The sequence below is a fragment of the Bacillus sp. A01H genome, from assembly GCF_045277205.1.
Taxonomy (GTDB): domain Bacteria; phylum Bacillota; class Bacilli; order Bacillales; family Bacillaceae_G; genus Bacillus_A; species Bacillus_A paranthracis.
On sequence record NZ_CP117702.1, the window covers coordinates 617,501 to 675,171 of the forward strand.

The 57,671-nt window shown below is 35.5% G+C and carries 42 protein-coding genes, 16 tRNA genes, 2 rRNA genes and 3 pseudogenes (2 of these 63 running past the window's edge); 54 read left to right on the plus strand and 9 right to left on the minus strand.

Going from position 1 to position 57,671, the window contains the following annotated elements; translation table 11 throughout:
• The 30 genes and pseudogenes from PSR14_RS03365 to PSR14_RS03510 form a co-directional block, all read left to right on the plus strand.
• Window positions 1-2,366, plus strand: a 23S ribosomal RNA gene (locus PSR14_RS03365); it begins 557 nt to the left of the window's first position.
• A gap of 100 nt (window positions 2,367-2,466) precedes the next feature.
• Window positions 2,467-2,582, plus strand: a 5S ribosomal RNA gene (rrf, locus tag PSR14_RS03370).
• Between the two features lie 8 nt (window positions 2,583-2,590).
• Window positions 2,591-2,665 (plus strand) — tRNA-Asn (locus PSR14_RS03375).
• A 2-nt stretch (window positions 2,666-2,667) separates the two neighbouring features.
• Window positions 2,668-2,759: transfer RNA gene (locus tag PSR14_RS03380), tRNA-Ser, on the plus strand.
• Window positions 2,760-2,776: 17 nt separating this feature from the next.
• Window positions 2,777-2,851, plus strand: a tRNA-Glu gene (locus tag PSR14_RS03385).
• Between the two features lie 5 nt (window positions 2,852-2,856).
• A tRNA-Val gene (locus PSR14_RS03390) sits at window positions 2,857-2,932 on the plus strand.
• Between the two features lie 24 nt (window positions 2,933-2,956).
• Window positions 2,957-3,033, plus strand: a tRNA-Met gene (locus tag PSR14_RS03395).
• Between the two features lie 3 nt (window positions 3,034-3,036).
• Window positions 3,037-3,112 (plus strand) — tRNA-Asp (locus PSR14_RS03400).
• Window positions 3,113-3,121: 9 nt separating this feature from the next.
• Window positions 3,122-3,197 (plus strand) — tRNA-Phe (locus PSR14_RS03405).
• An 18-nt stretch (window positions 3,198-3,215) separates the two neighbouring features.
• Window positions 3,216-3,291: transfer RNA gene (locus PSR14_RS03410), tRNA-Thr, on the plus strand.
• A gap of 10 nt (window positions 3,292-3,301) precedes the next feature.
• A tRNA-Tyr gene (locus PSR14_RS03415) sits at window positions 3,302-3,385 on the plus strand.
• A 7-nt stretch (window positions 3,386-3,392) separates the two neighbouring features.
• Window positions 3,393-3,466: transfer RNA gene (locus PSR14_RS03420), tRNA-Trp, on the plus strand.
• Window positions 3,467-3,485: 19 nt separating this feature from the next.
• Window positions 3,486-3,561, plus strand: a tRNA-His gene (locus tag PSR14_RS03425).
• A gap of 63 nt (window positions 3,562-3,624) precedes the next feature.
• A tRNA-Gln gene (locus tag PSR14_RS03430) sits at window positions 3,625-3,699 on the plus strand.
• Between the two features lie 5 nt (window positions 3,700-3,704).
• A tRNA-Gly gene (locus tag PSR14_RS03435) sits at window positions 3,705-3,779 on the plus strand.
• Window positions 3,780-3,793: 14 nt separating this feature from the next.
• Window positions 3,794-3,864, plus strand: a tRNA-Cys gene (locus tag PSR14_RS03440).
• A gap of 10 nt (window positions 3,865-3,874) precedes the next feature.
• A tRNA-Leu gene (locus PSR14_RS03445) sits at window positions 3,875-3,956 on the plus strand.
• 332 nt (window positions 3,957-4,288) lie between these two features.
• Window positions 4,289-5,008 carry a YebC/PmpR family DNA-binding transcriptional regulator gene (locus tag PSR14_RS03450; RefSeq protein ID WP_000532946.1) on the plus strand — a complete coding sequence of 240 codons (720 nt, stop codon included), beginning with the start codon at window positions 4,289-4,291 and terminating at the stop codon, window positions 5,006-5,008.
• Between the two features lie 121 nt (window positions 5,009-5,129).
• On the plus strand, window positions 5,130-5,591 hold the full coding sequence (locus PSR14_RS03455; RefSeq protein WP_000436092.1) for an NUDIX hydrolase: 462 nt from the start codon (window positions 5,130-5,132) through the stop codon (window positions 5,589-5,591).
• Between the two features lie 487 nt (window positions 5,592-6,078).
• Window positions 6,079-6,855, plus strand: a complete 777-nt coding sequence (locus PSR14_RS03460; protein ID WP_000664704.1) for a transglycosylase domain-containing protein — start codon at window positions 6,079-6,081, stop codon at window positions 6,853-6,855.
• A gap of 187 nt (window positions 6,856-7,042) precedes the next feature.
• The gene (locus tag PSR14_RS03465) at window positions 7,043-7,696 is read left to right on the plus strand and encodes a thioredoxin (RefSeq protein WP_000842720.1); all 654 of its coding nucleotides are present in this window, start codon (window positions 7,043-7,045) and stop codon (window positions 7,694-7,696) included.
• A 114-nt stretch (window positions 7,697-7,810) separates the two neighbouring features.
• Window positions 7,811-7,884 (plus strand) — tRNA-Gly (locus tag PSR14_RS03470).
• Between the two features lie 198 nt (window positions 7,885-8,082).
• Entirely contained in the window at window positions 8,083-9,225 is a 1,143-nt protein-coding gene (gene queG / locus PSR14_RS03475; protein ID WP_073541021.1) for a tRNA epoxyqueuosine(34) reductase QueG, read from the plus strand.
• 44 nt (window positions 9,226-9,269) lie between these two features.
• Window positions 9,270-10,157: pseudogene (locus tag PSR14_RS03480) on the plus strand (amidase domain-containing protein).
• Window positions 10,158-10,215: 58 nt separating this feature from the next.
• Window positions 10,216-10,704, plus strand: a complete 489-nt coding sequence (gene trmL, locus PSR14_RS03485) for a tRNA (uridine(34)/cytosine(34)/5-carboxymethylaminomethyluridine(34)-2'-O)-methyltransferase TrmL (RefSeq protein WP_098487497.1) — start codon at window positions 10,216-10,218, stop codon at window positions 10,702-10,704.
• 127 nt (window positions 10,705-10,831) lie between these two features.
• Window positions 10,832-12,901 (plus strand): GGDEF domain-containing phosphodiesterase, encoded by a 2,070-nt coding sequence (locus PSR14_RS03490; protein ID WP_000664307.1) that lies wholly within the window; start codon window positions 10,832-10,834, stop codon window positions 12,899-12,901.
• 393 nt (window positions 12,902-13,294) lie between these two features.
• Window positions 13,295-15,190, plus strand: coding sequence for a PrkA family serine protein kinase (locus PSR14_RS03495; protein WP_000353279.1), 1,896 nt, complete (start codon window positions 13,295-13,297; stop codon window positions 15,188-15,190).
• A 447-nt stretch (window positions 15,191-15,637) separates the two neighbouring features.
• The gene (yhbH, locus tag PSR14_RS03500) at window positions 15,638-16,813 is read left to right on the plus strand and encodes a sporulation protein YhbH (RefSeq protein ID WP_000503513.1); all 1,176 of its coding nucleotides are present in this window, start codon (window positions 15,638-15,640) and stop codon (window positions 16,811-16,813) included.
• A 109-nt stretch (window positions 16,814-16,922) separates the two neighbouring features.
• Window positions 16,923-20,009 carry an NEAT domain-containing protein gene (locus PSR14_RS03505; protein WP_406644149.1) on the plus strand — a complete coding sequence of 1,029 codons (3,087 nt, stop codon included), beginning with the start codon at window positions 16,923-16,925 and terminating at the stop codon, window positions 20,007-20,009.
• 121 nt (window positions 20,010-20,130) lie between these two features.
• Window positions 20,131-20,301, plus strand: a pseudogene (locus PSR14_RS03510) (GNAT family N-acetyltransferase); the annotation flags it as partial.
• 104 nt (window positions 20,302-20,405) lie between these two features.
• Here PSR14_RS03510 and opuD read toward each other — a convergent pair.
• The gene (gene opuD / locus PSR14_RS03515) at window positions 20,406-21,956 is read right to left on the minus strand and encodes a glycine betaine transporter OpuD (protein WP_000591587.1); all 1,551 of its coding nucleotides are present in this window, start codon (window positions 21,954-21,956) and stop codon (window positions 20,406-20,408) included.
• Window positions 21,957-22,224: 268 nt separating this feature from the next.
• On the opposite strand from opuD, the gene colA reads away from it, so the two are divergent.
• The 7 genes and pseudogenes from colA to PSR14_RS03550 all read left to right on the plus strand — a co-directional run bounded on the left by colA (window position 22,225) and on the right by PSR14_RS03550 (window position 32,170).
• On the plus strand, window positions 22,225-25,122 hold the full coding sequence (gene colA / locus PSR14_RS03520; protein WP_001036372.1) for a collagenase ColA: 2,898 nt from the start codon (window positions 22,225-22,227) through the stop codon (window positions 25,120-25,122).
• Window positions 25,123-25,368: 246 nt separating this feature from the next.
• Complete coding sequence (locus PSR14_RS03525) at window positions 25,369-25,917, plus strand: NfeD family protein (protein WP_000242441.1); 549 nt, start codon at window positions 25,369-25,371, stop codon at window positions 25,915-25,917.
• Window positions 25,918-25,929: 12 nt separating this feature from the next.
• The gene (locus tag PSR14_RS03530; RefSeq protein WP_000155027.1) at window positions 25,930-27,504 is read left to right on the plus strand and encodes a flotillin family protein; all 1,575 of its coding nucleotides are present in this window, start codon (window positions 25,930-25,932) and stop codon (window positions 27,502-27,504) included.
• A gap of 236 nt (window positions 27,505-27,740) precedes the next feature.
• Window positions 27,741-28,730: pseudogene (locus PSR14_RS03535) on the plus strand (cache and HAMP domain-containing protein); the annotation flags it as partial.
• 126 nt (window positions 28,731-28,856) lie between these two features.
• Complete coding sequence (locus tag PSR14_RS03540; RefSeq protein ID WP_370647195.1) at window positions 28,857-29,717, plus strand: methyl-accepting chemotaxis protein; 861 nt, start codon at window positions 28,857-28,859, stop codon at window positions 29,715-29,717.
• A gap of 150 nt (window positions 29,718-29,867) precedes the next feature.
• A complete protein-coding gene (locus tag PSR14_RS03545; RefSeq protein ID WP_073536204.1) occupies window positions 29,868-31,478 on the plus strand; it encodes a sensor histidine kinase in 1,611 nt (536 codons plus the stop codon).
• Window positions 31,478-32,170 (plus strand): response regulator, encoded by a 693-nt coding sequence (locus PSR14_RS03550; protein ID WP_000503450.1) that lies wholly within the window; start codon window positions 31,478-31,480, stop codon window positions 32,168-32,170. The genes PSR14_RS03545 and PSR14_RS03550 overlap by 1 nt, the downstream gene beginning before the upstream one ends.
• A 43-nt stretch (window positions 32,171-32,213) precedes the next feature.
• Here PSR14_RS03550 and PSR14_RS03555 read toward each other — a convergent pair whose 3' ends face one another.
• Window positions 32,214-33,518 carry a CitMHS family transporter gene (locus PSR14_RS03555; RefSeq protein ID WP_000880454.1) on the minus strand — a complete coding sequence of 435 codons (1,305 nt, stop codon included), beginning with the start codon at window positions 33,516-33,518 and terminating at the stop codon, window positions 32,214-32,216.
• Between the two features lie 252 nt (window positions 33,519-33,770).
• Between PSR14_RS03555 and PSR14_RS03560 the strand changes: the two genes are divergently transcribed.
• From PSR14_RS03560 to PSR14_RS03625, 14 genes are all read left to right on the plus strand, one after another.
• On the plus strand, window positions 33,771-34,025 hold the full coding sequence (locus PSR14_RS03560; protein WP_000857644.1) for a hypothetical protein: 255 nt from the start codon (window positions 33,771-33,773) through the stop codon (window positions 34,023-34,025).
• A gap of 131 nt (window positions 34,026-34,156) precedes the next feature.
• Window positions 34,157-34,660, plus strand: coding sequence for a nitrous oxide reductase accessory protein NosL (locus PSR14_RS03565; protein ID WP_001259405.1), 504 nt, complete (start codon window positions 34,157-34,159; stop codon window positions 34,658-34,660).
• 289 nt (window positions 34,661-34,949) lie between these two features.
• Window positions 34,950-35,822, plus strand: a complete 873-nt coding sequence (locus PSR14_RS03570; RefSeq protein WP_002163759.1) for an ankyrin repeat domain-containing protein — start codon at window positions 34,950-34,952, stop codon at window positions 35,820-35,822.
• A gap of 147 nt (window positions 35,823-35,969) precedes the next feature.
• On the plus strand, window positions 35,970-36,641 hold the full coding sequence (locus tag PSR14_RS03575; protein ID WP_098487499.1) for a GNAT family N-acetyltransferase: 672 nt from the start codon (window positions 35,970-35,972) through the stop codon (window positions 36,639-36,641).
• 307 nt (window positions 36,642-36,948) lie between these two features.
• The gene (locus PSR14_RS03580) at window positions 36,949-37,515 is read left to right on the plus strand and encodes a glycerol-3-phosphate responsive antiterminator (RefSeq protein ID WP_000472009.1); all 567 of its coding nucleotides are present in this window, start codon (window positions 36,949-36,951) and stop codon (window positions 37,513-37,515) included.
• Complete coding sequence (locus tag PSR14_RS03585) at window positions 37,512-38,609, plus strand: ABC transporter ATP-binding protein (RefSeq protein ID WP_000571386.1); 1,098 nt, start codon at window positions 37,512-37,514, stop codon at window positions 38,607-38,609. Before PSR14_RS03580 ends, PSR14_RS03585 begins: the two co-directional genes overlap by 4 nt.
• The gene (locus PSR14_RS03590; RefSeq protein ID WP_098487500.1) at window positions 38,609-39,541 is read left to right on the plus strand and encodes a carbohydrate ABC transporter permease; all 933 of its coding nucleotides are present in this window, start codon (window positions 38,609-38,611) and stop codon (window positions 39,539-39,541) included. Before PSR14_RS03585 ends, PSR14_RS03590 begins: the two co-directional genes overlap by 1 nt.
• On the plus strand, window positions 39,538-40,359 hold the full coding sequence (locus PSR14_RS03595) for a carbohydrate ABC transporter permease (protein ID WP_000635931.1): 822 nt from the start codon (window positions 39,538-39,540) through the stop codon (window positions 40,357-40,359). The genes PSR14_RS03590 and PSR14_RS03595 overlap by 4 nt, the downstream gene beginning before the upstream one ends.
• 21 nt (window positions 40,360-40,380) lie before the next feature.
• Entirely contained in the window at window positions 40,381-41,757 is a 1,377-nt protein-coding gene (locus tag PSR14_RS03600; RefSeq protein WP_098487501.1) for an ABC transporter substrate-binding protein, read from the plus strand.
• 400 nt (window positions 41,758-42,157) lie between these two features.
• Window positions 42,158-42,862: a metallophosphoesterase family protein gene (locus PSR14_RS03605; protein WP_048558075.1), complete on the plus strand. Its 705-nt coding sequence runs from the start codon at window positions 42,158-42,160 to the stop codon at window positions 42,860-42,862.
• 212 nt (window positions 42,863-43,074) lie between these two features.
• A complete protein-coding gene (locus tag PSR14_RS03610) occupies window positions 43,075-43,746 on the plus strand; it encodes a response regulator transcription factor (protein ID WP_048558074.1) in 672 nt (223 codons plus the stop codon).
• On the plus strand, window positions 43,743-44,993 hold the full coding sequence (locus tag PSR14_RS03615; protein WP_098487502.1) for a cell wall metabolism sensor histidine kinase WalK: 1,251 nt from the start codon (window positions 43,743-43,745) through the stop codon (window positions 44,991-44,993). Before PSR14_RS03610 ends, PSR14_RS03615 begins: the two co-directional genes overlap by 4 nt.
• 209 nt (window positions 44,994-45,202) lie before the next feature.
• Window positions 45,203-46,024 carry a hypothetical protein gene (locus tag PSR14_RS03620; protein ID WP_000728570.1) on the plus strand — a complete coding sequence of 274 codons (822 nt, stop codon included), beginning with the start codon at window positions 45,203-45,205 and terminating at the stop codon, window positions 46,022-46,024.
• A gap of 13 nt (window positions 46,025-46,037) precedes the next feature.
• Window positions 46,038-46,772: a C39 family peptidase gene (locus tag PSR14_RS03625; RefSeq protein ID WP_002163756.1), complete on the plus strand. Its 735-nt coding sequence runs from the start codon at window positions 46,038-46,040 to the stop codon at window positions 46,770-46,772.
• A gap of 44 nt (window positions 46,773-46,816) precedes the next feature.
• Here the strand turns inward: PSR14_RS03625 and PSR14_RS03630 are convergent, their stop codons facing one another.
• Window positions 46,817-47,350: a DUF4871 domain-containing protein gene (locus tag PSR14_RS03630; RefSeq protein ID WP_000719664.1), complete on the minus strand. Its 534-nt coding sequence runs from the start codon at window positions 47,348-47,350 to the stop codon at window positions 46,817-46,819.
• Window positions 47,351-47,465: 115 nt separating this feature from the next.
• Complete coding sequence (locus PSR14_RS03635; protein ID WP_098487503.1) at window positions 47,466-48,392, minus strand: DMT family transporter; 927 nt, start codon at window positions 48,390-48,392, stop codon at window positions 47,466-47,468.
• A 120-nt stretch (window positions 48,393-48,512) separates the two neighbouring features.
• On the opposite strand from PSR14_RS03635, the gene PSR14_RS03640 reads away from it, so the two are divergent.
• Window positions 48,513-49,913, plus strand: a complete 1,401-nt coding sequence (locus tag PSR14_RS03640; RefSeq protein WP_000891902.1) for a PLP-dependent aminotransferase family protein — start codon at window positions 48,513-48,515, stop codon at window positions 49,911-49,913.
• Window positions 49,914-49,947: 34 nt separating this feature from the next.
• On the opposite strand, the gene PSR14_RS03645 is transcribed toward PSR14_RS03640, so the two are convergent.
• The 3 genes from PSR14_RS03645 to PSR14_RS03655 form a co-directional block, all read right to left on the minus strand.
• Complete coding sequence (locus PSR14_RS03645) at window positions 49,948-50,460, minus strand: GNAT family N-acetyltransferase (protein ID WP_000351212.1); 513 nt, start codon at window positions 50,458-50,460, stop codon at window positions 49,948-49,950.
• Between the two features lie 146 nt (window positions 50,461-50,606).
• Window positions 50,607-52,061 carry a HAMP domain-containing sensor histidine kinase gene (locus PSR14_RS03650; protein WP_061131294.1) on the minus strand — a complete coding sequence of 485 codons (1,455 nt, stop codon included), beginning with the start codon at window positions 52,059-52,061 and terminating at the stop codon, window positions 50,607-50,609.
• A gap of 65 nt (window positions 52,062-52,126) precedes the next feature.
• The gene (locus PSR14_RS03655; RefSeq protein ID WP_000238954.1) at window positions 52,127-52,798 is read right to left on the minus strand and encodes a response regulator transcription factor; all 672 of its coding nucleotides are present in this window, start codon (window positions 52,796-52,798) and stop codon (window positions 52,127-52,129) included.
• A gap of 329 nt (window positions 52,799-53,127) precedes the next feature.
• Here PSR14_RS03655 and PSR14_RS03660 point away from each other — a divergent pair, with 329 nt between their 5' ends.
• On the plus strand, window positions 53,128-53,250 hold the full coding sequence (locus tag PSR14_RS03660; protein ID WP_001068392.1) for a hypothetical protein: 123 nt from the start codon (window positions 53,128-53,130) through the stop codon (window positions 53,248-53,250).
• 357 nt (window positions 53,251-53,607) lie between these two features.
• Here PSR14_RS03660 and PSR14_RS03665 read toward each other — a convergent pair whose 3' ends face one another.
• Together PSR14_RS03665 and fdhD are read right to left on the minus strand one after the other, a co-directional pair.
• On the minus strand, window positions 53,608-54,114 hold the full coding sequence (locus PSR14_RS03665; protein ID WP_000405875.1) for a GNAT family N-acetyltransferase: 507 nt from the start codon (window positions 54,112-54,114) through the stop codon (window positions 53,608-53,610).
• Window positions 54,115-54,339: 225 nt separating this feature from the next.
• Window positions 54,340-55,146 (minus strand): formate dehydrogenase accessory sulfurtransferase FdhD, encoded by an 807-nt coding sequence (gene fdhD, locus PSR14_RS03670; RefSeq protein ID WP_000529216.1) that lies wholly within the window; start codon window positions 55,144-55,146, stop codon window positions 54,340-54,342.
• Between the two features lie 300 nt (window positions 55,147-55,446).
• On the opposite strand from fdhD, the gene fdhF reads away from it, so the two are divergent.
• Window positions 55,447-57,671 carry the 5' portion of a formate dehydrogenase subunit alpha gene (gene fdhF, locus PSR14_RS03675; protein ID WP_000840655.1) on the plus strand. The gene runs 712 nt beyond the window's last position, so the window shows 2,225 of its 2,937 coding nt (coding positions 1-2,225); the start codon lies at window positions 55,447-55,449; its stop codon lies off the right edge, out of view.

The window sequence follows — 57,671 nt, forward strand, 5'->3', positions numbered from 1 at the left end:
GAAACCGTGTGCCTACAAATAGTCAGAGCCCGTTAACGGGTGATGGCGTGCCTTTTGTAGAATGAACCGGCGAGTTACGATCCCGTGCGAGGTTAAGCTGAAGAGGCGGAGCCGCAGCGAAAGCGAGTCTGAATAGGGCGTTTAGTACGTGGTCGTAGACCCGAAACCAGGTGATCTACCCATGTCCAGGGTGAAGTTCAGGTAACACTGAATGGAGGCCCGAACCCACGCACGTTGAAAAGTGCGGGGATGAGGTGTGGGTAGCGGAGAAATTCCAATCGAACCTGGAGATAGCTGGTTCTCCCCGAAATAGCTTTAGGGCTAGCCTTAAGTGTAAGAGTCTTGGAGGTAGAGCACTGATTGGACTAGGGGTCCTCATCGGATTACCGAATTCAGTCAAACTCCGAATGCCAATGACTTATCCTTAGGAGTCAGACTGCGAGTGATAAGATCCGTAGTCAAAAGGGAAACAGCCCAGACCGCCAGCTAAGGTCCCAAAGTGTGTATTAAGTGGAAAAGGATGTGGAGTTGCTTAGACAACTAGGATGTTGGCTTAGAAGCAGCCACCATTTAAAGAGTGCGTAATAGCTCACTAGTCGAGTGACTCTGCGCCGAAAATGTACCGGGGCTAAATACACCACCGAAGCTGCGGATTGATACCGAATGGTATCAGTGGTAGGGGAGCGTTCTAAGGACAGTGAAGTCAGACCGGAAGGACTGGTGGAGTGCTTAGAAGTGAGAATGCCGGTATGAGTAGCGAAAGACGGGTGAGAATCCCGTCCACCGAATGCCTAAGGTTTCCTGAGGAAGGCTCGTCCGCTCAGGGTTAGTCAGGACCTAAGCCGAGGCCGACAGGCGTAGGCGATGGACAACAGGTTGATATTCCTGTACCACCTCTTTATCGTTTGAGCAATGGAGGGACGCAGAAGGATAGAAGAAGCGTGCGATTGGTTGTGCACGTCCAAGCAGTTAGGCTGATAAGTAGGCAAATCCGCTTATCGTAAAGGCTGAGCTGTGATGGGGAAGCTCCTTATGGAGCGAAGTCTTTGATTCCCCGCTGCCAAGAAAAGCTTCTAGCGAGATAAAAGGTGCCTGTACCGCAAACCGACACAGGTAGGCGAGGAGAGAATCCTAAGGTGTGCGAGAGAACTCTGGTTAAGGAACTCGGCAAAATGACCCCGTAACTTCGGGAGAAGGGGTGCTTTCTTAACGGAAAGCCGCAGTGAATAGGCCCAAGCGACTGTTTAGCAAAAACACAGCTCTCTGCGAAGCCGTAAGGCGAAGTATAGGGGGTGACACCTGCCCGGTGCTGGAAGGTTAAGGAGAGGGGTTAGCGTAAGCGAAGCTCTGAACTGAAGCCCCAGTAAACGGCGGCCGTAACTATAACGGTCCTAAGGTAGCGAAATTCCTTGTCGGGTAAGTTCCGACCCGCACGAAAGGTGTAACGATTTGGGCACTGTCTCAACCAGAGACTCGGTGAAATTATAGTACCTGTGAAGATGCAGGTTACCCGCGACAGGACGGAAAGACCCCGTGGAGCTTTACTGTAGCCTGATATTGAATTTTGGTACAGTTTGTACAGGATAGGCGGGAGCCTTTGAAACCGGAGCGCTAGCTTCGGTGGAGGCGCTGGTGGGATACCGCCCTGACTGTATTGAAATTCTAACCTACGGGTCTTATCGACCCGGGAGACAGTGTCAGGTGGGCAGTTTGACTGGGGCGGTCGCCTCCTAAAGTGTAACGGAGGCGCCCAAAGGTTCCCTCAGAATGGTTGGAAATCATTCGTAGAGTGCAAAGGCATAAGGGAGCTTGACTGCGAGACCTACAAGTCGAGCAGGGACGAAAGTCGGGCTTAGTGATCCGGTGGTTCCGCATGGAAGGGCCATCGCTCAACGGATAAAAGCTACCCCGGGGATAACAGGCTTATCTCCCCCAAGAGTCCACATCGACGGGGAGGTTTGGCACCTCGATGTCGGCTCATCGCATCCTGGGGCTGTAGTCGGTCCCAAGGGTTGGGCTGTTCGCCCATTAAAGCGGTACGCGAGCTGGGTTCAGAACGTCGTGAGACAGTTCGGTCCCTATCCGTCGTGGGCGTAGGAAATTTGAGAGGAGCTGTCCTTAGTACGAGAGGACCGGGATGGACGCACCGCTGGTGTACCAGTTGTTCTGCCAAGGGCATAGCTGGGTAGCTATGTGCGGAAGGGATAAGTGCTGAAAGCATCTAAGCATGAAGCCCCCCTCAAGATGAGATTTCCCATAGCGTAAGCTAGTAAGATCCCTGAAAGATGATCAGGTTGATAGGTTCGAGGTGGAAGCATGGTGACATGTGGAGCTGACGAATACTAATAGATCGAGGACTTAACCATATAATATGTAGCAATGTTATCTAGTTTTGAGAGAACATAAAAAACTTGTTGACTTTTAAAGAAAATAAGTTATAATAATGATTGTCTCAAAAGAATAATGTCTGGTAATGATGGCAGAGAGGTCACACCCGTTCCCATACCGAACACGGAAGTTAAGCTCTCTAGCGCCGATGGTAGTTGGGACCTTGTCCCTGTGAGAGTAGGACGTTGCCAGGCAATATTATTCCGCAGTAGCTCAGCGGTAGAGCTATCGGCTGTTAACCGATCGGTCGTAGGTTCGATTCCTACCTGCGGAGCCATTGGAGAGCTGTCCGAGTTGGCCGAAGGAGCACGATTGGAAATCGTGTATACGTCACAAGCGTATCAAGGGTTCGAATCCCTTGCTCTCCGCCATAGGATTTATAATATTTGGCCCGTTGGTCAAGTGGTTAAGACACCGCCCTTTCACGGCGGTAACACGGGTTCGAATCCCGTACGGGTCACCACTTTTGGAGGATTAGCTCAGCTGGGAGAGCACCTGCCTTACAAGCAGGGGGTCGGCGGTTCGATCCCGTCATCCTCCACCATATAAACTATATGAATAATATTATCGCGGGGTGGAGCAGCACGGTAGCTCGTCGGGCTCATAACCCGAAGGTCGCAGGTTCAAATCCTGTCCCCGCAACCAAATGGTCCCGTGGTGTAGTGGTTAACATGCCTGCCTGTCACGCAGGAGATCGCCGGTTCGACCCCGGTCGGGACCGCCATTTTAATAAGGCTCGGTAGCTCAGTCGGTAGAGCAGAGGACTGAAAATCCTCGTGTCGGCGGTTCGATTCCGTCCCGAGCCACCATTTACTTTAATAAAATACGCCGGCTTAGCTCAATTGGTAGAGCAACTGACTTGTAATCAGTAGGTTGGGGGTTCAAGTCCTCTAGCCGGCACCATGTAAGTTTCGGAGGGGTAGCGAAGTGGCTAAACGCGGCGGACTGTAAATCCGCTCCTTCGGGTTCGGCAGTTCGAATCTGCCCCCCTCCACCATTTACATAGGGGCATAGTTTAAAGGTAGAACTGAGGTCTCCAAAACCTCCAGTGTGGGTTCGATTCCTACTGCCCCTGCCAAATATATTTACACAACATGGCGGTTGTGGCGAAGTGGTTAACGCACCGGATTGTGGCTCCGGCATTCGTGGGTTCGATTCCCATCAGTCGCCCCATTTTTATTTTAAAAATTATAAATAATCTAATGGATGCTTACATATAATTAAGTAAGAATTCGATGGGCTATAGCCAAGCGGTAAGGCAACGGACTTTGACTCCGTCATGCGCTGGTTCGAATCCAGCTAGCCCAGCCATTTTTGCGGAAGTAGTTCAGTGGTAGAATACAACCTTGCCAAGGTTGGGGTCGCGGGTTCGAATCCCGTCTTCCGCTCCAGTAAAATTTTATATGGCGGCATAGCCAAGTGGTAAGGCAGAGGTCTGCAAAACCTTTATCACCGGTTCAAATCCGGTTGCCGCCTTTTCTTTTGTGCCGATGTGGCGGAATTGGCAGACGCGCACGACTCAAAATCGTGTTCCTTCGGGAGTGTCGGTTCGACCCCGACCATCGGTATCACGAACGGCGTAATAAAAAGACTCTACACCAAATGTGTAGAGTCTTTTTATATTTTCATCACACTACAAAATAAGCATAAATAGTGTGTTGGTGAAATGGTAGGATTTTTTTGCTAAATTATGTTATGTGCTTCTAAAATTCGTAATAAACGTAGGAATTCATGTATAATATAACTTGTCGAAAGAACAAAATGATAGTGATTTATATTATGTCTGTAATATGAATCAAAAATGAACTTTTTATATTTCTTTTAAAAATGTGTTGAACACACATGATATTTCATATTAATATTTTTATGTAGATTTAAAACGGGAAAGAGAGTGGAAAGTATGGGTCGTAAATGGAATAATATTAAAGATAAAAAAGCATCAAAAGATGCAAATACTAGCCGTATATACGCGAAATTTGGACGTGAAATTTATGTAGCGGCAAAACAAGGCGAGCCAGATCCGGAATCAAACCAAGCGCTTAGAGTTGTATTAGAACGTGCGAAAACATACAATGTTCCAAGAACAATTATCGATCGTGCAGTTGAAAAAGCAAAAGGTGGTTCAGAAGAAAATTATGACGAGCTTCGTTATGAAGGATTCGGACCAAATGGAGCTATGGTAATTGTAGATACACTTACAAACAACGTAAACCGTACTGCAGCAGATGTACGAGCTGCATTTAGCAAAAACGGTGGTAACATGGGTGTAAACGGTTCTGTAGCTTACATGTTTGATGCAACAGCTGTTATCGGCCTTGAAGGGAAAACATCAGATGAAGTTCTTGAGATTTTAATGGAAGCAGATGTGGATGCACGTGACATACTTGAAGAAGAAGATGCTGTTATCGTGTATGCTGAACCAGATCAATTCCATGCAGTACAATCTGCTCTTAAAGATGCGGGTGTTGAAGAATTTACAGTTGCCGAATTAACAATGCTTGCACAAAACGATGTAACACTTCCTGAAGATGCACAAGCACAATTTGAAAAAATGGTTGATGCATTAGAAGATTTAGAAGATGTACAACAAGTTTATCACAACGTAGACTTAGGAGAATAATACGATAAAAGCCCCTGTTCGTTTAACGAATAGGGGCTTTTTTAATAAAGGTATTTTATTGTAAACAGGGAATATGCTTATAGGGATATATGAAATATTCATTATTGCTAGGAGGCTTAACATGGAACAAAAAACACCAAAACATATCGTTGCTGTAGCAGGCTATTTAACAAATGAAAAAGATGAAGTGTTATTAGCAAAGGTACACTGGCGAGCTGATACGTGGGAGTTACCAGGAGGACAGGTAGAAGAAGGGGAAGCACTCGATCAAGCTGTTTGTAGGGAAATGCTTGAGGAGACGGGTTTAACTGTGAAGCCGCTTGGAGTTACAGGAGTTTATTATAATGCTTCCATGAACATTTTAGCTGTCGTTTTTAAAGTAGCATATGTAAGCGGTGAAATAAAAATTCAACATGAAGAAATACAAGAGGCTAAATTTGTAGCTTTAAACGAAGAGAACATAAATGAGTATATAACGCGTCCTCATATGAAATCCAGAACGCTTGATGCGATGAGAGCAACCCATTTCATTCCGTATGAAACGTGGGAAGTGCAGCCGTATAACTTAATAGGAAGATTGTAAAGAAAAGAGTAGCCGATTTGAGATACAGTCAAATCAATACTCTTTTTTGTATACTGTTTAAGAAAAAGGTCAAAATAATAATAGCGTTAGTATTGATTTAAAGAACGTTTGTTCTGTATAATATATGATATATTATGTACATTTAGATTACTAGATACTCAAAAGTATATATATTGGTAGATGATATAATGAAAATAGGGCGCTTTAATAGAGAAAGTATAATAGCCTTAAGATCTAATCTGCTATTGATTTAGCATAATCTATATTCAATATTTCAGATGAATAGTAGATAAAAAAGGGCTGTGATACAATACTTTTTTATCCCGCTATTTGCCGGGCAGCCAGATTGGTGGGGGTCTGATGAAAGTTTCAATTTATACCTTACAATGATGTAAGGTACGTGTAAGAGAAATCGATGGGATATTTTTTTACAACAAGGTATTCTTAAAGTAAGAGTTATACGCTATGTGGAAAAGAGGTGTTTAAGATGAAAGAACGAGTATTATCTAGGGTGAACTATCATCAAAAAGTTGCATTAAATCCAATGACTAAGTTTTTTTATAAAGCCATTATTTTATTATTATTGTTAAGTTTTACGTTATTATTCATTGGAAATGTAATGATTGAGAAAAGTGATATTAGTAAATTACATGTACCGGCTAAGTTAGAGGTACCAGAATCATTGACACATGCATTTATTGCGACAGAAGATAAAAGGTTTTATCATCATAACGGTTTAGATTATATAGCGATTGTCAGAGCGTCTGTTGAAAATATAAAAGCTGGTGGTGTTGTGCAAGGCGGAAGCACAATTACACAACAGTTATCTAAAAATGCTTTTTTAACGAATGAACGTACATTTTCTCGTAAGTGGAAAGAGATTTTCTATACGAAAAAAATTGAACGTACATTTACGAAGGATGAAATTTTAAAATTGTATGTAAGCAATATTTATTACGGAGAAGGAGCATGGGGAATTGAAAAAGCAGCAAACCTATACTTCGGTAAAAAGGTGAGCCAATTAACATTGGCTGAAAGTGCAATGATGGCTGCTGTAGTAAAGGCACCTGCTTATTACTCACCGGCACAAAATTATGATAAGGCCGTAGAGAGACGAAATGTCGTTTTGAGATTGATGGAGAAAGAAGGCTATATCAATCATGATGAGTATGTGCAAGCAGTTAGTGAGAAGTTAGTCATTCGTCATGATATAAAAACAGAGCAGTCGATGTTGAATAGTGCTCGTGAAAAAGCAGTAAGCTAATGGAAGTTCCTACATAGGAGCTTCTTTTTTTGAATAAATTGTGACAAATCGTGACACAATATCGTCACAATTATTGTGTTTTTGTAATTTATGTGAGCGTGTTCATTGCGTGACGTATATAAGTGTTGATATTATGTGTATTGTGTACAATGCTGTATACAGAATATGAAATTAAAGAGGAATGTATATGAAATCATCGAACAAACTCATGGCTCTTGGTATAGTTTTTTCCATTGCAGTATTGATTGTGATCGGAACGATTGCGTATAGCATCATAAATGACAAAAAAGATAAAGGGAATGAGATGTTTGCTTATTCCACACAACAATCTTTAGGGAAAGATGATGCTCCGGTTAAGGTAGTTGAATTTGGAGACTTCAAATGTCCCGCTTGTCGTACTTGGGATGTAACAGTATTGCCACGATTAAAAGAAGAGTATATTGATAAAGGTAAAGTGCAGTTATACTTTATTAATTTTCCGTTTATTGGGAAAGACTCTGATTTAGGTGCAGCAGCTGGTGAAGCAATTTATAAACAAGATAAAGATTCATTCTGGACTTTCTATGATGAGATTTATCAAAGTCAAAAGAAAGATACGGAAGAATGGATTACAGAAGAATTACTTCTTAACATTGTGAAAGAGAAGCTTCCGAAAGTTGATGTAGATCAATTTAAGAAAGATTTACACAGTAAAGAAATAAAAGAAAAAGTACGTAAAGATTCAGATCGTGCTCAAAAATTAAAAGTTCAAGGTGCTCCTTCAGTATATATAAACGGAAATCTTGCAAACCCTGATTTCGATAGTATGAAGAAGGCGATTGATAAAGAATTGAAAAAGTGATGAGCTACTCATCACTTTTTCGACTTTTTTCGATAAAATTCTTGCTTCCGCTTTTTTTACATGCTATACTACTTTACATAAGTTATTCTAATATCTTATATGTATTTCATATTTGCGGGTGTAGTTTAGTGGTAAAACAAGAGCCTTCCAAGCTCTGGTCGAGAGTTCGATTCTCTTCACCCGCTCCAAATTTTATTAAATGTTTTTCTATAAATTGTGATCAACGCAGTGTTTCGTTTCCGAGATAAACGAGGCATTGCGTTTTTTAATGTTTGGAAAACGTAATTGTATGCGAAAATAGAAGTAAAGAATAGTATTCCGAAAGTGAATTGCTAACTAATAGATCGTTACATGAAGGATGGATTCATCTGAGGAGATGATTAGGAATGGATTTTGAACAATTAAAGCAAGATGTTATTGCGTATAGTAAAACGATTGGTATAGATAAAATAGGCTTTGCTAGTGCTTCACCATTTGAAGAATTAAAGCAGCGGTTAATCCAGCAGCAACAATTAAATTATCAATCTGGATTTGAAGAGCCTGATATAGAAAAGAGAACGAATCCACAGCTTCTATTACCTGGTGCAAAATCAATTATTGCGATTGCATTAGCGTATCCTTCAAAATTAAAAAATGCACCATTAAGTAAGCGTGGAGAACGCCGTGGGATTTTTTGTCGTGCTTCTTGGGGACAAGATTATCATCTAGTTTTACGAGATCGTTTGCAGAAATTAGAAGCATATTTAATCGAAAAACTTCCCGATATAGAAGTTAAGTCAATGGTTGATACGGGTGAATTAAGTGATCGAGCTGTTTCAGAGCGTGCTGGTATTGGATGGAGCGGTAAGAACTGCTCTATTATTACACCTGAATTTGGTTCGTATGTATATTTAGGAGAAATGATTACAAACGTTCCATTCCCACCAGATCAGCCGATAGAAGATCAATGCGGGAGCTGTACAAAGTGTATTGATATTTGTCCTACAGGTGCTTTAATACAAGGAGGACAGTTAGATTCGAAGAAGTGTATAGCATTTTTAACACAGACGAAAGGATTCCTACCAGAAGAGTATCGCGACAAAATAGGTAATCGTATTTATGGATGTGATACGTGTCAGACAGTTTGTCCGAAAAATAAAGGAATGGATTTTCATAATCACCCTGAGATGGAACCAGATCCTGAGTTAGTTAAACCGTTATTAACACCGCTTTTAACAATTAGCAATCGTGATTTTAAAGAGAAATATGGAATTATGTCTGGTTCATGGAGAGGTAAAAAACCGTTGCAACGAAATGCAATTGTGGCACTTGCACATTTTAAAGAAGCATCAGCAATTCCAGATTTAATAGGTGTTATGAAAGATGATCCAAGACCAGTGCTTCGCGGGACGGCAGCGTGGGCGCTTGGAAAAATTGGTGGAGACGGCGTGGGCGAAGCTATTGAAAAAGCGATGCAACGTGAGAAAGACGAAGAGGTTCTTCATGAAATGAATCGCGGACTTGAACTGTTAGCGCAGAAAAAAGAGTAGATAATATCTCCCTTTTTCATATTGTAATATGGGAGGGAGACGAAATGGTTGTAAAAATAAATATTGAAAAGCAAGTCCAACACTTTTTAGCATATATAACAGAGAAACGAACAAATGTAGATGGTATTGCTGAAGATTTATTACAAATAGCAAAGAGAAAGAAACAATTATTTCAAAAGCGTAATGCAGAGATAGTAAAAGCAACTGCGGATGTTTCTTTTATGAGGCAATTAAATAATAGCAATCATCAAGAAATTGATTATCAAATACATTTTAAATATTTAATTAAGCATAAAGAATTATTTTATATTGAAGAGGAACAATTAAAACGAAGAGTTTGTTTAAATAATAGCCGGATAATAAGTGATTATGCTATTGAAGTGCCAGAAGCAGTTGGAATGAGTGAGACATTAGAAAGGGAAGTTACAAAAGAGAAGTACGGTTCCTATCAGTACAACCGTTTAGAGGCAGTTAAATATGCAGAGCGTTGGTGGGATGATCGAAACCCTGCATATCGTAATTTCCCTGATAATTGTACGAATTTTATTTCTCAATGTCTTCATACTGGAGAAGTACCAATGAATGGATATCCTAATATTCGTAAAGGATGGTGGCAAAGGGAGAATCAGTGGAGTTGGAGCTGGGCTGTTGCACACTCTTTTTATTGGTATTTGTCAGGTGCTACATCAGGACTTCGAGCTGAAGCTGTAGAAAGGCCAGAGGACCTTATTCTTGGTGATGTCATCGCTTATGATTTCGAGGATGATGGTAGGTGGAACCATACGACGATTGTAGTAGCAAAAGACGCAGATGGTATGCCACTTGTAAATGCACATTCAGCGAATAGCCGTCGGCGTTATTAGAACTATGAAGATTCTAGTAAATATACACCACAAATGAAATATAAATTCTTTCATATTATTAATGGGTAGAGATTTTTCGCTCAAGTGGTATAATACGTAGTAGACAAAAAACAGAGGTGAATATCGCGTGGGAGTACATGTTGTTTTATATCAACCAGAAATTCCAGCAAATACAGGGAATATTGCTCGTACTTGTGCAGCAACTGGAACAGAATTACATTTGATTAGACCGCTTGGATTTTCAACGGATGATAAAATGTTAAAGCGTGCAGGATTAGATTATTGGCAGCACGTGAAAATGACGTATTATGATTCAATTGAAGAGTTTTATGAGAAAAATAAAGACGGTGAATTCTTCTATTTAACAAAGTATGGCGAGAAAGCTCATACAGCGTTTGATTATAGCAAACGTGAGAAGGATTACTATTTTGTATTTGGAAGAGAAACGAACGGCTTACCAGCTAATGTAATCGAAGAAAATTTCGATCATTGTTTACGTATTCCAATGACTGATAAAGTGCGTTCATTAAATTTATCTAATACAGCAGCTATTTTAATTTATGAAGCATTCCGTCAACAAAATTATCCAGGATTAGATTTAGAAATTGTTTATTAAAAGTCGCCATATGGCGACTTTTTTTCTAAAAATAAAAATAATATGTAATCATACATTTAAAAAAGGATACATATTCATATAAAATGGGATATATGAATAAAAATAGATCAGACGGGTTGAGATAAATATGAAGGAACAATATAGTAATCAAAATACCTTTTTAAGTATGATAGATATGGATTTAATAAGAAGAGGATTATTACATGCTATTCAAGATTTAGTATTTATTGTTAAAGTTATTGATGATGAAACATTTACATATATTTATGTAAATAAGTTAGGTATGGATTATGCGAAGCTAAGTGAAGAATGTTATGGAAAAACTTTTGCAGAAGTATTACCGGAAGATACGGCGGAAATATTGCAAGTGCAATATGCAAAAGTAGCGAGCGAAGCGAAAGCACATACCTTTTGTGATGTAGTTAGTTTACCAACTGGTAATTTACATTATGAATCTTCACTTAATCCTGTATTTGATGAAGAAGGAGTATGTCAGTTTATTATTTGTATTACAAGGGATATCACAGCTCAAATAGAGGAGAAGATGGAGATAGAGGAAAAACAAATGCTGTTTAAGTCATTACTAGAATATAATAATGACTCCATCATATCTATAGATTCTATAGGAAGAATTACATATGCAAATCCAGCAACGTATGAAATATTTGGATACCGATTTGAAGAATTAAATAATAAGTTTATTTTTGAATTTATTAATAAAGAATATGAAAAAGATTTTCAAATTATATTTAAAGAAGCCATGCAAGGAAGGGCAAAGCAAATTGTTTCAAAGAAATATGTTCATAAAGAAGGGTACGAGCTCTATATTTCCTTGAGAACTATCCCGATTATTGTAAATGGTGAAATTGTTGGAGTATATATTGTTACAAGGGATGTTACAAAGCAAATATTAAATGAAATGAGAACGGAATATTTAGCTTATTATGATCAGCTAACAGGATTAATGAATAGAATTTCATGTACAAATAAGTTAAATGATTTTTTAAATGAGAAGGTAGCTTTTGCGTTTATCTTTATAGATTTAGATGAATTTCACCTTATTAATGATACGTTTGGTCATAAAGAAGGAGATAAAGTGTTACAAAAAGTTACAGAATGTTTAAGCAGTTTTCAAATACCCGGTATACACTTATTTAGAGAACACGATGATCAATTTGTTATGTTAATAGAAAATATAACGAAAGAACGTGTAGAGGGAGTTTCCAAAAACATACTGAAAAGGATTAGTGAACATTTTGTAATCGAAGAAGAGGACGTGTATTTAAGTGCTTCAATCGGAATTGTAATGGCTCCAACAGATGGAGAAGATGAAAAGATATTATTCCAAAGAGTTGATGCTGCTTTGGAAAAAGCAAAAGAAAAAGGAAAAGGGCATTATCATTTTTATTGCAGTGGGTTAGATTGTGAGCGTGAACAAAGATTTATAATAGAAAACCAATTACATCGTGCTATAGAAAAAAATGAATTCTTCTTATATTATCAGCCGCAAATTAATATTGAAACGAAAAAAATAGCTAGTATGGAGGCTTTAATAAGGTGGGAGAATAAAGAATTAGGATTTGTCTCTCCCAATCAATTTATTCCGCTAGCAGAAAGAACAGGATTTATTATTAAGCTTGATGAATGGGTAGTAAATGAAGTGTGTCGACAAATACGCGAATGGTTAAATAAAGGATATGAAGTTGTCCCAATTGCAGTTAATATTTCAGCCAGGCATTTTCGCTCTATTACATTAATAGAGATGATTACACGAGCTTTACATAAGTACAATGTACCAGCTCATTTATTAGCGATAGAGGTTACAGAAGGAGCCCTTATACATAAAGATATATCGAAAAGAGTATTGCTACAATTAAAAGAACAAAATTTAAAGATTCATTTAGATGATTTTGGTACAGGGTATTCATCTTTAAGTTATTTAAAAACGTATCCAATTGATACTTTGAAAATTGATCGTTCTTTTATGGAAGGTATACATGTAGATGAACGTGATACGAATATTACGGCTGCAATTATTCATCTAGCTCATACGTTGGAATTGAATGTAATTGCAGAAGGGGTAGAAAAAGCGGAACAAATACAATTTTTGAAGGAAAAGAATGTGAAGTTTGTACAAGGTTATTATTATAGCCGCCCTTTATCAAAATATGATGTGGAAAATGTGTATTATAAATAATCGATAAAAAAAGTGATGTGCTAAGAAGCACATCACTTTTTATGTGTACCGGGTTTATCATTGTAACCAGATGTAAAAATAGCTGTAAGAAATGTGAGTGATACACCTAAAATTAATAATAATTTCATACTAATATCCCTCCTATTTTTTCAGTTTACGAATCTGAAATATGAATCGAAATGTATGTAATGTTCTTGGAAGAAAAGAATTTATTTAAAATGAATAGAGGTGTAAAAACTTTAATACCTATATTATACAGAATTTTCTTTGAATTTTGGAGAGAATTTTATAACACTACTGTATATTTCATTTTGATTTAAAGAATGTTTAAGGACATCCTAGCATACCTTTTATAATAATCCGATTGAACAAGGAGATGGGGGAGGAGCTATAATGGATATTCTAAAAAAAATTGAACAGCATCGAGAAGCAGAAGAACGCTTACAATGGGAAGGTACGTTTGCGGAGTATTTGGAGCTTGTGAAGGAAAGACCATGGGTGGCTCAAACAGCACACTCTCGCATTTACAATATGATAAAAGATGCTGGAATTGAAGAAGTTGATGGTAGAAGAAAGTATAACTTCTTTAGTAATCAGCTATTTGGGTTAGAGGATGCTTTAGAACGTCTTGTAGAGGAATATTTTCATCCGTCTGCAAAACGATTAGATGTTAGAAAACGTATTTTATTATTAATGGGTCCTGTTAGTGGAGGTAAATCAACATTAGTTACGATGTTGAAACGAGGATTAGAAACATATTCAAGAACAGATCGAGGAGCAATTTTTGCAATTAAAGGGTGCCCAATGCATGAAGATCCACTTCATTTAATTCCGCATCATTTACGAGATGATTTCTTTGATGAGTATGGAGTAAGAATTGAAGGGAATTTATCACCACTCAACGTTATGCGCCTAGAGCAAGAATATGGTGGGAGAATTGAAGATGTAGTTGTGGAGCGTATTTTCTTCTCTGAAGATCGCCGAACTGGTATTGGTACATTTAGCCCTTCTGATCCTAAATCACAAGATATTGCAGATTTAACAGGTAGCTTGGACTTTTCTACAATTGCAGAATATGGTTCAGAATCAGATCCACGAGCGTATCGCTTCGATGGAGAATTGAATAAGGCAAACCGTGGGATGATGGAATTCCAAGAGATGTTAAAATGCGACGAGAAGTTTTTATGGCATTTATTATCGCTTACACAAGAAGGGAATTTCAAAGCGGGAAGATTTGCACTTATTTCAGCAGATGAATTAATTGTAGCGCATACGAATGAAACAGAGTATCGCTCTTTCATAGCAAATAAGAAAAATGAAGCATTACACTCAAGAATTATTGTAATGCCAGTTCCATATAATTTACGAGTGAGTGAAGAAGAACATATTTATGAAAAAATGATTCGTGAAAGTGACGTGTCCGATGTGCACATTGCACCGCATACACTTCGGGTTGCAGCAATGTTTACGATTTTAACTCGTTTAAAAGATCCGAAGCGTCCAGATATTGATTTAATTAAAAAGATGCGTTTGTATGATGGAGAAACGGTAGAAGGTTATAATGCGATTGATGTAGAGGAGTTGCAACGCGAATATCAAGATGAAGGTATGAAAGGTATTGATCCTCGTTACGTTATTAACCGCATTTCTTCTACAATTATTCGAAAAGAGGTACCATCTATTAATGCTCTAGATGTGCTTAGATCTTTAAAAGATGGATTGGATCAGCATCCATCGATTAGTAATGAAGACCGAGAGCGCTATATGAACTTCATTTCATTAGCAAGAAAAGAATATGATGAAATTGCTAAAAAAGAAGTACAAAAAGCGTTTGTTTATTCGTATGAAGAATCCGCTAAGACACTTATGGATAATTACTTAGACAACGTTGAGGCGTACTGCAATAAGTCGAAATTACGTGATCCGTTAACAGGTGAAGAAATGAGCCCAGATGAAAAGTTAATGCGCTCGATTGAGGAGCAAATTGGAATTTCAGAAAATGCTAAAAAAGCATTCCGGGAAGAAATATTAATTCGCATCTCTGCTTATGCACGTAAAGGAAAACGCTTCGACTATAATTCGCACGAACGTCTTCGTGAAGCGATTCAGAAGAAGCTATTTGCTGATTTAAAAGATATAGTGAAAATTACAACATCAACGAAAACACCAGACGAAAATCAGCTGAAGAAAATTAATGATGTTGTTGCACGTTTAATTGATGAGCACGGCTATAATTCTTCTTCAGCAAATGAATTATTACGCTATGTAGGTAGCCTGCTAAATCGATAGTTTGATAACAAAACGCTGTCTCTTGTATTTTGCGGGACAGCGTTTTATTATCCAGTCATATGTGTAAAGTGTCATACCTTGTCCAAATGTAATAAATTAAGATGCAATTTTATGAATTTATTGTCAATTATTTTTACAATATGCATATGATAGAGTAACCAACCATTCATACGAAAAAAGCCAACACAATACAATATGTTGCAAAGTGTAAATGTGTGCAACTATGCATTGTGTTTCTTTCTTATCAAAGGCTGAATGATTCTTTTCTAGTATGTGAGTGGCAAAATTTTGTTTAGGATGCTCGGAGTATTATATGAAAAACGTTATATATGTTTATGGGATGATTTTCGATGGGCAGTTACCTTTCATTCTAGCTGGTACAGTATAAAACAAAATTTCTAGCTTGCTGTTCATATAGGAAGACAATTACAGTAAGGAGGGAAAGAAATGGGTGAAGAAAACCAACCAAATTATACGATTTCACAGGAAAACTGGTCCCTCCATCGCAAAGGATATGACGACCAACAACGCCATCAAGAGAAAGTACAAGAGGCAATTAAGAATAATTTACCCGATCTTGTAACAGAAGAAAGCATTGTTATGTCTAATGGTAAGGATGTTGTAAAAATACCGATTCGTTCTTTAGATGAATATAAGATTAGGTACAATTATGATAAAAACAAACACGTTGGGCAAGGAAATGGTGACAGCAAAGTTGGTGATGTCGTTGCGAGAGATGGATCAGGTGGTCAAAAGCAAAAAGGACCAGGAAAAGGGCAAGGAGCAGGGGATGCGGCTGGGGAAGATTATTATGAAGCTGAAGTCTCTATTTTGGAATTAGAGCAAGCATTTTTCAAAGAATTAGAATTACCTAATTTAAAGAGAAAAGAAATGGATGAAAACCGGATTGAACATGTTGAATTTAATGATATTAGAAAAACAGGATTATGGGGCAACATCGATAAGAAAAGAACGATGATATCCGCATATAAACGAAATGCGATGCGTGGTAAAGCATCTTTCCATCCGATTCACCAAGAAGACTTAAAATTCCGCACTTGGAATGAAGTATTAAAGCCAGATTCAAAAGCTGTTGTATTAGCGATGATGGATACGAGTGGATCGATGGGAATATGGGAGAAATATATGGCGCGTAGCTTCTTTTTCTGGATGACGAGATTTCTACGCACAAAGTATGAAACAGTAGATATTGAATTTATTGCCCATCATACGGAGGCAAAAGTAGTTCCAGAGGAAGAGTTTTTCTCAAAAGGAGAAAGTGGCGGAACAATTTGTTCTTCTGTATACAAAAAAGCACTTGAGCTAATCGATAATAAATATTCACCAGACCGCTATAATATTTATCCATTCCATTTTTCAGACGGTGATAATTTAACATCAGATAATGCTAGATGTGTAAAACTTGTTGAAGAATTAATGAAGAAGTGTAATATGTTTGGGTATGGGGAAGTGAATCAGTACAATCGCCACAGTACACTTATGTCAGCCTATAAAAATATTAAAGATGAAAACTTCAGATATTATATTTTAAAGCAAAAAGCAGACGTATTTCATGCGATGAAGAGCTTTTTTAGAGAAGAATCAGGAGAGAAAATGGCATAACCCCTTTTTGAGGGGTTATTTTTTTAGTTGACAATGATAATGAAAATCATTATCATTTATTCGAGAAATGATTACATTTTAATTTGTATATTTTGGAGGAGATGTCAAGTTGAAAAGAAATAAAAGAAAACATATAAATGCAATGATTATAGCGGCGACGTTATCACTTCCGTTTGCTGTTTATTCAACACCTGCTTTAGCGGCAGTAGCAATTGAGGCGAATAAAACGGGACAAGGTTTAGAAGATGGTACATATGACGCTGTTATTAAAGCGTATAAAGATAAAACAAATGAAGAGTCTATGGCAGCTGTTTATATAAAAAATCCGAAATTAACAGTTGAGAACGGAAAGAAAATTGTAACAGCAACGTTAAGTGATAGTGACTTCTTTCAATACTTGAAAACAGAGGATATACATACTCCTGGTGTGTTTCATGATGTGAAAGTAATATCAGAAGATAAAAAGAAAAATGGAACGAAAGTGATTCAGTTTGAAGTAGGGGAATTAGGAAAAAGGTATAATATGCAAATGCATATTTATATTCCGACAATGGCTTATGACAATAAGTATCAAGTACAATTTGAAGTAAATACATTGAATTTAGAAAATAATGTTCCAGAAGCACAAAAGGAAAATAAAGAGGATAAAGTGGATCAACAAGATGAAAATGGAAATGTAATATTAGATAAGCAATTACAAAAGCATATTAATAAATATAACTTGAATAGAGAAAATTTAGATACCCCAATAACTAAGGAAGATTTATTAAAAGTTAAATCTTTAATAGTCGTTGAAGCTAAAAGTAAAGGAATAAAAGACGTAAGCGGTCTAGAATATATGAAGAACTTAGAAAACTTAACGTTGGAAGAAGTTAAGTTAGAAAATATAAAATTTATCTCGAATTTGAGGCAATTGAAATCATTAAGTATAACCTATGGCGAACTTGAAGATATTGGACCTTTGGCTGAGTTAGAACATATTGAGAGTTTAAGCTTGAGAAATAATAAAATTTCAGATTTAAGCCCACTAAGTCAAATGAAGAAGATTAAATTGCTAGATTTAAATAGTAATTATATAAAAGATATTAAACCATTATTTACAGCGAAATCTTTAAGGACTTTGACTGTAGCAAATAATCAAATTAGTAATGCTAATCTTGCTGGGATTGAGCAACTGAAGAATGTGAAGAGTTTATCTTTAAGTAACAATGGACTTACTAATATTGAACATATTACACCAATGAAAAAATTAGTAGAGTTAGACCTTTCTAAAAATGAATTAGAAAACATCGAACCTTTATCAAGAATGTCTACTGTACAATCACTTAATTTAGAAGAAAACTATATTTCAGATATAACACCACTTAGTCAATTAACAGGTTTATATGATTTAAAGCTAGCGTCAAATGAAATTCGTGATGTTAGACCGGTTCAAGAGTTAGGAAAAAGAATGTACATTGACGTTCAAAGACAAAAAATCTTTTTAGATGATGTAGAAAAAGATAAGGAAGTTAAAATACCTATCTATAATTTACAAGGCGAGCCACTCGATACTATTCAATTAAAGAATGGAGATGGAATAGTTAATAATGGTTCTGTTAAATGGAGTACTACCGGTGAAAAAACATACGAATTTATATTAGATATAAAGCCAGAAGAAAATCGTATTAAGTTTAATGGAACAGTAATTCAAAATGTTGTTGAAAGGTTAGATGAAATAAAAGAGGATAATGAACAAAAGGAAAATGTAATTCTCGATAAAACTTTACAACAACATATTAATAAAGAGAATTTAGGTAGAGAGAATTTAAACGCTCCTATCACAAAAGAAGATTTATTACAGATTAAAAAATTAGAGATCCTTAAAGAAAAAGGAAAAGAGATAAAAGATATAACGGGCTTAGAATACATGATGAACTTAGAAAAACTCACTTTGGAAGGAGTAGGTCTGAAAAATATTGAGTTCATCTTAAACATGAAACAATTGAATAATTTGAATGTATCTCATAATCAAATTGAAGATACTACTCCATTATCTTCATTAAAAAATTTACAATGGTTAAATCTTACAGATAATCGTATTAAAGATGTGTCAGTTCTTGGATCAATGTTAGACTTACTTAGTTTAAAATTAGCTGAAAATGAGATTCGTGATGTAAGGCCGTTAATACAATTAGGCCAGTGGGGAACAATTGATGTTAGAAGGCAAAAGGTCATTTTGGATGATGCAGAAATAAATAAAGAAGTGAAAATACCTGTATATGATTTAGAAGGGGAACGAATTGAAAAGATTACGTTAAAGAGTGCAGGTGGAATGCTTACTGATGAGGGAATCATTTGGAGTACTCTAGGAGAAAAAATATATGAATTTGACTTGGATGCAGATCATTATGAGACGGGCATATTATATAGTGGCATCGTCATGCAGAATATAGTAGAAAAATTAATACCGAAAGAAGAAGTAAAAGAGCCGGAAAAAGAAGTTGAAGAAACAAAAGAAGAAGTGAAAGAAACGATAAAAGAAGTTGAAGAAAAGCAAGAAGAAGTAAAAGAGCCGGAAAAAGAAGTTGAAGAAACAAAAGAAGAAGTGAAAGAAACGATAAAAGAAGTTGAAGAAGAGCAAGAGGAAGTAAAAGAGCCGGAAAAAGAAGTGAAAGAAACGATAAAAGAAGTTGAAGAAAAGCAAGAAGAAGTAAAAGAGCCGGAAAAAGAAGTTGAAGAAACAAAAGAAGAAGTGAAAGAAACGATAAAAGAAGTTGAAGAAGAGCAAGAGGAAGTAAAAGAGCCGGAAAAAGAAGTTGAAGAAACAAAAGAAGAAGTGAAAGAAACGATAAAAGAAGTTGAAGAAGAGCAAGAGGAAGTAAAAGAGTCAATAAAAGAAGTTGAAGAAGAGCAAGAGGAAGTAAAAGAGCCAATAAAAGAAGTTGAAGAGGCGAAAGCTGAGATAAAAGGAACAGGAAAAGAAATTGAAGGTTCAAAAGACGCAGTAAATCAATCCACAGTAGTCCAAGAACAAAACGTGAATAATCAAGTTGTGAAAGAAAATAAACCAGTTGTTAATAAGCAAGAAGAAAGTAAGAAATCATTAGGAGCAACAGGTGGACAAGAGAATACTTCAACATTACTTTCAGGCATAGCGTTAGTTCTTTCAGCATTGAGTATGTTTGTATTTAGAAAGAGATTATTTAAGAAATAAAAAACGTTTTATTTTATTATAACGTAATATGATTATATGAGTTTTTAAGAAGACATTATCATGGCGATTTCATTTTGAAATATACTTATGATGATGTCTTTTTTAGAAGGAGATAAATGGAAAAGGTGTCGGAGAGCGGTTATTACAAGCTTCAATTCAATATATTTTCTCCTTCCAAGGGATGAGAGAGATAGAACTATGTTTGAATACGAATTATGATCGTGCGATGAAGTTGTACAAGAAAGTAGGTTTTGAGGAGAAGGCATGTTTACAACACTATATAATAGAGTAAAAAACCCCATTCGTATGAAAATTATATTTCATACGAATGGGGTTTTTTAATTTACTTTTTTCCTCATTTATCATGGATTTAGAAATAATTTGAGGTGCCAATCGTTACATAACCTTTTTTATTTTTTGCGGAACTTCTTTCGTTTGCAAATTAACATCTTCTTTTCGTAGCTCTTTAAAGAGTGAAGTAACCATAAGGACGACTACGATAGAAAATGGTAGTGCTGCGATGATCGCTGCAATTTGCAGTGCATTTAATCCTCCAGCTTGTAATAAAATAGCTGCGATGATCGCGATTGTTAATCCCCATATAAGTTTTAAACTATTTTTTGGTGATAAGCTTCCGTTACTTGTTTGCATAGAAACGACAAATGTTGCCGAGTCAGCAGAAGTAACGAAAAATGTGGCTACTAAAATTAACCCGATAATTGTTAAAAATGTAGAGAACGGTAGATGTGAAATAACAGCAAATAATCCAATCTCTGTACCATTTTTTGCGATTTCATCAGCTATACCAAGCGATTGGAACATTTCCATATGGATAGCGGTACCGCCAAATACTGCAAACCAAAATGTGCAGATGAGAGTTGGGACTAATACAACTCCAAAAATAAATTCTTTTATTGTGCGTCCTTTAGAAATACGGGCGATGAATGTACCGACGAATGGGGACCAAGAGATCCACCATCCCCAATAGAAAATAGTCCAGTTTTCTATCCAAGAAGAAGATTTTTCATTAAATGCTCCTAAATTTAATCCCATACTAGGTAAAGCTCCAATATAAGAACCGAGTGTAGATGTGAAATATTTCATAATAAATACAGTTGGTCCTAAAAGTAAGAAGGAGACGAGTAATATACCTGCAAGAGAGAAATTTAAGTTACTCAAATATTTAATCCCACGATCTAAGCCTGTTTGTGCACTTGTTAAATATAAAACAGCGAAGATAGCGATAAGTACGAGCTGTGTAAGTAAAGTGTTATGAATAGAAGGGAATAAATAGCTTAATCCCCCAGCAATTTGTTGAGCACCAATCCCAACAGATGGCACAATACCAAATACTGTGGCTAAAACAGCTAAAATATCGACTGTTTTTCCGATAGGAGAATTTTTCGATCGATTAAATAATGGAGTAACTGTAGCCCCAATTGTGCTACCTTTTTGTTTGCGGAATGTGAAATATGCAATTGTTAAAGCAACCATTGCGTATAGTGACCATGGAAAGAGACCCCAGTGGAAAAATGAATATTGCATAGCGAGCTTGGCGCTTTCCTCTGTACCTGCTTTTCCTGTTAGTGGATCTGTAAAGTGTGAAATCGGTTCAGCGATTCCATAAAAGAGGAGTCCAATTCCCATTCCTGCCCCAAATAACATGGATAGCCAAGATGGATAACTATACTTTGGTTTTTCTCCATCTTTACCAAGACGAATAGAACCGTACTTAGAAAATGCTAAATAAGCGGCTAAAATAATCATTGCAGTCATAAGTAGAGAGTAAAACCATCCAAATTTATTGAGGATAAATGAGTTTAAAGAAGATGTAACGCTTTGTAAATCATAGCCTTGTATCCAACTTGCTGGGGTAATTCCCCATATGATGAATAATGTTGTTAGCAAGATGGAGATATAGAATACACTGTTTTCTTTTTTTATCATAGAATCCCACCCTTGTTTAATAAAGTTAACAATTATATTAATCATAACAATTAAAGGATTAATTGTCAAAAAATTCGATTTTTAATGTGTGTAAAAGGACTGTTTAATCGCTAAAGATTCATAACTATTGGCGGCTAGATAGTAGGGAGATTGTTCACGATATGTACAAAATGTAAGGAGAAATAATATGAAATATTGCATTTTATATTGTTGCATCTAGATTTTATGTTAAATTCTTGGATGGAATATTAAAATAGGGGGCAAGGATATGAACAAGAAATCAAAGATCAATAAAGTGATGCTTAGCATTAGTACAATGGCTCTATCGCTGGGGGCAATTCAAACTCATGCATCAGCAGAAGAAAAGGTGCCATATAATGTATTGCATTCGAAACCAGTAGGAATTGAAAAGCCGGTAGATGAGATTGGACACGTTTCTAAAGCGGAGGAAACATTATCGTTTCAAGAACGGTTAAAAGTAGGAGACTTTTCACAACGACCAGCATCTATTACGAACAAAGCGACAGTAAAGCAAGTTAAAGAAAGCTATTCAATGGCTGATTTAAACAAGATGAATGATCAAGAATTAGTTGAAACGTTAGGCAGTATTAAGTGGCATCAAATTACAGACTTATTCCAGTTTAATGAAGATGCAAAGTCCTTTTATAAAGATAAAGGGAAAATGCAAGTCGTTATAGATGAATTAGCTCATCGAGGTAGTACATTTACGAAAGATGATTCAAAAGGAATTCAAACGTTTACGGAAGTGTTACGTTCAGCTTTTTATTTGGCATTTTATAATAATGAATTAAGTGAATTAAATGAAAGAAGCTTCCAGGACAAATGTTTACCTGCTTTAAAAGCAATCGCAAAAAATCCAAACTTTAAGCTTGGTACAGCTGAACAAGATACAGTCGTATCTGCATACGGTAAATTGATTAGTAACGCTTCAAGCGATGTTGAAACAGTTCAATACGCATCGAATATTTTAAAGCAATATAATGATGATTTTAATACGTATGTAAATGATCGAATGAAGGGACAAGCAATATACGATATTATGCAAGGGATTGACTATGATATACAGTCTTACTTAATTGAGGCTCGTAAAGAAGCGAATGAAACAATGTGGTATGGAAAAGTAGATGGGTTTATTAATGAAATAAATCGTATTGCTCTCCTAAATGAAGTAACACCAGAAAATAAGTGGCTCGTTAATAATGGAATTTACTTTGCGAGTCGTTTAGGGAAGTTTCATAGCAATCCAAATAAAGGTTTAGAAGTTGTTACACAGGCAATGCATATGTATCCGCGCTTAAGTGAGCCGTACTTTGTCGCAGTAGAACAAATTACAACAAATTATAATGGAAAAGATTATAGCGGGAATACAGTAGATTTAGAGAAAATACGTAAAGAAGGAAAAGAGCAGTACTTACCAAAAACGTATACATTTGATGATGGATCTATCGTATTTAAAACAGGAGATAAAGTATCGGAAGAAAAAATTAAGAGACTATACTGGGCTGCAAAGGAAGTAAAAGCACAGTATCATCGTGTAATTGGGAATGATAAAGCGTTAGAGCCGGGCAATGCAGATGATATATTAACGATCGTAATTTATAACAGCCCAGAAGAGTACCAGTTAAATAGACAACTGTATGGATATGAAACGAACAACGGTGGAATTTATATTGAAGAAACAGGAACATTCTTTACATATGAGCGCACGCCAGAACAAAGCATTTATAGTTTAGAAGAGTTATTCCGTCATGAGTTTACTCATTATCTTCAAGGGAGATATGAAGTGCCAGGTTTATTCGGAAGAGGAGATATGTATCAAAATGAAAGGTTAACTTGGTTCCAAGAAGGCAATGCAGAGTTTTTCGCAGGGTCTACTCGAACAAATAATGTAGTGCCGAGAAAGAGCATCATTAGTGGATTATCATCTGATCCTGCAAGCCGTTATACAGCAGAGCGTACATTATTTGCTAAATACGGTTCTTGGGATTTCTATAATTACTCGTTCGCATTGCAGTCTTACTTATATACGCATCAGTTTGAAACATTTGATAAAATTCAAGATTTGATTCGTGCGAATGACGTAAAAAATTATGATGCATATCGTGAAAATCTAAGTAAAGATCCTAAGTTAAATAAAGAGTATCAAGAGTATATGCAGCAGCTAATCGATAATCAAGATAAATATAATGTACCGGCAGTAGCAGATGATTATTTAGCTGAACATGCCCCAAAATCATTAACAGCAGTAGAGAAAGAAATGACTGAAATGTTGCCGATGAGAGATGCAAAAATGACAAAACATAGCTCCCAATTCTTTAATACATTTACATTAGAAGGTACGTATACAGGTAGTGTAACAAAAGGTGAATCAGAAGATTGGAACGCAATGAGTAAGAAAGTAAACGAAGCTTTAGAACAACTTGCGCAAAAAGAATGGAGTGGCTACAAAACTGTTACAGCATACTTCGTCAATTACCGTATAAATAGCTCAAATCAATTTGAATATGATGTAGTCTTCCACGGTATCGCAAAAGATGACGGAGAAAATAAAGCTCCAACAGTTAATATAAATGGCCCTTATAATGGACTTGTAAAAGAAGGGATTCAATTTAAAAGTGACGGCTCAAAAGATGAAGATGGAAAAATCGTTTCTTATTTATGGGACTTTGGAGATGGAAGCACAAGTGCAGAAGTAAATCCGGTACATGTATATGAAAGAGAAGGTTCATATAAAGTAGCGTTAATAGTAAAAGATGATAAAGGAAAAGAGAGCAAAAGCGAAACAACGGTTACGGTTAAAGATGGAAGTTTAACAGAATCAGAACCAAATAATCGCCCAGAGGAAGCAAATCGTATTGGACTAAACACTACGATAAAAGGTAGCCTTATCGGCGGGGATCACACTGATGTTTATACATTTAATGTAGCATCAGCGAAAAATATTGATATTTCCGTTTTAAATGAGTATGGAATCGGGATGACATGGGTACTTCACCATGAATCAGATATACAAAATTATACTGCTTACGGTCAAGCAAATGGCAATCATATAGAGGCAAACTTTAATGCAAAACCAGGTAAATATTACTTGTATGTATATAAATATGATAATGGCGATGGAACATACGAATTATCAGTAAAATAAGTGCTTTTCCAATGTATGTTTAACTTTACTTTTTGTGGAAAATAGTATATTATATAGATATATAATATATCGGTTATTTTCTAGGAGGAGCCTGTCACAATAGGCTTCTCCTGTTCTTTTTTAGAGGCCTGTACTGCAGGCTTTTCTTTAAAGAGTAAATAACTGAAAATTAAGAACAATAATCTTTGAAAGAGGTGGGGCATACACATAACAAAAAAGGGATTGTTTAAGAGAGGGGGATAAGAAATGGTTTTGTTTGGTTATCCACTTGAGACAATTTATTTATACGGATTTATTATTGCTACTATACTCACTGTGATTTATATCTTTTTTGGGGATATATTTGAATCCATATTTAGTTTTGGAGGCGGATCTGTATCCGTTGTTACTTTATTACTTAGTTTTTTCGCTATGTTATGTGGACTTAGTTATATAGGAGAATATTTATTTTCCTTTAATAGTATTCTTATTTTCGTGGCTGCATTTGCTATATCCTTTATTGGTGTATTCATAATGAAAATATTAATTTTAAAACCGATTGCAGAAGCAGAACAAAATACTGTGCAACGTATGGATGAATTCATTGGTTGCAAGGGAGAAGTCATTACGACAATTCCTACAGAAGGATTTGGTGAAGTATTAATATCCTCTCAATTTGGAAGTAATGCAATTCCAGCTAAAACAATTGGGAAAAAAGATATTTCACAAGGAACTGAAGTTATTATTGAGGGAGTCCAAGATGGTGTTTTGCTTGTACAAAACATCGCTTATTCTTTAAAAAAACCAAAATTATAAGGGGGAATTCACATGACGATTCCATTAATTATTGGTGGAGTTTTACTCGCAATTTTAATTCTACTCATTTTAGTATTCATTACGAAGTATCGAACAGTTGGACCAGATGAAGCGTTAATTGTTACAGGGAACTGGCTTGGTGGTGGGAAAAATGTAGTGACCACTGATGATGGAAAGAAGATTAAGATTATTCGCGGTGGCGGTACATTCGTAGTGCCAATCATGCAAAGAGCAGAACCTTTAAGCTTACTAAACTACAAGTTAGAAGTGGGCACACGCGATACGTATACGAAGCAAGGTGTTCCAGTTACAGTAAATGGTGTTTCTATTATTAAAGTAGGTTCTACAATTGAAGAAGTATCGACAGCAGCTGAGCAATATTTAGGAAAAGAAACAGAAGAGTTAAAAGTAGAAGCGAAAGAAGTTTTAGAAGGTCATTTACGTGCGATTTTATCTTCTATGACAGTAGAAGATGCGTATAGTAATAGAGAGCAATTTGCTCAAAAAGTGCATGAAGTAGCTTCTACAGATTTAAAGAAAATGGGTCTTCGCATCGTTTCCTTTACAATTAAAGAAATCATGGATAAGAACGGTTACTTAGATGCACTTGGTCAGCCACAAATTGCGACGGTTAAGCGTGATGCAACAATTGCAAATGCAGAGCGTGAAAAGGAAGCTCGTATTGAAAAAGCTCGTGCTGAGAAAGAAGCGAAAGAAGCTGAATACCAACGTGATGCCCAAATCGCTGAAGCTGAAAAACATAAAGAATTAAAAGTACAATCTTATAAGAGAGAGCAAGAACAAGCTCGTGCAGATGCGGATCTTTCTTACGAATTACAACAAGCGAAAGCGCAACAAGGTGTTACAGAAGAGCAAATGCGCGTTAAAATCATTGAGCGTGAGAAACAAATTGAATTAGAAGAAAAAGAGATTGCGCGTCGTGAAAAGCAATACGATGCAGAAGTAAAGAAAAAAGCAGATGCAGATCGCTATGCTGTTGAGCAATCAGCGGAAGCAGAAAAAGTAAAACAAATGAAAAAGGCAGATGCGGATCAATATAAGATTGAAGCTGAAGCGAGAGCACGTGCGGAAGAAGTACGTGTGGAAGGTTTAGCGAAGGCGGAAATCGAAAAAGCGCAAGGTCAAGCGAAAGCGGAAGTACAAAAAGCACAAGGTACGGCGGAAGCCGATGTTATTAGGTTAAAAGGTTTAGCAGAGGCAGAAGCGAAACAAAAAATTGCAGAGGCATTTGAGTTATATGGCCAAGCGGCAATTATGGATATGGTACTTAAAATGCTTCCAAGTTATGCGAAGGAAGTTGCAAGCCCACTTAGTAACATTGATAAAATTACAGTTGTCGATACAGGCGGCGGTGGTAAAAATAGCGGCGCCGGAAAAGTTGCAGGTTATGCGACTGATTTAATGGCAACGATGCAAGAAACATTAAAAGCTTCTTCTGGTATTGATTTAAAAGAGTTATTAGAAGGATTTGCTGGAAAAGGAGCAGTACAACAATTATCAAACGATAAACCGGTTGTATCAGTAGTAGAAGATGAGAAAAAAGAAGTAGAAAAAGATAAAGAATAGTATAGTGGGTGGAACCTCTAGTAAGTGAGATACTAGAGGTTCTTCTGTGAATTGTTCGAATAATTTACATTTTAATATATTGTTTTAATTATTTAATTTATATAGAATGAAAAAGGTATGTATTAATTCTTTAATAGAAAAAGAGATAAAGAGTTGATACGTTTTAATCGTATAATTTATATAAAGAAATTAAATGTAAAACAATTACATTTAAAACGGTATGGAGGGGTAGAGATATGTTTCAAGGGAAATTAAGAAGAAGTAGTTTAAAAGCAAAGTTACTTGTGTCATTTGTTATTGTTTTAATTCTTCCAAGTATTGTAATTGGTTGGACGTCTTATCAGCAAGCAAAGACAAATTTTAATGAAACAATTTTACAATCAGCGGAAGATAACGTAAAGATTTTAAATAATGTTATTAATAAAGAGATAGACAGTAAAAAGGTAGACGCAGTATATTTTACAAAGTTATTTAACGGAGTAAGTTACGGAACTGATCAGCTTCAAAATGTGCAAAATAAATTAGAAGAATATAATAAATTACATCCAGAAATAGAAGCAATTTATACGGGGGCTAGTACGGGACAATTTATTCAATCACCGTCTATTCAAATGCCAGATGGGTATAATCCTACCGAAAGAGATTGGTATAAAGAAGCAGCGAAAAAAAGCGGAGAAGTGGTTATCACAGCCCCATATAAGTCAAGTACAACAGGGAATATTGTTATTACAATAGCAAAACAAAATGAGGATAAGAGCGGTGTTCTCGGTATTGATTTAATTATTAATGATATTGTAAATACTTCAAAAATGGTCAATATCGGCAAAAAAGGATATGTAGCAATCTTCGACCAATCTAAACATGTAATAGCACATCCGACGATGAAACCGGGTGACAAAATAGAAGAAAAACTTGAGAAGGAATTGTACAAACAGGAAACAGGTGATTTTAAATTCAAACTCGATGGTGATGATCGCAATATTACCTTTATAACAAATAAGCAGACTGGATGGAAAATAGCAGGAATTATGCCTTCAAAAGAAATTATTGAAGCAGCTAATCCTATTTTCTATAAAACGCTAACTGTTATTGGTATTTCATTAATAATTGGTGGGATTTTAATTTACTTCATAATTGCTTCTATCATTAGTCCGTTAAAACAACTTGTTATATCATCGAAAAAGATTAGTGAAGGCGATTTAACAGAAACAATTACAGTTCATTCTAAAGATGAAATTGGACAGCTAGGAGAAAGTTTTAATGAGATGGCGGCATCATTACATCAGGTCATTTCCAATATAAATACTTCAGCAAGTCACGTGGCGGCATCTTCAGAAGAATTAACAGCTAGTATGAAGCAGACAAGTGAAGCGACGGAACAAATTACACAAGCAATAGAGCAAGTGTCGAGCGGGGCTGAAATACAAACGAAAGAAGTTGAAGAAGGCGCAACATTATTAGAAGAAGTTACAGAAGGAATTCAGCGTGTTGCAGATAGTTCTTCATTAGTATCCACAGCATCTATGTATACGAAGAAAAAGGCTGAAGATGGTGGGAAGTTAGTTGAACAAACTGTGAATCAAATGCAATTAATCCATGAGTCTGTTTCACAATCAGATAAAGTTATTGTTTTGTTAGATGATAAATCAAAACAAATTGGAGCAATTCTTGAGGTGATTCAACACATTGCAGAGCAGACCAATTTATTAGCGTTAAATGCGGCAATTGAGGCTGCAAGAGCTGGAGAGCAAGGAAGAGGATTTGCAATTGTAGCAGATGAAGTACGAAAATTAGCTGAGCAATCAGGACAGTCTTCTACGGAAATTGGAAAACTAGTGAAAGAGATCCAATTTGATATCAAGGAAACGGTAAGTTCTATGAAGCAAGTTGGGACAGAAGTACAATCAGGGCTTGTAGTTGCAAATGAAACGAAGCAAAGCTTTGCTGAAATACTGAAATCTACGGATGATACAGTTGTACAAATTGATAACATGGTAGAAGTAGCGAAGCAAATGACAGTAGATGCAAAACAAGTTAGTGCATCAATTAATGAAATTGCAGCTACGATTGAAGAAAATGCAGCAAGCGTTCAAAATATTGCTGGTTCTTCAGAAGAACAATTAGCTTCAGTAGATGAAATCAATGCAGCAGCAGTTCATTTATCACAAATGGCAGAAGAATTACAGGAGATGATTGGTAAGTTTAAAGTGTAATAATGATTGTTAAGAAACGAGGTAATAATTTTACTTCGTTTCTTTTTTATGAAGAGAAAAAGAAAGAAATATAGAGTAACCGTGTTATGATTAAGTATAATTAAAGAGACTGTATATTCTTTAAATTCTATCTTTAATCATGTTAGGGGAATGGTTTTGAAATTTAAAAAATTAAAACTCCAACCGAGAATCACATTAACTATTAGTACACTTATTCTTGTTGTACTTATGCTAACGAGTTATTTATTTTATTACATATTATCTGAAACGGTAGAAGAGCAAATTGGCAAAAGAGCTTTGCATGTTGCGAAAACAGTTGCTGCTATACCAGAAATCAAGGAAGCTTTTCAAACAGAAAATCCAGCTTCTATTATTCAACCGATTGCGGAAAAAATTCGAATTGATACAGATGCTGATTTTATTGTAGTTGGAAATAAAGAAGGGATTCGTTATGCACATCCTAGGAAAGATAAAATAGGAGAAGCAATGGTTGGCGGAGATAACAAAGGAGTTTTATTAGAAGGGAAATCTTACGTTTCGAAAGCAACTGGATCATTAGGCCCTTCATTACGTGGAAAAGTTCCAATCCATAATCAGGAAAATGAAATCATTGGTGTGGTATCTGTTGGATTTTCAATGGATGATATTCATGGAGCGGTAGAAGTGTATGGAAAGCGTGTGTTTTGGATTACAATAATAGGCTTATTAATTGGAGTAATCGGCTCTATATATTTAGCTGGCAGTATAAAAAGAATGATGTTTGGGATGGAGCCAGAAGAAATTTCATCTTTATATGAAGAGCATAGTACAGTGATTCAATCTGTACGTGAGGGGATTATTGTCATTGATCAACATGGCATAATTAGTTTAGTTAATCAAGCAGCCTATGATATTCTTTCGCTAGATGAACAACGAAATATTATTGGAGAATTTATTTTAGATATAATTCCTAATTCAACGATATTAGATGTACTTCAAACTGGTGAAGAACAGTTTGACCGCCAATTAAATATAAAAGGGCAGGCTGTTATTGCGAACCGTCTACCCATTAAAGTAAAGAATAAAGTAACTGGCGTTGTATCGAGCTTACGTTTGAAATCTGAAATGGATCAGTTAACAGCAGAATTATCTCAGACGAAGCAATATACAGAGGCATTACGAGCGCAAACGCATGAATATAACAATTTGTTGTATACGCTTTCAGGTCTTATCCAGCTAGAATTATATGAAGATGCTTTGGAGCTTATTCATAAGGAAACAGCGGTATATCAAGATTTTGTTCAATTTATTATGAAACGAATTCAAAATCCATGGTTAGGTGGGATTTTAATTGGATTCTATAATAGAGCAAGAGAGTTGAAGATTGATTTTATGCTAGATAGAGAGAGTAGCTTAGACAAATTAAGCCCGCATATTGAGAGTAATTATGTCGTTTCTATTTTAGGAAATTTAATTACGAATGCATTTGAAGCGATTGAAAGAAATGAAGAACATGATAAGAAAGTAAGAATGTTTGTAACTGATATCGGAGAAGAAATAGTCATTGAAGTGGAAGACTCAGGACAAGGGATTCATGATGAGGTCATTACTAGCATATTCTATAAAGGCTTCTCGACGAAAGAAGGCGAGAAGCGAGGATATGGATTAGCAAAGGTGAAAGAGTTAGTAGAAGATTTAAATGGAAGTATCGCAATCGAAAAAGGGGATTTAGGTGGTGCATTGTTTATTATTGCATTACCAAAAGAGAGAGGCGAATTGTAATGGGTGAGGAGATTGAAGTATTGATTGTAGAAGATGATATTCGAATTGCAGACATTCATCGTCGTTTTACTGAAAAGATTGAGGGATTTAAAGTAATTGGAACAGCGACGACTGGGGAACAAGCGAAAGAATGGCTAGATCTTGTGAAGCCACAGCTCGTTTTATTAGACGTGTACTTACCTGATATGCAAGGAACGGAACTTGTCACATATATTAGACATAATTTACATGATACAGATATTATTATGATTACAGCTGCATCGGAAACAGATGTAGTGAGGCACGCCCTGCGAGGTGGAGTAACAGATTATATCGTAAAGCCACTTATGTTTGATCGATTTAAAGCAAGTTTGGAAAATTACCAAAAAAAGCTTGTGCAGTTAAAGAAAAATAACCAATTATCTATCGAACAAATAGAACATCTATGGTCTCAAAGAGGCGTAAAGGGAAATGAAATAGAATATGCCCCGAAAGGTATAGACCCCTTAACTTTAGCAAAAATAAAAAAGCATATGTTAACAGTGAATGAAGAAGGTATTACTGCGGAAGTGCTAAGCTCAATGGTCGGAGTAAGCAGATCGACAGCGAGGCGTTATTTAGAATATTTAATATCAGGAAAGAAAGTTCATGCGGAGCTTATATATGGGAGTGTTGGGAGACCAGAAAGAAGATATTTTCTTATTCCTTCATAATAAAAAACAGTAGAGGATATATGTCCGCTACTGTTTTTTTATTTTATATTGGAATAACCCCAATTAAAATTCCAGTAATCAACATGACCATTGTCGTTCCAACTGCCCACAATAAAGTAAAACGTTGATGTTCACCAAAATCAACCTTTGCCATCCCAACTAATAAATAAGTGGATGCAACAAGAGGGCTTAATAAGTGAACAGGTTGCCCGAGTAAGGAAGCGCGTCCCATTTCAGCTGCACTAATTCCATAGGTAGCAGCAGCTTTCGTTAAAATAGGTAGTACACCGAAGTAAAATGCATCATTGGACATGAAGAATGTGAATGGCATACTAAGAAGTGCTGTAATAATTGGTAATTGTGGGCCAAGAGCATCTGGTATAAGAGTTACTACACTTTTAGCCATTGCATCTACCATTTTTGTTCCTGATAAAATTCCAGTGAAAATCCCAGCGGCAAATACGAGAGAAACAACTGCTAATACGTTTCCTGCGTGAGAAGCAATACGCTCTTTCTGTTGCTCTAAGTTCGGATAGTTAATCATAACAGCAATAGCGAAAGCGATTGTAAATAAAACAGGTAATGGCATAACTTCTAGTATAAGACAGACAAGTAAGGTAGCAGTTAATAAAAAGTTAATCCATAGAAGTTTAGGGCGCTTATGAACAGCAGCTTCTACTGTTGCAGCTTGCTCATCTGTTGTTTGCATTTGTTTTAAATATTGTATATCCATAATTCCTAAACGTTTTCTTTCTTTTTTTCCAAGATAGTAAGCAACGAAAACTACCCAAAGTGCACCAGCAATCATTCCTGGTATAAGTGGTGTAAAGAGCTCTGATGCGTCTAGTCCAAGTGCACTCATAACACGAGCTGTCGGTCCACCCCACGGTGTAAGATTTGTCACGCCTGCACCTAACATAACAACCCCAGCTAATATAAGTGGATTCATTCCAAGGCGTTTATATAGTGGGTACATTGCGGAAACAGTAATCATATACGTTGTCGTTCCATCCCCATCTAATGAAACGATAATTGTAAGAATCGCTGTACCAACAACAATTTTTAAAGGATCTCCTTTTACAAATTTCAAAATCCTACTAATGACAGGATCAAATAAACCGCTATCAATCATAATTCCAAAATATAAAATAGCAAACATAAGCATAATACCAGTAGGTGCTAGTTTTTGAATGCCCTCTAACATCATAGGTCCCATGTTTGCATAAAATCCTCCAATTAATGCGAACGTAATTGGAATTAATATTAATGCTACTAGTGCTGACATACGTTTTGTCATAATTAAAAACATAAAGACAAATACCATTGCAAATCCAAGTAGTGCTAACATGTAATCTCCCCCTCAAAAATGATTGCGCTTTCAAAATAAAATAAAAATTCAGAAAAAGGTTTTTTGTTTATCATAAAAGCATCTATTTGAATGGTAAATAATTTGAAAAATAACATCATTAGAAGCATAATTTTTATTTTGGTCATTTTGTTCACGGGAGTTAATTTGAATTTTTAAAAAGTAAGCTGCTCTCCATAAGAATGGTAGAATAAGATGACAATATTGAAGTGTGAAATAGGGAGTAGATTTTATATGAAAACAAGAATGGAAGAGATTTGTAGTTCTTATGAAGGAAAAGTAGAAGAGATTTTTGTTAATGAATCTTCTTACGTATATGAGTGGGAAAAATTAATGATGATCCGAAAAAATAACGGTGAACTTGAAAAGGTTGCAGTCGGCATCAGTGGAAATATAAGATTAGTAAATGTAGTTGTTGGGCAGCAAATTCATACAGATACATTATTAATTAAAATAGAAGATGATTTAGTAATTACAGGTTGTGAATGATGAGAGGTGTGTAGAGAGGACTACACATCTTTTTTGTTCCATATATTACAAAAGACACATCATTTTTTCACAAATCGCACACAAGTTTTTGATATGCTCCTTGTAGAAGATACGGTTAGGGAGGAAATACAATGAGAACAAAGTATGTGATGCTTGCTATATGCTTATTCTTTGTCTTTACAATTGTAGGATGTGGTAAGAAACAAGCAGAGGCTGTGGCAATTGATGAGAAGCATGATAAGTGTGATATTTGCCAAATTGGGGTAATGGATAATCAATTTGCAACAGAAATCATTTTAGAAAATGGAAAAGCATTAAAGTTTGATGATATCGGTTGTATGTATAAATGGATGGAGATTAATCCAGGTGAAAAGACGAAAGAAAAATTTGTTCGAGATTATGATTCGAAAGATTGGGTTTCGTTAGAAGATGCTACTTATGTATATGATAAAACAATTACAACACCAATGGCTTATAATGTCATTTCATTTAAAAACAAAAAAGATGCAAAGAGCTTTGTATCTAACTATAAGGGGAAAGTTCTCTCGTATAAAGAGCTAGCAGAGCATAAATGGGAAATGAATAAAGAAATGATGGGGAACACGAAAAAGGGAAATCACGGTGGGCATCATTAATACTAGAAAAAGACAACTGCATAGTTGTCTTTTTCTAGTATTATTCAGGTGCAAATATAGAAAAGGTGTAAAATTTTTAGAAGAACGGTTACAATGGAATGTAGTGACCTAAAGCAACCATGTATGTACTTTTTAGAAATGTATACAAATGCGGTGAAAACGTGCTAAACTAATTGCTTCATAATGCTAATGATGAGGCCATCAGGCGTATCATTCCAATAGGTTGAGAAACATCATATAAGTTTAAGATAATCCAATTAAAGAAGGAATATAAAGTGCTTATGGATAAATGTACTCAAGAAGAGTTATTGTATGTGATGGAGGAATGGTTAAGAAAACATTATCTTTCATAGGAGCTGTAGTTGTGAGAAAACAAAAAATTTTATTATGTATGTTATTAGGACTTTTAATGACGGTAGTGGCTTGCGATAAGCAAGAAGAGCCAGAATCGAAACCGGTTCATGTGAAAAACGAAAAGAAACAAGAGAAGCATAAAGAACAGGAAGAATCTAAAGAAGAAAAAAGTATAAATTTAATGGACAAACAGTTGCTACTTTCTGCCACTCTTGGAGACACAGAAACAGCTATGAAGTTGATTCAAGATGGAGCGAATATAAATGTAGAAGGTGACAACGGAGAAACACCTGTCCTTGCAGCAACGTACCAAAATCATGTAGAGACAGTGAAAGCATTAATTGGTGCAGGTGCTAATATTGAAATTAAAGATGAGAAACAAAGTAATCCACTTCTTTATGCGAGTAGAGAAGGATATACGGATATTGTAAAAGTATTAATTAATGCAGGAGTTAATACGAAAGAAACGACTAAGTCAGGTGGAACAGCACTTATTTCTGCATCTGAGCGTGGCCATGTAGAGGTCGTAAAAGAATTGTTAGAGCATACAGATATTGATGTCAATTATAAAAATGCTCGTGGTGGAACAGCTTTAGTAGAAGCAATTGTATTAGGAAATGGTAGTGAAAATCACAAGAAAGTAATTCAAATGCTTATTGACCACGGGGCAGATGTAAATATGGCCAATAAGGAAAATATTACGCCACTGCAATATGCTGAAAAAAGAGGTTTTAAAGATATTGCAAATATGTTGAGGGTAGCTGGAGCGAATGAAGTAGTACAGCCACAACCGCAACCGGTAGAATAACAAGTATGAAATAATCCCATTTAGATAGACAGAATGAAGAAGTCATTGAGTATGATGGATTCAGTAATGTGTATGTAAATGGGATTTTTGTTTTGGGCATGAAAAATAGATTATGAATGGTATATGGAGTAACTAAGGAGAATATAAATGAGGCTCTCAGAACTTGATTTAATAGCAATTCAGGTAGAGGTTTTATTTGTTCATAATCAAGTAGGAAAAATGAAATATGTAAATGAACAAGGAAATCCGAAAGCACCACGCTGTTTTCTTGGCAGAACTCGTGAAGGGAGTATAACGAGATATCATTGTGATCTGGATGATGAAACGGTAGGTAAGATTGAGAAATTAATTCGAGAACCTTCAAATCATATAGAGATAGCAAAGATTATCCATGTATTAAATGAAGAAAGAACAGTAAAAAATATTTGGATGGGCCCTGCTTTCATGTTCTCTAATAATTTACATAAGCCAACTAGAACAATACAGATAACAGAGAAGAATAAAGAGCTTTTGCGAGAAAATTTTCCTAATCTAATAGAACAGATGGAGTGGAGGCAACCTTACTTTGCAATTGTAAAAAATGAAAAGGTAGTTTCTATATGTTGCAGTGCTAGGAGTACACCTGTAGCTGCTGAGGCGAGTGTGGAAACTTTAGCGGAGAATGGGTATGGTACTGATGTTGTTACAGCCTGGGCGATATCAATACAAGAAGAAAACCGCATTTCACTTTATAGTACTTCTTGGGATAATTATGCCTCACAAGAAGTTGCGAGAAAACTAAATTTGATTAACTATGGAATGAATTTGCATATTACTTGAATTTTAAAGATAGTTGTTTGCTGTTGGGGGTTATTCGTATATCTAGATTAATGTTAAGAAAATATGGTGAATATTAACATTCGATTAACAGCTAATTAACAATCTATCAAAACTGACTTAATAAATGCATACTATAGTAAAGGTAACAAAATAACTAGGGTAGAGAACATTTGAGAACACCCGCTTACATATAACGTGCCACTTTCTTAGGTGTGCTCTATTCCCTAGAGTTCAAATAAGGAGAAAGGTGTTCTATGTAAGTAGGTGTTTTTAGTTTGGATAAAAACAGAAAAGCTAGGTGGAATGAATGTTTAAAGAACCTTATATTGCGATGATAAAGGATTGGAAAGGATACAACACATACAAAAAATTACCGAAAACAGTTTTTCTTATGACGGGTTCAATGCTGGAGTTACCAGAGCGTGTATATGAATTACAGAAACATGGACATGATGTCTTTCTTCATTGTGATTTTATACAAGGTTTAAATACGAATACAGAGGAAGCACTTTTGTATATTCAAGACGTTATCGGAGCACAAGGTATTATTTCAACAAAAGGATCTACAATTCGAAATGCCAATAAAATTGGATTAAAAACGATCCAACGTATTTTTATTGTCGATACTTTATCTCTTACAAAATCAATTGAAAATTGTAAAACGACTAAACCGAATGCAGTAGAGATTATGCCTGGTATTATGCCTTCCATTATTAAGCAGTTAGCAGAGGAAATAGAATTTCCTATCATTGCAGGCGGACTGATTCAAACACGAGAAGATGCGGAAATTGCTATTCGTGCAGGCGCAAGTGCAATTTCAACGAGTCATTATGAAGTATGGATACAAGAAGAAAAAAGGAGTGCAACTTTGTGATTGAATTGAAAAATGTTTCAAAGGTATATAAAAATGCAGAAGAGACAGCGGTTAAGGGGGTATCGGTTCACATTAAAAAGGGTGAGTTTTTTGTTTTAGTTGGGCCTTCAGGATGTGGGAAAAGCACATTATTACGAATGATCGCTGGCCTAGAAGAAATTTCTTCGGGGGATTTAATTATTAATGAACGTGTTGCAAATGATTTAGAGCCGAAAGATCGTAATCTATCAATGGTATTTCAAAATTATGCACTATACCCACACTTATCTGTAGAAGAAAATATTTTATTTGGACTTAAGGTAAGGAAAGTACAAAAAGAAGAGCGGCAAAAGAGATTAATGGAAGCTATTGAAATGGTAGGGCTGAAAGAGTATGTGAAAATGAAACCAGGTCAATTATCAGGTGGACAAAGACAGCGTGTTGCGCTTGCTAGAGCGATTGTGAGCCAAGCACCGATTTGTTTAATGGATGAACCACTTTCGAATTTAGACGCGAAATTACGTGCGCAAATGAGAATTGAAATTAGAGAAATTCAGCAGCGTTTAGGAATTACAATGATTTACGTTACTCATGATCAAATAGAGGCGATGACTATGGGAGATCGCATCATGGTTTTAAATAAAGGAAGCATACAGCAAGTTGGAACACCGCTTGACATCTATAACGAACCAGCAAATGAATTTGTTGCAAGTTTTATAGGGTCTCCTTCGATGAATATAAATGATGGAGAAGTAAACAAAGAAAAAGGTGTATTACATATAGGGCAATTGCAAATTCCGTTATCTATTGGACAGTTAAAGCAATTACCAGAAGGAATAATTCGCATAGGCATGCGTCCTGAGCATATTGCCCTGTCTGAGGAAGGACAAGAAGTTACGCTACAATCTGTAGAAGTATTAGGCAACGAATCTATATTAAACTTCGCAATAAATGGAACAACTTGGAGTGCAAAAGTCATTGGACAGCTAATCCTGAACAAAGGTGACAAAGTAAAATTATTATTCTCACAAGATAAGTTATGCTTCTTTCATCAAAATACGAATGAACGATTAAAAGTGGTAGCTGAAGAAGAGTTGAAAGTGGTGGCGAAATAATGATTGAAGTAGGCAAGTTACCAGCCCAAGCAAAGGTGGCAAAAAAGAAGAATTTATGGAGTAGAACGAAGGATTTAAGAATAGGATTATTATTTTTAGTGCCATCTATTTTATTGTTCTCGATTTTTCTTTTTTATCCATTATTTAGGACGATTTACTATAGCTTTTATTTAACAGATATACACGGAGAAGCTAATCTTTTCGTTGGCTTAGAAAATTATCAATACTTATTTTCTGATCCTGCTTTCTACAAAAGCATAAAGTCAACTTTATTATTTGTTGTATATACAGTGCCTACGAGTATTATACTCGCTTTATTTCTTGCATTGATTGCAAACGGAAAGGTAAGAGGTATTGGGTTATTTCGAGTTCTGTTTTCTTCGACAATGGGAATATCAGTAGCTGCTAGTGCAGTAATTTGGTTATTTTTATTTCATCCAAGTGTCGGGTTATTCAATAATATATTAGCTTCTATGAATCTTCCTGCAATTGCATGGTTAACGAGTCCGGACTGGGCACTATTCTCTGTATCAGTTACAACGGTTTGGGTGAATACAGGATTTGCATTTTTAGTTATATTAGGTGGTTTACAAAATATTGATACGTCTTTATATGAGAGTGCATCTATAGATGGTGCTAGCTATTTATATAAGCTTCGTCGTGTTACATTACCGATGCTATCACCAACTTTATTCTTTATCGTGACAGTAACGTTAATTAGTGCGTTCCAAAGCTTTGGACAGATTGATATTTTAACGCACGGTGGACCAAATGATGCAACAAATTTAATTGTATATTCGATTTATAAAGAGGCATTTGTGAATCATCAATTTGGGACAGCAAGTGCACAAGCTATGGTACTATTTGTTTTCATTTTCATTGCTACATTACTTCAATTTAAGTTTGCTGAGAGAAAGGTGCATTATAAATGATCGTTAAACAGTGGAAACAAAATTTCCTGCTATACATGCTGCTCATAATTAGTGCAGTAATGGTATTTTTTCCTGTGCTGTATGCGTTTTTAATAAGCTTTATGACACCAGACGATATTCAAATGAGAAGGATATTTCCAACTCAATTTACTTTTGATAATTTCATTAATATTTTTCAGAAAGTACCACTTTTTACATATTTATATAACAGCTTAGTTGTATCGACAGTTGTTATGATTGGACAACTTATCGTGTCAAGCTTAGCGGCGTATGCTTTTGTCTTTCTTCAGTTTAAGGGAAGAAATCTTATTTTTTTCCTGTTTATTTCAACGATGCTTATTCCGTGGGAAGCGACGATGGTACCTAACTTTTTAACGATTCAAAACTTTGGCTGGATCAATAGTTTCGCTGGGATGACAGTGCCGTTTTTTGCAACAGCTTTCGGTATTTTCTTGTTACGCCAACATTTTATGACACTTCCGAATGAACTGAAAGAAGCTGCTTTTATTGAAGGGATTGGAAATGTAAGATTTTTGTTCAGCGTTGTAATTCCGTATTGTAAAACGAGTTTTATTACGCTTGGCGTATATAGTTTTTTAACAACATGGAATATGTACTTATGGCCACTTTTAGTGACCACTGATGAAAAGGTAAGAACAGTTCAAATTGGTGTGAAGCAGCTTCAATCTCAAGAAGTTGCAACTGATTGGGGAAGCGTAATGGCTGGCGTTACGGTTATCGTTATACCAACATTGATTCTATTATTTTTAGGACAAAAGCAATTACAACAAGGATTAACAAAAGGTGCAATTAAATAACTAAGAGAAGGTGAGATTAAAATGAGTCTAGTTAAAAAAGGTGCTGCTCTATTAATGGTAGCAACAATGGCATTATCTAGTGCCGCTTGTTCAACTAGTAAAACGGAGGAGAAACCTGAAGCACAGGCAAAAGTAGCGCCAGTTGAAAAGAATGGTGATAAAACGGTAATTCGTTTTTGGCACGCGATGGGTGGAAAAACACAAGGGGTATTAGAGGGACTTGTTGCAGACTATAATAAGTCACAAAATAAATACGAGATAAAGCCAGAGTTCCAAGGGACATATGAAGAGTCTTTAACGAAATTTAGAACGATGTCTGCTACGAAAGAAGCGCCAGCTCTTGTTCAGTCGAGTGAAATTACAACAAAATATATGATTGATAGTAAAAAGATTACGCCAATTGATAGTTGGATAAAAAAAGATAAGTACGATACTTCAAAGTTGGAAAAAGCAATTACAAATTATTATTCAGTTGATGGAAAAATGTATTCTATGCCATTTAATTCATCTACACCAGTATTAATTTATAATAAAGATGCTTTCGCAAAGGCGGGCTTAGATCCAGAGAAAGCTCCAAAAACATATGCGGAATTGCAAGAAGCAGCGAAAAAGTTAACGATTAAAGAAGGCGGAAATGTAAAACAATATGGATTTTCAATGCTGAATTATGGTTGGTTCTTTGAGGAATTGTTAGCGACACAAGGCGCTTTATATGTAGATAATGAAAATGGTCGTAAAGATGCTGCAAAGAAAGCTGTATTTAACGGTAAAGAAGGACAGAAAGTATTTGGGATGCTAGATGAGTTAAATAAAGCTGGTGCACTAGGAAAGTATGGAGCAAGTTGGGATGATATTCGTGCCGCGTTCCAGTCTGGACAAGTTGCTATGTATTTAGATTCTTCAGCTGGTGTTCGCGACTTAATTGATGCATCTAAGTTTAATGTAGGCGTTTCATATATTCCATATCCAGAGGATTCGAAACAAAATGGTGTTGTTATTGGAGGAGCATCATTATGGATGACGAATATGGTTTCAGAAGAAACACAACAAGGTGCTTGGGACTTTATGAAATATTTAACGAAGCCAGACGTACAAGCAAAATGGCATACTGCAACAGGTTATTTCTCTATTAATCCGGATGCATATAATGAACCATTAGTAAAAGAGCAATATGAAAAATATCCACAGTTGAAAGTAACCGTAGATCAATTGCAAGCGACGAAACAATCTCCAGCAACACAAGGTGCTTTAATTAGTGTATTCCCAGAATCACGAGATGCAGTTGTAAAAGCATTAGAAGCAATGTATGACGGGAAGAATAGTAAAGAAGCGTTAGATGAAGCTGCCAAAGCGACAGATAGAGCAATTAGCATTTCAGCTCGTACGAGTCAAAAATAAGAGAAAGCCGTATCCGAAAAAGGATACGGCTTTCTTTAGGAGATAAGGGATCAAAAAAATGAAGAAGTCTTATCTCTTTTATATGAGTAAAGGGTCTAGAATGAATCTTGTCCTTTTCATTATTTGTTTAACTCCATTGCAACTTGTTTGCCATTTACGAAAACCTCTGCCACTGCTACCATAACTTCCATCACTTTTTTCATATCTCATCTCTCCTTGTTTTTTGTTTCATTTCTTACTTTTAGTATAAGGAAATATAGCAATCGCAACTATCGAATTGAATGACAAGAGACTTACATTGTTGTAAGGATAATCGTTGTATCTGTAATAAATACGGTTTTAAAATACAATTCTGAAGTTTCTGTCGTTTTGAATTATAATTAGAAAGAGGGGTGATAATATGAAAAGAATTCTTGTTATTAGTGATATTCATGGCGAAATAAAAAAGTTCGAACAGTTATTAGAAGAAGCTCAATACGATGCAAAAAAGGATCAACTAATTTTATTAGGGGATTATGTAGATCGTGGTCCAAATGCACGTGCAGTAATTGAAAGGGTAAAAGAGTTAAAAGAAGATGGAGCCCTCGTTCTAAAGGGAAATCATGAAGATATGATGATTAAGGCGTTAACGACTGATGAGGAACGTTCATGGAACCATTGGGTAAAAAGGAATGGTGGAGATAAGACATTATATAGTTATGGATTTGTAGAAGAAGATATTGTAGTTAATGAGGAAGACTTCCAAAAACCAATTTTACAATCGCATGTTTTAGAAGATCATGTAAAGTTTATTCAAGAATTAGATCATTACATTGAAACAGAAGAGTACATATTTGTACATGCTGGTGTTGAGCCTATGAAACGAGTTTCTGAATGTGAACCATATACGTTAATGTGGATCCGTAATGAGTTTCATAATGGATATAGTGGCGAAAAGGTTGTTGTATTTGGCCATACGGAAACAAAAATGCTTCATGGTAGTGAGAATTGTGGCGTGTATTTTGGTAGTAATCGAATTATTGGAATTGATGGCGGGGCTGTGTATGGTGGTCAGCTAAATTGTTTGGAATTGCCAAGTAAAAAGGTATATGTAGTAAAAAATTGAAAGAGATAAGGGAAATCTTATTTCTTTCAATTTTTTATTAAGCTAAATTTAAGAAAGAGTCTTTATAATTAATCTTTAAAATTCTGTATCAAGAAAAAGTGTAGAAAGAACGAATTAAAAATGAAGTTACAGAATATAATGATATTCTTTTGTTAGGAAAAGCAGGAATGTGATTATAAATAGAATCGAACGATATGGTGGAAGGTGAGAATATGCGCTTACTCGTAGTAGAAGATAATGCTTCGTTATTAGAGTCTATCGTACAAATTTTGCGTGATGAATTTGAAGTAGATACAGCATTGAATGGAGAAGAGGGGTTATTTCTAGCGTTACAAAATATATATGATGCAATTTTGCTTGATGTGATGATGCCAGAGATGGATGGTTTTGAAGTAATTCAAAGAATACGTGATGAAAAGATTGAAACACCAGTCCTGTTTTTAACAGCGAGAGATTCTTTAGAAGATCGGGTGAAGGGATTGGACTTTGGTGGAGATGACTATATCGTTAAGCCATTTCAGGCCCCTGAATTAAAAGCGAGAATTCGTGCTTTACTACGCAGAAGTGGTAGTTTAACAACAAAGCAGACTATTCGATATAAAGGGATTGAACTGTTCGGAAAAGATAAAGATGTTCAAGTAGATGGACAAAGTATGAAGCTAACATTAAAACAATATGAGCTTCTAGAGTATCTTATTCAAAATAGCGGAAAGATTTTAATGAGGGAACAAATTTTTGATCGTGTTTGGGGATTTGATTCAGATACGACAGTGGCAATTGTAGAAGTGTATGTACATCATTTACGTAAAAAATTAGAGCCATTCGGTTATCAGAAAGATATTCAAACTGTTCGAGGTATTGGATATATATTAAAAGAACAATGAAAAAGGGAAGTATGTTTCAGAAGACGCGTATTCGATTGACTATATTGAATTCATTAGTATTTATCATTTTGATAGGCGTATTAGGTAGTATCATTTATTCTTACACATATAAGCGTATTTATAGTGGAGTAAATGAATCGATAGAAAAAGCCGTTCAACATAGAAAGAATGCAGATGATAAAAAACTACCTAAAAAAATTAGAGGATATCCTCCAATTGGGGATCCAAGGATAATGGAGTTAACTTGGCTTGGAAACACGGTGGAGATAGATATTGAAAACGGCAAACGTCGTTTTATTTTTGAAGACAATTTGGAAAAGTTTTCTCCAAAGAAATTAGGAACTTTGCAAGATGTAGAAGTACAAGGACAATATTTTAGAATATTTTCATTTCAAAAAGATGCAAAAATAGTTCAAATTGCAAGGGATATAACAGCTGAAAAAGAAATGTTACATACTTTATTTTTAATTCTTGTGATAGGTTGTAGCGTAGGAAGTTTATGTGCAATCGGTATCGGCTTTTTCTTAGCTGGCAGGGCACTCGTACCCATTCAAAATTCATGGGAAAAACAGCAGCAATTCGTTTCTGATGCGTCACATGAACTAAGGACACCGCTTGCAGTTATTCAATCAAAAACAGATGTTTTATTCCAGTCACCATCCGCTACGATAGAAGAAAAAGCGATGGATATTTCTACAATTTCAAAAGAATGTAGGCGGTTATCAAAACTCGTTAGTAATTTATTATTGCTAGCACGTTCTGATTCTAATCAAATTGAGATGGATAAGAAAACATTTGAACTCGATAAATTGTTAGAGGAAATAGTAGCTCCATATAAGGAGATTGCTTCTTATCAAGAAAAAGAAATGATACTAAAAGTAGAACGTGGCGTATCTTTTATGGGTGATAGAGAGCGGATTCATCAAATGATGGTCATACTGTTAGATAATGCGATGAAGTATACGAACGAAGGCGGGCAGATTCAAATCAATTGCACGCAAACGAGTAGTTCAATTCGTATACAGGTGAAAGATGACGGGATAGGAGTGAAAGAAGAAGATATTCCGAAATTATTTGATCGTTTTTATCAAGGGGATAAAGCAAGAAGTACGTCAGAAGGAGCTGGATTAGGTCTTTCAATCGCAAATTGGATTGTAGAAAAACATTACGGAAAAATATCAGTAGAGAGCAAATGGGAAGAGGGCACTTGTTTTGAAGTGATTTTCCCTAAACACCAAAGAATATAAGTGAGAAGACGATCTTGTTTTTACAAGGTCGTCTTTTTTTAAGGGAAAGTTAAGAAACTATTTTTAACATGTATTATATACAGAAAAGTTCGCCCTATAAAAAGAAGCGATTATAAAAAGGTATTTGAGTAGATTATATCGATCATAATGTTATTTCGATTATGAATAGGGAATGATGGAAAAGAAAGTGTAAGAGGGAGGAATTAATTTTGAAAAAGAAAATGATGATGGTATTCACTATTGGAGTAATGAGTTTAAGTATATTAGGGGGTGCCTCTCCTTCTGAAACATCAAAAGGAAAGACAGATTACACACAGCGCAGCAAAGAACAATTAAACAATGGAAAGATACATGCTGTGCATACAGAAGAAAAGGCGGAGAATTTAGGGATTGAAACGGCAGGGAAAGAACAAATTACGCTAGAAAAAGAAATCCATGAGACGGAAGTAGGAAGAGAAGCAGAACAGTTAGGAATTTCGATTGAAGGAAAAGATGTTGGAACTCTTTCAGAAGAAATCTATGAAACAAAAGTGAAGCAAGAAGCGTTAAAGCTAGGCATATCAATAGAAAATACATCAATTGTAAATTTGATTACTCAAATTAATACGATTAAAATTAACGATGAAGCGGATAAATTAGGTATTTCGACAAATGGAAAAGAAATAGAGGACATTGCAGAAGAAATCTATGGAACGAAAGTAAGAGAGGAAGCAGGCAAGTTAGGTATTTCACCAAAAGGAAAAGAGATAGAAGTGTTAGCGCAAGAAGTATACGAACAAAAAGTACAGGAAGAAGCAAAAGAATATCATATCGATTTGTATGGGAAAGATATATATCAAGTATTAAGCGAAATTAATGAACAAAAAGTGTTACAAATGGCAGATGAGCTTAATATGGATAAAACGAATAGGAACGTTCAAGAATTAGCAGAAAAAATAAAAAAGGATCAGCCTGAAAAAGGAAAAGAACTAAATTTTGTACCAGTGATTCGAACGGATGCGGACGCGTTTTATTCTTATTTAACGAACTAAAAAGGGCGTGAAAGTGATACGGAAGTTTAAGTGGTATATAGGTATGGCTTTACTCGTTATAGCAGTATGGGGGATCTATACAAATGGAATTACAAAGTATGTGGAGAAATTAACATTCTTCAATATGAAAAGTGGAAAACAAGTAGAGTTTAATCGTGATGAAAAGGTCATTTTATCAAATGTACCTTTCATTCAGCAGTTACCAGAGTTAGATAGAGGCTGTGAAGTGACGAGCTTAGCGATGATGTTACAATACGCAGGTATTACAGTGGATAAGATGAAATTAGCAAACGAAATAAAGAAAGTTGATTTTATGAACGATGGTGTACGTGGGAATCCGAATGAAGGATTTGTAGGAAATATTTATACCTTTTCTGAATCAGGATATGGTGTATATCATGGACCACTTTTTCAATTAGCGAAAAAGTATTTACCTAACAAAGCTGTGGACTTAACAGGGAAGAGTATAGAAGAGCTTTATAAGAGTGTAAAATCAGGACAACCGGTAGTCATGATTACGAATGCAACATTTGCGCCATTAGATAAAGATGAATTTACTACATGGGAAACAAATAGTGGAGATGTTTCTATTACGTATAATGAACATTGTGTAGTACTTATTGGATATGATAAGGAATTTGTATATATTCGAGATCCTCTAAGTGATAGTTTAGATGTAAAAGTACCGAGAGAAAGTTTTGAAAAGGCATGGGTGCAAATGGGGAGTCAGGCGATTAGTTACATATAAGATGGGTAAATAAAAGGAAGGAGGCTGAAACAGCCTCCTTCCTTTTATTTATTTTCTGTGGCATTGATTACAAACTGATCATAATATTTTTCATTCACGTATATATTTAATACCCATAATCCAGATGAAGGTAGTGACATAGTGAGTGGGAGTTCGGTTGTAGTAGAATCAATTGTATTTGAAGTAGTCCAAGTTGGTTTAGAAGTTTCTTGTTGAAAGAGTACGGGTGTTGGGGTTACTGATCCTTGTTTTAGTGCAATAATAGATAGTTTTCCAGTTGGCATTTCAGGATCTAAAAAGTACCACATCATTTCATTTTTTTCATTTGCAATAATAGGGCTATCAGCCATTGCGATTTTTTCTTCGATACCTTTTAAAGGTGTTTTTTCTTGTATGAAGGAGGGTGTTTCTTCCCAATTTACATCTTTTAAAACGCTAAGATGAAAGAAGGAAGGTGCATTAACTTGGGTGGATGACGTGGCGATAGCTTCTTTTTTAGGTGCTTCTGAATCAGGCTGCAATTGCGAGCATCCAGTGATGAGAAAGGAGAAAAGTAGCATAGTTCCAATTTTTTTCATGGTGTCACACTCCTAATTTTTACTGTTAGTGTAATTGTATTTGCCAGAAAGAGGGACAATTCCTTTAAAGTATAAAAAGAGGTCGTAAGTTTTGTACGACCTCTTTTGACATTTTTTATATTTGTTCAGTTGAAAGGGTTGGTTCTCGTTCTTTTTGAGGCATCGTTAAGAAAATAACAGAAAGAACGATACATACCCCGCCTAGTAATTGATACGCTCCAAATGATTCATTTAGCCAAGCGATTGAAACGATAGCTGCTACAAGTGGTTCAATGCTAGATAAAATGCTCGTTTCTGTTGCTGCTAAATATTTCAGACTACCGATATAAAGAAGGAAAGAAAGAGTGCCACTTATAATGATAAGGATAAGCATAGAAAAAGTTTTTGGTGTAAAGGTTTGTGAAAGTTGACTCCATCCAAACGAGCGATTAAAAATAAGCAGGGCAATGCCGCCGATTAGCATCCCCCAGCCAATTACTATGGTTGTTCCGCATTCTTTAATAAGAGAAGCTGGATGGAGGGTATAAAATGCAAATCCAATTGCTGTTAATAGGCCAAAAATAATAGCTTCTTTCGATAAAACAATATTTTCAATTGAACCGTTTGTAATAATAAAGTACGTTCCCGTTAGTGCAGTAATAATTGCGAGTAGTTGCATAGAAGCAGGGAATTTTCTTTGTCCAAATGCGACATAAATGGTAATAAAAACAGGACCTAGAAATTGAAATAATGTCGCTGTGACCGCATTACTAATATGAACTGTTTCGATAAAGGCATATTGCGCACCGAGCATGCCGAGAATAGAGAAAATAATAAGTTGTATAGAATGTCTAGAGTGTTTCCAAATTTGAAATATGTTTTGTTTCTTTATAAGTAAAAAAGATAAAATAAATAATCCCGCAAGCAACAAGCGAATTGTTAAAAAATCAATTGATGATACGTTAGTATGTTGAAATAGCCACTGAATCATCGGACCAGATAATCCCCATAAGGTAGCTCCTGTAATAATCATAATGAGTCCAATCCGTCTACTATTGTTCATAATCATGCATCTCCTCTCGAGTATTTGATTTTTTATGTGTGACATGATAAAAGGAATTATATATAACTTCTGGTACTGTAAAAAGTATCAGATTTTAGTTTTATTAAGGGGTCAGATATTATGTTAGAATTAACGCCTAATTTAAATATGAATAGTAAAAAGGCATTGTACGTGCAATTGTATGAGTATATAAAAAAAGAGATTAAGGATGGAACGATTTCCGCTTTTACAAAATTACCCGCAAAGAGAAAGCTGGCGAGCTATTTACAAGTGAGTAAGAATACAATAGAAGCGGCTTACGAGCAATTACTTGCAGAAGGTTACATTGAGTCGATATCAAGAAAAGGTTATTTTGTATGTAAATTTGAACAAATGATGGATGTAGAAGGAAGCGAAGCGAAAGTAGAAGAAGTATCGTTTCGGGAGGAGAACTATACATTTGATTTCACACAAACAGGGGTTGATACAAAAACTTTTCCGTTCACTATGTACCGCAAGCTTATAAATGATGTATGGCAGCCGCGTAATAATGATTTACTTTTTCTTGGACACCCTCAAGGAGAATTAAGCTTACGAGAGGAAATTGCGAACTATTTGTATGAATCTAGAGGTGTACGTTGTTCAGCTAGTCAAATTGTATTAGGTGCGGGAACACAAATATTAGTGAAGTTACTTTTTCAATTGTTGAAGGGAAGTAATTACGCTGTTGAAAATCCAGGGTACCATAGGAAAATGGTCGTTTTTGAACAGGGAGAAAAGAAGGTTCAAATGTTGTCTTTAGATAGGGACGGCATTTGTATGGCAGATTTAGAAAATAGCACTGCAAATGTTGTATTTGTAACTCCTTCTCATCAGTTTCCATATGGAATGATTATGCCTATTACGAGAAGGACGCAGCTTTTACAATGGGCAAAGAAAGAAGAAGATAGGTATATTATTGAAGATGATTACGATAGTGAATTTCGTTATTCAGGAAAGCCAATTCCGGCACTACAAGGGTTAGATACAGATGGGAAAGTTATTTATATGGGGACGTTATCAAAAGCTTTGTTGCCCTCATTACGGATGAGCTATATAGTATTACCGAAGAATTTAATTAAAAAGTATCAAAAAGAATATTTATTTTATACACAAAGTGTTTCAAGAATGGATCAAGAAGTGATTAGAAAGTTTTTACATGAAGGTTATTGGGAAAAACATATTCATAAAATGCGTGTCGTCTACCGGAAAAAGAGGGATCGACTTGTTTTTGAAATAGAGAAGTATTTCTCTAATCATGTTGAAGTGATAGGAGAAGATTCGGGATTACACATTTTATTAAAAGTACATAATGGAATGCGAGAAGAAGAACTCATTCAAGAAGCTGCAAAATATAGTATTAAAATATATCCTGTTTCTACGTACTATAAAGACGGTACTGCACCTGAAAATGTCGTTTTACTTGGGTTTGCGATCTTATCAGAAGAAGAAATTGCGAAAGCGATTCAACTATTAAATACAGCGTGGTTTAGAAAAAAGTAAAAAAACATCCTCATACATGAGAGGATGTTTTTTATTATTTATTTTCGTCTAAGAATAAGACCATATGCTCTTCGTCCCAATATTGTCCGTTATATTTTAATGAACGTTCTTGTACACCGAATGTTTTAAATCCTAATGATTCATAAAGTTTTTTTGCTCCATCGTTGCCAACAACAACATCAAGCATAACTTGTTCCACCTCTAAAGATTTAGCAAGCTCAAGACATTCTTTAATAAGTGCTTTCCCTGCTCCAAGTCCGCGTGCTTTTGGAGATACATATACAGAACCGATTTTAGCTTTATGTTCTTGTTTTACATATGGTTTCGTTTCCAGTGTTGCAACCCCGATTAATTTTCCATCTTTGAATGCGCCTAGCGTATAGTTTTCATCTTGTGCTAATTTTTGTGCTTTATATTCAATCGCACACTCTTTATTAATAATATCTTCATAAGAAGAGCTGAAAGCTTCAGGGTTTTGCTTTAAACCTTCTACACGAAGTTCTAAGTAAATTTCCGCTTCATCTTTTGTTAATACATGGATATCCAATTATATCACCCTCCAAATCTTTGACAAATGTATCTTTATTTTATATTGAAATAAGAATAATTTCAAAAGCTTAGCTTATATAAGCTGATTTTATGAACAAAATAACACCAGTAGTTTTTACTATTACTGGTGTTTTCACACACATATTATTCAAAAGGTAGCTCAATTATAAAGGTAGTTCCTACCCCTAATTTGCTTGTTACTAGAATGGCACCGTTATGCAATTCCACAATTTCTTTAGCAACAGCTAGCCCGATACCTTTTCCCCCAGTAGCTCTCGTTCTAGATTTATCAACACGATAAAAACGATCGAAAATATGCGGAATATCTTCTTCAGGAATACCTTCACCTTCATCTTGTACACTTATTGTAAAAGAATTTGTTTCTGCGAGTACGCGTATCGTAATAGTAGTGTTTTCTAGTGAGTGTTGATAAGCATTGTGTAATAAATTTAACATAACTTGTTCCATACGTCTTTCGTCTATGCAAACTTCTAAATCATCTTTGCAATATACATGAAGTTGCATTTGTTTATTTGTTAATGTTGTTTTTGTTTTTTCAACCATTCGTTCTAAAAATGGTCTAAGAAGTACTTTTTGTTTTTTTATAACAAACTGGTGTTGTTCTAATTGTACAAGCATAAATAAATCTTGGACGAGGTCAGTTACACTATCTGTTTCATCCTCGATGATTTGCAAGTATTCTTCTCGCTCTTCTTTCGTTAAAGTGTCTCTCTTTGCTACTTTCGCATAACCTTTCATATAGGTCAATGGAGTTAATAGTTCATGGGCGACACTAGCAAGAAATTCATTGCGTTCTTTTTTCATATAAGTTAGTTCACTGGACAAATCTTCAATCGTTTTTGCTAAGCTTCCAAGTTCATCATTCCGTTTAATACCTAATTGAATTGGCTTATTTAATTTTGACATTTTTTCTGTTGCCCTCTTCATTTTTATAAGCGGTTCTGTAATAACACGAGAAAAAACAAAGACAGAAATAGTCGTTAAAATAACAGTCAAAACACTAATGATAAGAAATTGGTTCATGAGTTTAAGTAACATGTTTTCTAAGAAAGATGTTTTTAATAACATATATAACTTTCCTTGAAACTTTGTTGTGTTAAGTGGGCTTACTGTGGTGATGAATTTTGACTTTTTCCAGTTTCTTTCAACGATTAATCCGCTTTCTGGGACAGATTCTGTTTTACAAGTAAGTTGTTTTTGCATTTCTTTTGTTACGGGTTCTGAGGTGGAAATAATTTTGCCGTTATGGTCAGTAATAATAATAGCTATATCGGAGTTAGAAATTGATTCCGATTCAACTAAGTGTGCAGCCGCATTCGCAATATCGAACTCGGGGTACACGGGACGTTTAGGATTTTTATTATGTTCAGTGTGTTGCATTTCTTTATAATATTCATCCCGTCTCTCGCGGTTTTTAATTTTTTTACTATAGCGATTACCTTTTTCTAAAAGAGCGAGTGTTTCCTCTTCAATGCGCATTTTAGAAATACTTTTGTAAAAAGATACGAAAGCAATTGTTTCAATGCATAAAGCTAATATTAAAAAGTATGTCCCGATTTTAAGTGAAAGTTTACTCATTTTCTCACCATACCTTATTCATAATAAAGGGTCAGTGGTATACTAGTTTCCACTGACCGAAGTAATTATTCACTTTTCCATTTATATCCGACCTTATAAACAGTTTCTAAGTAATTTTCAACTGGAAATCCTTTTTTACGTAATTTATCACGGATATTGCGAATATGTGAATCGATTGTTCTATATTCAATGTCTGTTTCATAACCCCAAATTTTTTCGATTAAATCATCTCGGCTATAAGCACGGTTTGTATTTTGTAAAAATAGTCCAAGTAACGAAAATTCGATAGGAGTCAGTGAGATTTTTTCATCATACACTGTGACAGTATGTTTCGTTTTATCCCACTCAATACCATTGAAGCTAACAAATCCATCTTTCTTTGTACGGCGTAATATAGCCTCAATTCGTGCAACTAATACATGCTCATCAAATGGTTTTGTAATATAGTCATCTGCGCCGATCGTAAGGCCTTTTACCATATCGTAATTTTGATTACGAGCTGTTAGCATAATGATTGGAACGTTGGAAATTTGACGGATTTGATAGCAAGTATCCCATCCATCCATATTTGGCATCATTACATCTAACAAAACAATATCGAAGTCTTTTTGTTCTATTAACTTTAGTGCTTCAAGGCCAGAGGTAGCTTTCATACAAAAATAGCCACGAGGACTTAAGAACAGATCTAATAATCGTAACATACGTTCTTCATCGTCTACTAATAAAATTTTCACCATAATCTTGTGCACCCCAAACTGTTCATTCTACTTGTATAGTTTACATGAAAATGATAAAAAACTCTTTTTATGTGATTGAGTGGAAGAGTGATTTCTCGCTCAGAGTAATTGACATAAAAAATGCACTAGTTTTGCACAACTATTTTTTATAATAGAAAACGTAGCGACACAAAATACCCTATGTTGCGACATAACGTCATGTCATTTTATTTATAAAATGACAATTCCATTCTATTGTGTATGTGAGATAGAGAGGGTTTTCGTATTCACCTCGCATCGGATAAGAAAAATTTCCTATCTCACACTTTTTTTAAAAGGAGATCATACACATGAATCCAAAAGAAGAAATTTCAAAAAAAGAAAAGCAAGATCGTAATACGGTTGTCATGTGCGTTGCCGTATCTATGGTTATTATTATAAGTTGTGTAAATAAAATTTTGGGGATTTTATAATATAAAAAAAGCTTATTGCTTCTTAAGAAGCAATAAGCTTTTTTCGTTGTTAGGGGGAGTATTTTTATATAATAAACCAAGGTAAAATTGCTAATCCAGAAGTTACAATTGCTGTAGTAAATATTAAAAGCATAGCTCGTTTGTTTTGTTTCATGTCACATTCTCCTCTACATATCAAGTACATGCGATCAGCGTGGGATGTAGTTCCCCACTGAGTAAAGTTTCACTTTATATTTTTAGTATAATGAATGGAAAGGTTTGGTACGATCGATAAAGGTGACATGAAGATTACATTGTTGTAATGAAAAAAGCATCTTTCTTAATAAAAAGATGCTTTTGGAAAACTAGATTGAAGTATTAATCATTTAAGAATAGAACCATATGTTCTTCGTCCCAATATTGACCGTTATGTTTTAATGAACGCTCTTGTACGCCGTAAGTTTGGAAACCTAATGACTCATATAATTTTTTTGCTGCATCGTTACCAACTACAACATCGAGCATAAGTTGTTCTACATGTAATTTATCAGCATTTTCAATAATTGCTTTAATAAGAGCTCGTCCTGCTCCAAGGCCACGTGCTTTAGGGGAAACAAAAACGGAACCGATTTTTGCTTTATGTTCTTGTTTAATGAAAGGCTTTGTTTCTAAAGTAGCAATGCCGATTAAATCGTTATCTTTGAAGACACCTAGAGTATACTTATCCGGATTGCTTAATCGTTTTGCCATAGCAGCTACAGGATCCTCATGTTTAAGAACATCTTCATAAGAAGAGCTAAAAGCTTCCGGGTTCTTCGTTAAACCTTCCATACAAACTTTTAAATATATTTCTGCGTCCTCTGTCGTTAATAAGCGAATTTCCATCGTTGTAACCTCCTTGGTCGATTTCAAATAAAGTGAACCTTTTATAAGATTGTGTATGTGTTTTGTGAGCAGTCTCTTTTAATTTGTAAAAGAATGAAAAGATATATGCTACAATGTTTTGTTTTTTAATATGTAATGAAATTATATATTAACTTTATTAACTATTCAAGTGTTTAATATATTACATTTTTACAACTAAAATAACTCCTCGATTGAGGAGTTATTTTAGTTATTCGATTGATAACCATCAATTCGATGTGGATGCGTGTAAATATTACAAGAGTCATTTCTAATAAATCCTACGACTGTAATGCCTAAATCGTGAGCGAGTTGCAATGCTAGTTTTGTTGGAGCGGATTTAGATAGAACAATTTCACATCCGATTTTTGAAACTTTGAGTAAAATTTCGGATGAAATACGCCCGCTAAATGCAATGATTTTTCCTTTAACAGATATATTGTTGCGTAAACAATGTCCATATATTTTATCTAATGCATTATGTCTTCCAATATCCATTCTTGATAGGAGGATATTGTTTCGATCACATAGCGCGGTATTGTGAACACCGCCGGTTTGGCGAAAGGTAGTAGAAGATTGTTGTAAAGTATTCATTAAGTAAAAGCATTCTTCAGGAGTAATTTTTACATGTATATCATGTAAATCTTTTGCTTTTGCTGCATCGTTAGCGAAAATAAAACCTTGTCTACCTTTTCCGCAGCAGGAAGTGATGTATCGTTTATTATATAAATTTTGATAGAGCGGATTTATTTTTGATGATGTTACATGGACAATTCCATTATCTTTTTGAACCCATAGTTCTTCAATATCTTTATAGGAAGAAATAATCCCCTCAGAAATTAAAAAACCAATTACCATATCTTCAATATAATTTGGTGTACATACGACTGTTACATATTCTTCACCATTCAATTTAATAGTAATAGGAGATTCTGTAACAATCTCATCAGTTTGTTTTGAAAATGTACCAGAGTGATAGCGTACAATTGTATAACTCTCTTGCGTAGGTCCCATATGAAATTCCCCTTTTATATGTATTTTCTCCCACATTCATCATAAAACATTGAAAAAATAAAAACATCTATTAGAAGGAAGGTATCAGATTATTTTGGTTATTATTGTATATATACGATATAATAGAAATGTAGAATAGTGAAATTTTCAAGCTTTCGTAGTGATACCTTATAAACATCTAGAATCGACTTCATAAGAAAAGTATTTAGGCAGGGCGTTTCAAAAATATGTACAGTAATTCACTTGTGAAAACGGATTCACAAGTGTGTTGTACAGTTGGTTGTAAGGAGAGGGGAAACTATGGCAGAACAGACAGTCCGTGTAACCGTAGATGGTAAAGAATTTTCAGCATCAGGTGAAAAGACGATACTACAATTATTTAACGAGAGTAATTTGGAACATCCTCAAATTTGTCATGTACCAGAAGTAGATCCAATTCAAACTTGTGATACGTGTATTGTAGAAGTAGATGGGAAGTTAATGCGTGCTTGTTCAACGCAAATAGAGAATGGTATGCATATTGAAAGACAGTCACAGCGTGCGAAAGAGGCGCAGACTGAGGCGATGGATCGAATATTAGAGAATCATTTATTGTATTGTACCGTATGTGATAACAATAACGGTAATTGTAAGGTTCATAATACAGTACATATGATGGGAATTGAAGAACAGAAATATCCGTATGAGCCGAAAGTAAGTGCTTGTGAAGTGGATATGTCACATCCGTTTTATCGGTATGATCCAAATCAATGTATTGCTTGTGGACAGTGTGTAGAAGTATGTCAAAACCTACAGGTTAATGAAACGATATCGATAGACTGGAGCTTAGATCGTCCGCGTGTTATATGGGATCATGGTGTAAGTATAAATGACTCATCTTGTGTAAGTTGTGGGCAGTGTGTAACAGTATGTCCATGTAATGCGTTAATGGAAAAATCAATGTTAGGTGAAGCTGGATTCATGACAGGGTTAAAACCAGATGTGTTAGATCCGATGATTGATTTTGTAAAGGATGTAGAGCCTGGATATAGTAGTATTTTAGCGGTTTCAGAAGTAGAGGCTGCGATGCGTAAGACGAAAGTGAATAAAACAAAAACAGTTTGTACATTTTGTGGTGTCGGTTGTTCATTCGAAGTATGGACGAAAGATCGCCATATATTAAAAGTGCAACCTGTTTCTGATGCACCGGTTAATGGCATTTCCACATGTGTAAAAGGTAAATTTGGATGGGACTTTGTAAATAGTGAAGATCGAATTACGAAGCCATTAATTCGCCAAGGAGATATGTTTGTTGAAGCTTCATGGGAAGAAGCGTTAGAAGTTGTTGCTTCTAACATGCAACATATTAAATCAGAATACGGCAGCGATGCATTTGGATTTATTTCTTCTTCGAAAGTAACGAATGAAGAAAATTATCTTATGCAAAAACTAGCTCGTCAAATATATGGAACAAATAATGTAGATAACTGCTCGCGTTATTGCCAATCTCCAGCAACAGATGGTTTATTTAAAACCGTCGGTATGGGCGGCGATGCTGGAACAGTGAAAGATATAGCTGAAGCAGGCCTTGTCATTATCGTTGGTGCGAATCCAACAGAAGGACATCCAGTACTCGCGACGCGTGTAAAACGTGCTCATAAATTACACGAGCAAAAACTGATTGTAGCAGATCTTCGTAAACATGAAATGGCAGAGCGTGCGGATTTATTTATTCATCCGCGTCAAGGTACAGATTACGTATGGCTTGCTGGTATTACGAAATATATTATTGATCAAGATTGGCATGATAAAAAGTTCATAGCTGAAAATGTGAAGAACTTTGATGAATATAGCACAATGTTAGAAAAGTATACGCTTGATTATACAGAAGAAATTACGGGAATTTCGAAAGAAAACCTGAAAGAAATGGCTCGTATGGTATATGAAGCAGATGGAACTTGTATACTTTGGGGAATGGGTGTAACGCAAAATACAGGAGGAAGTACAACATCTGCTGCCATTTCCAATTTACTGCTTGTTACGGGGAACTATCGTCGTCCTGGTGCAGGCGCATATCCATTACGAGGTCATAATAATGTACAAGGTGCTTGTGATATGGCGACATTACCAAACTGGCTTCCAGGTTATCAAGCAGTATCGGATGATACGCTTCGTGCTAAGTTTGAAAAAGCATACGGCACAACGATTCCGAAAGCACCAGGATTAAATAATATCGCAATGTTACTTGCGGCAGAAGAAGGAAAACTACGTGGTATGTATGTCATGGGGGAAGAAATGGCTTTAGTCGATTCCAATGCGAACCATGTGCAACATATTTTAGCGAATTTAGACTTCCTCGTTGTTCAAGATATGTTCTTATCAAAAACAGCTCGTTTTGCTGATGTTATTTTACCAGCGGCACCAAGCTTAGAAAAAGAAGGAACGTTTACGAATACAGAGCGACGTATTCAAAGATTATATGAAGTATTAAAACCACTAGGTGATTCAAAACCAGATTGGTGGATTTTACAAAAAGTTGCTCGTGC

Bases quoted from the DNA above. Each gene is read 5' to 3' on its own strand.
- PSR14_RS03450 (WP_000532946.1), top strand. From the start codon at position 4,289: ATGGGTCGTAAATGGAATAATATTAAAGATAAAAAAGCATCAAAAGAT.
- PSR14_RS03455 (WP_000436092.1), top strand. From the start codon at position 5,130: ATGGAACAAAAAACACCAAAACATATCGTTGCTGTAGCAGGCTATTTA.
- PSR14_RS03460 (WP_000664704.1), top strand. From the start codon at position 6,079: ATGAAAGAACGAGTATTATCTAGGGTGAACTATCATCAAAAAGTTGCA.
- PSR14_RS03465 (WP_000842720.1), top strand. From the start codon at position 7,043: ATGAAATCATCGAACAAACTCATGGCTCTTGGTATAGTTTTTTCCATT.
- queG (WP_073541021.1), top strand. From the start codon at position 8,083: ATGGATTTTGAACAATTAAAGCAAGATGTTATTGCGTATAGTAAAACG.
- PSR14_RS03490 (WP_000664307.1), top strand. From the start codon at position 10,832: ATGAAGGAACAATATAGTAATCAAAATACCTTTTTAAGTATGATAGAT.
- PSR14_RS03495 (WP_000353279.1), top strand. From the start codon at position 13,295: ATGGATATTCTAAAAAAAATTGAACAGCATCGAGAAGCAGAAGAACGC.
- yhbH (WP_000503513.1), top strand. From the start codon at position 15,638: ATGGGTGAAGAAAACCAACCAAATTATACGATTTCACAGGAAAACTGG.
- opuD (WP_000591587.1), bottom strand. From the start codon at position 21,956: ATGATAAAAAAAGAAAACAGTGTATTCTATATCTCCATCTTGCTAACA.
- colA (WP_001036372.1), top strand. From the start codon at position 22,225: ATGAACAAGAAATCAAAGATCAATAAAGTGATGCTTAGCATTAGTACA.
- PSR14_RS03525 (WP_000242441.1), top strand. From the start codon at position 25,369: ATGGTTTTGTTTGGTTATCCACTTGAGACAATTTATTTATACGGATTT.
- PSR14_RS03530 (WP_000155027.1), top strand. From the start codon at position 25,930: ATGACGATTCCATTAATTATTGGTGGAGTTTTACTCGCAATTTTAATT.
- PSR14_RS03540 (WP_370647195.1), top strand. From the start codon at position 28,857: ATGAAGCAGACAAGTGAAGCGACGGAACAAATTACACAAGCAATAGAG.
- PSR14_RS03545 (WP_073536204.1), top strand. From the start codon at position 29,868: ATGGTTTTGAAATTTAAAAAATTAAAACTCCAACCGAGAATCACATTA.
- PSR14_RS03550 (WP_000503450.1), top strand. From the start codon at position 31,478: ATGGGTGAGGAGATTGAAGTATTGATTGTAGAAGATGATATTCGAATT.
- PSR14_RS03555 (WP_000880454.1), bottom strand. From the start codon at position 33,518: ATGTTAGCACTACTTGGATTTGCAATGGTATTTGTCTTTATGTTTTTA.
- PSR14_RS03560 (WP_000857644.1), top strand. From the start codon at position 33,771: ATGAAAACAAGAATGGAAGAGATTTGTAGTTCTTATGAAGGAAAAGTA.
- PSR14_RS03565 (WP_001259405.1), top strand. From the start codon at position 34,157: ATGAGAACAAAGTATGTGATGCTTGCTATATGCTTATTCTTTGTCTTT.
- PSR14_RS03570 (WP_002163759.1), top strand. From the start codon at position 34,950: ATGTACTCAAGAAGAGTTATTGTATGTGATGGAGGAATGGTTAAGAAA.
- PSR14_RS03575 (WP_098487499.1), top strand. From the start codon at position 35,970: ATGAGGCTCTCAGAACTTGATTTAATAGCAATTCAGGTAGAGGTTTTA.
- PSR14_RS03580 (WP_000472009.1), top strand. From the start codon at position 36,949: ATGTTTAAAGAACCTTATATTGCGATGATAAAGGATTGGAAAGGATAC.
- PSR14_RS03590 (WP_098487500.1), top strand. From the start codon at position 38,609: ATGATTGAAGTAGGCAAGTTACCAGCCCAAGCAAAGGTGGCAAAAAAG.
- PSR14_RS03595 (WP_000635931.1), top strand. From the start codon at position 39,538: ATGATCGTTAAACAGTGGAAACAAAATTTCCTGCTATACATGCTGCTC.
- PSR14_RS03600 (WP_098487501.1), top strand. From the start codon at position 40,381: ATGAGTCTAGTTAAAAAAGGTGCTGCTCTATTAATGGTAGCAACAATG.
- PSR14_RS03605 (WP_048558075.1), top strand. From the start codon at position 42,158: ATGAAAAGAATTCTTGTTATTAGTGATATTCATGGCGAAATAAAAAAG.
- PSR14_RS03610 (WP_048558074.1), top strand. From the start codon at position 43,075: ATGCGCTTACTCGTAGTAGAAGATAATGCTTCGTTATTAGAGTCTATC.
- PSR14_RS03615 (WP_098487502.1), top strand. From the start codon at position 43,743: ATGAAAAAGGGAAGTATGTTTCAGAAGACGCGTATTCGATTGACTATA.
- PSR14_RS03630 (WP_000719664.1), bottom strand. From the start codon at position 47,350: ATGAAAAAAATTGGAACTATGCTACTTTTCTCCTTTCTCATCACTGGA.
- PSR14_RS03635 (WP_098487503.1), bottom strand. From the start codon at position 48,392: ATGAACAATAGTAGACGGATTGGACTCATTATGATTATTACAGGAGCT.
- PSR14_RS03640 (WP_000891902.1), top strand. From the start codon at position 48,513: ATGTTAGAATTAACGCCTAATTTAAATATGAATAGTAAAAAGGCATTG.
- PSR14_RS03650 (WP_061131294.1), bottom strand. From the start codon at position 52,061: ATGAGTAAACTTTCACTTAAAATCGGGACATACTTTTTAATATTAGCT.
- PSR14_RS03655 (WP_000238954.1), bottom strand. From the start codon at position 52,798: ATGGTGAAAATTTTATTAGTAGACGATGAAGAACGTATGTTACGATTA.
- PSR14_RS03660 (WP_001068392.1), top strand. From the start codon at position 53,128: ATGAATCCAAAAGAAGAAATTTCAAAAAAAGAAAAGCAAGATCGTAAT.
- PSR14_RS03665 (WP_000405875.1), bottom strand. From the start codon at position 54,114: ATGGAAATTCGCTTATTAACGACAGAGGACGCAGAAATATATTTAAAA.
- fdhD (WP_000529216.1), bottom strand. From the start codon at position 55,146: ATGGGACCTACGCAAGAGAGTTATACAATTGTACGCTATCACTCTGGT.